Genomic DNA, 57671 nt, shown 5'->3' on the forward strand with positions numbered 1-57671 from the left:
GGATGAGGCGCAAGCCTCACCCTACTCGATATGTAGAACCACTATAGCTGCGCTAACACGCCGCGATTACGAACATTTTAAACCTAGCAGAGTAGGCAATGATCTATGCGGACTAAGATAAAGTGTGTCAATCACCAGTATTGTGTAGGGAGGTATACTTTATATTTTGGAAAGAAGTGTACTAACGGAAAATGAAAATACGGGAGCAAAGCTTGTTGGTTAGGCGCTCTGTACCAACACGTTACGTTACGATAACGTAATGCTTTTTTTGGGGGGGTAAAATTAGAGCACAACCAACCACACAGACGCTTTACTGCACCTATATTCTTTGAATGGCAAAAAAACCAAAAGCCTGACTCAGGGCCAGGCTTTATAAATTCTTTTCTTAACGCTCAGGTTCTTCTTTGAAGCCAATGTTCTCAGCATGCAGGCCCTTAGGGCCTTGCTGTACTTCGAACGTAACTTCTTGACCTGCTTTTAGCGAACGATAGCCTTCCATTTGAATCGTAGAGTAATGCGCGAAAATATCTTCACCACCGTCCTCAGGTACGATAAATCCAAAACCCTTTGCGTTGTTAAACCATTTAACTTTGCCAACCGCCATACTTCGACTTCCTCTTAATCCTTGAACTCACGAGTATATGCCCCCATTATAGATCCGGAGACACTGGGGAAAGAGTATTGACTACAGTTCCTTTAAAGTCCTGCTTTAAAGTGCTAAACGTGTAATACTCAAAACCACCATACAAAATGTAGATTTTTTAACCATATTATGTCAAGGGCAAATGTGAATAAATTTATACAAAAGTTTGTACACATATGCCGGTAAACCACTATTATTAAGTTATGAGTAAAGACAACGCTATTAGTATCGAAAAGGAAAAACAGAAAGACGCGCAGCGACAGAAGCCGCAGCCGCCTCCCATGTATAAAGTGTTGTTGAACAATGACGACTATACACCGATGGATTTTGTCATTGAGGTACTCATGCAGTTTTTCAATATGGACGCTGAGAAAGCCAACCAACTTATGCTGACCGTTCATTATCAGGGAAAAGCCGTGTGTGGCATTTTCACTGCTGAGATAGCAGAGACAAAAGTGATGCAGGTAAATCAGTACGCACGCAAACATCAGCATCCGTTGATGTGCACGATGGAGCAGGCATAAGGTTTTTTGTAGAGGGCGAGCAATATGTTAAATAAAGAATTAGAACAAACGTTGAATGATGCGTTTGTATTTGCCAGAGAGCACCGTCACGAGTTTATGACGGTTGAGCACTTGTTGTTGGCATTGCTTGATAACTCAGCTGCTCGTGATGCGCTTAAAGCGTGTGGTGCCGATATCGAGGCGATTAAGAGTGAACTGCTATCGTTCGTTAAAGATACGACGCCACTTATTCTGGATGACCAATTAAACGAACGGGAAACTCAGCCCACGCTCGGTTTTCAGCGCGTGCTTCAGCGGGCGGTTTTTCATGTGCAATCGTCGGGTAAAGACGAAGTTACGGGCGCCAATGTGCTCGTCGCTATCTTCAGTGAGCAAGAGTCGCAGGCGGTTTACATTCTTAAGAAAGCAGACGTAACGCGCTTAGACGTTGTGAACTTTATCAGTCATGGTGTTAGTAAAGCAGATGATGACGAGCCTGTTAACCCTGAAGCATCGGAAGAATCTGAAGCAGGTGAAGAGGGTGGTTCTGCGTTAAGTAAATACGCTACCGACCTTAACCGCCACGCAAAAGACGGCAAAATTGACCCGCTTATTGGGCGCGATTCTGAAGTAGAGCGTACGATCCAAATTTTATGTCGTCGTCGTAAAAATAACCCATTACTAGTGGGTGAAGCGGGCGTAGGTAAAACTGCTATAGCAGAGGGTTTAGCTTACCGAATAGTAAACGAAGACGTGCCTGATGTTATTGCTGAAAGCACAGTATATTCACTGGATTTAGGTGGCCTTCTTGCTGGTACTAAATATCGCGGTGACTTCGAGAAGCGTTTAAAAGCAATCTTGAAAGAGCTAGGCAAAGATAAAAACGCTATTTTGTTTATTGATGAAATCCATACCATTATAGGCGCGGGTGCTGCATCAGGCGGTGTGATGGATGCTTCCAACTTACTTAAGCCTAAGCTGTCAAGCGGTGAACTACGTTGCATTGGCTCAACTACATATCAAGAATACCAAGGTATTTTTGAGAAAGATCGCGCGCTGGCACGTCGTTTCCAAAAAGTTGACGTAACTGAACCTAGCGTGAGCGATACCACAAAGATATTGCTTGGCCTTAAGAGCCGCTACGAAGAGCACCATAACGTGCGCTTTACTCAAAAAGCGATTCAAGCTGCGGCAGAATTGTCAGCGAAATACATCAATGAACGTCACCTTCCAGATAAGGCCATTGATGTAATGGACGAGGCGGGAGCAAGTCAGCGTTTGTTGCCACCTTCCAAGCGTAAAAAGACTATTGGTGTGGGTGACATTGAGCAAATAATTGCGAAAATGGCGCGAATCCCAGAGAAGTCTGTCTCAGCCTCTGATAAAGAAGTACTTAAAAACCTTGGTCGCAACCTTAAGATGGTCGTATTTGGTCAGGATAAGGCTATAGAGACGCTTAATGACGCTATATTGCTGTCACGTTCTGGGCTTGGCAATGAAGCAAAACCAATTGGTAGTTTCTTATTCGCCGGTCCAACTGGTGTTGGTAAAACAGAAGTAACTCAACAGCTGGCTAAAATCATGGGTGTTGAGCTTGTACGTTTTGATATGTCTGAGTACATGGAACGTCATGCTGTGAGCCGACTTATTGGCGCGCCTCCTGGTTACGTTGGCTTCGACCAGGGTGGTCTGTTAACAGATGCGGTGATTAAAAATCCGTATTCGGTAGTCTTGTTAGATGAAATTGAGAAAGCGCATAGCGACATCTACAATATTCTTCTTCAAGTGATGGACCACGGTACGCTGACTGATAACAACGGCCGCAAAGTTGACTTCAGAAACGTGGTGTTGGTGATGACCACTAATGCTGGTGTTCAGGAAACAGTGCGCAAGTCCATTGGTTTTAAGCAACAAGATCACAGTCACGATGCGATGTCTGAAATCAATAAGGTGTTTACACCTGAATTCAGAAACCGCCTAGACGGTATAATTTGGTTCAATCACCTTGACCCTGAAATTATTCTACAAGTGGTCGATAAGTTCATCATTGAGCTTCAGGCACAGCTTGACGTGAAGGGTGTGTCGCTTGAGGTTACCAGTGCAGCTCGCGCTTATATGGCCGAGAAAGGCTATGACAAAGCAATGGGAGCACGTCCTATGGCACGCGTTATTAAAGATGATCTTAAGAAAGAGTTGGCGAACGAGTTATTGTTTGGCGAACTGTCTAAGGGCGGAAACGTTAAAGTGGATTGCGTCGACGACAAACTTACCTTTGAGTACTCAGGTGTAGGAGCGACGTCTGAAGAAGCAGAGCCAAGCTGATAAAGCAAAGCATTTAATACGAAAAAGCCCGATCTTAATCGGGCTTTTTTTATGCGTTACCGCTTAAATGGCTCATTATCTTGCGCGATAAACGATACGACCTTTGGTCAAATCGTAAGGAGTCATCTCAACGGTGACCTTATCGCCAGTAAGAATACGGATATAGTTCTTGCGCATTTTACCAGAGATGTGTGCAGTCACCACGTGACCGTTTTCTAGTTCAACGCGGAACATAGTGTTAGGTAGCGTGTCCAACACAGTACCTTCCATTTCAATACAATCTTCTTTTGCCATGTAAAGCAGTTACCTCAGTAATTCAAAATTTTTGCCGCGCAGACCTTACCCAATCTTGGGTTCAGTGTAAAGCAATTAAGTGGGTATTTTACTATTTTTGGTAAATAGATGCCATTCATTGTCACTAAACTGCTCAAATGGCAAAAATTTATGCTTGTAAGACATTTTTTGGCAGCCCTCTACGTAATAGCCTAAATATACGTATTGAAGCCCTAAATGCTTTGCTTGCTCAATTTGCATGAGTATCATCCAAGTACCTAGCGACACTGAACTATAGTCGGGGTCAAAAAATGTATACAGAGCAGAGAGTGCCCCCATATCCTCGTTGGCATCGACCACATCCGTTACGGCTACTGCGATCAACCTGTCACCGTCGTATGCCTCAAGGTAGTGGGTTGGCATCCAATCACATCGTACAAAGTTATCAAATTGTGTTTTTGATGGCGGGTACATACTGCCGTCAGCATGTCGTTCTGTGATGTAGCGCTCGTATAACGGGTAGTAGGAGTCTTTGGTTTTATCCACCAACTCAACGCGAAACCCATTATTTTTTTTAAGCAGCCTTTTTTGACTGCGAGAAGGCGTAAAAGCATCAACCGGGATCCGTACCGATTTACAAGCCTTACAATCTGAACAGTGTGGACGGTAAATTTGTTCACCGCTTCGTCGAAACCCCACTTGAATAAGTTGCGAGTATCGCCACGCCTGAAAATCATTATTTTCGGCGTATACTAATAATTGCTCTTGCTCATCGGGCAAATAGCTACATGAAAATGATTGGGTTATACCAAACTTCACGGAGTAATCACTCTTGGCTTCCAACGATTAAGGTAGTCTTCTGACAGCCTACCGTCTTCAGTTAAAGTGTGGTTGTTGTTTTCAAGTTTTTCAATAAAGTTTTCACGTGGTAACGTATTCGCACCAAGAGATGCCAAATGATCGGTAGGAAGCTGGCAATCAATAAAGGCCATATCGTGAGACTTCATGTGCTCAACCAAAGCCATCATAGCAAGTTTTGACGTATTACTTTCCCAGTGAAACATCGATTCACCGCAATATACCTTGCCAATTCCAACGCCATATAGTCCACCCACCAATGTTTCGCCGTCCCATACTTCCACTGAGTGCGCTAACCCCAAACCGTTAAGCTGCCGATAGGCTGCAATCATGTCATCAGTTATCCATGTTTCGCTGTTTAATTCCCCTGTATTGTGATTTTTGCGAGGGGTTGATGAACAAGCTTCAATGACACGGTCAAACGCATGATTTAACGTTACTGTGTACTTTCGTTTTCGAGCAAGCTTCTTAAGGCTTTTCGATGCGACAAAATTGTCGAGTTCAATAATGGCTCTGGGGTCGGGTGACCACCACAACAGCGGCTCGTCATCACTAAACCAAGGAAATATGCCCTGAGAGTAAGCTGAAAATAAACGGGCAGGGCTAAGGTCGCCGCCGAATGCTAATAGGCCGTTAGGATCGTCTAGGGCGGTGTCTACAGAAGGGAAGGGGGCGCCTTCTTCAATATAATGTAACGCTATCATAAATAGGCCGGAAAAAAGCCCTGCAAAGATGCAGGGCTTAGGAGGACAGTATTAGCCTTGTTCAGGCATAGTACCGTCTAAGTATTTTTCAGCGTCTAATGCAGCCATACAGCCTGTGCCTGCAGAAGTAATAGCTTGACGATAAATGTGATCGCTCACGTCACCGGCAGCAAATACACCTTCAACGCTAGTTTGCGTTGCGTTTCCGTTAGTGCCACTATTCACCACGATATAGCCGTCTTTCATTTCTAGCTGGCCATCAAAGATATCAGTGTTTGGCTTGTGACCGATAGCAACGAATAGACCCATAACATCAAGCTCTTCTGTCGCTTCGCTGTTCGTATCTTTAATACGGACTTTGGTTACACCCATTTCGTCACCGAGCACTTCATCTAGTGTACGGTTTAAGTGTAATACCACGTTACCGTTTTCTGCTTTATCACGAAGGCGTTGCTCAAGAATTTTTTCACTTCTAAAGCTATCTCTTCTGTGAATAACATGCACTTCTGAAGCGATGTTTGAAAGATAAAGCGCTTCTTCAACGGCTGTATTACCGCCGCCTATCACCGCTACTTTCTGGTTGCGGTAGAAGAAACCGTCACAGGTCGCACAGGCAGAAACACCTTTACCCATAAAGGCTTGCTCAGACTCAAGACCTAAGTATTTAGCAGACGCGCCTGTAGCAATGATTAGTGCGTCACACGTATAAGTGCCGCTGTCGCCATAAAGCGTGAAGGGACGCTTTGAAAAATCAGTTTTGTTGATATGGTCGAAAATGATTTCGGTATCGAACTTCTCTGCATGCTTTTGCATACGAACCATTAGATCTGGGCCAGTTAGGCCTTCAGGATCGCCCGGCCAGTTTTCTACTTCTGTTGTGGTAGTAAGCTGTCCGCCTTGTTGAATACCAGTTAACAGTACAGGTTTAAGGTTTGCACGTGCAGCGTAAACCGCTGCTGAATAACCTGCTGGGCCTGAACCCAAGATAAGTAGACGGACGTGTCTGCTTTCTGCCATTTTCCTCTCCAAATAATTCACCCGCCGTGGGTTACTTATAAAATTCTCTTAGAAGGCTAGGTAGGGGCGAAAATTCGTAAATCAAGCACAACACCTAGTTACTTTTATTATAGTTGTTTGCCAGTGCAGCATCTGAAGGTGTGTCATTAACTCGTTTAATTAAAATAACAACAAAGCCATTCTGCACATTGTTTGGGCTTAAGCGCTATATGATGCCTTTAAGAGAGAAAAATGTCACTTAAAGATAAGTTCAATTTATACCATTTAATTATTAAGCTCGTTTTAACTTTGTAGTACCTTTACGAGCAAGAATGAGTTAAGCAGTTTGTGCCCTAATAGCTGCATCGAAATGCAGAACAAAAATCTACAGATAATATTCGGCTTTTAATTAAAGCGCGCCAAGATTGCAATGAAACTTAATGATCCATTAAGCCCTCTTGTTTGATAAAATTAAGTGACAGTGGTTAGCGAGAATAGCACTGGCAATATGCGTGAAAAAAGCGCAATAAAATTGTAATGCCAAAAAAGCCGTTTACAATTTAGAAGTACGTACCTAAAAAAGAAGAGGTGAGCCATGTCTCAATCAGTAATGATAATGTTGAAAAACGGTCAGCAGTACATGAAGACATGGCCTGTCAGAAAAGAGCTCTACGCCTTTTTTCCAGAGTGCCGGGTTGTCGCTGCGACCAAATTTGCGATTAAAACAATGCCGCCTGTCGCGATGGTGTCGTGCGCACTTTTGTATCAAAACCTTGGCACAGATTATCTCCCTCAAACTATTACCATAGGCGCTTTTTTCTTAAGTCTGCCTATGCAGGGCTTGTTATGGCTAGGGCATCGCTCAGACCAATACCTTCCGCCACAACTTAAAAGCTGGTACCAAGAAATCCATTCAAAAATGCGTACGCAAGGCGTTAGTGTGAGTAAAGCAAAGTCTAAACCTAAGTACAAAGAACTCGCGCAGCTTCTTAAAACGGCGTTTAACGACTTAGACAATGCTTTTACCAAGCATTGGTTTAACTAACAAAAGGCCAAGTTTCACCAAGTCGAGCGTTAGACAGGGTAAATGAGGAGTTATTTGGTGAACTGCAAAGCGCTTACGATGCTTTAAGTAGGCTTTGACACTTCCTGCACCTGTATTGAGCTCCTTTTAAAATTTTATTGTGCCTTCGCGTGCTCAACGCATATGTATCGCAATTACATTCATATAGAAAGGTTTTGGCTACCTGCTTTACATCGAATTGATGCGTAGTTGAAGGCGAGCGCTTAAAAACACCCAGCATAATCGATCGCCATTCCTTTCCATGGGGTTGGACCCTACCAAACAAAGTCCATACCAGTAAATGACTGACCTCATGCGGGATCACGTCCTCAAGAAACGCATCGACATTATCTTTGAAAAGAAGAGGGTGAAAGTTAACGCGGTTTTGTTGCAAAAATGCAGTGCCTGCATTTTTACCTGAGCGTCTAAAAGTGATGGTTGGGCGGTCAAAACTACGTTTAAAATATTGCTCAGCCTGCTCATAGCAACAAAAAACAGCGTCGGATATAACGCGACGCTGTTCATTAGTTAGGTCATTTGAAGCGATCTTGCTGCCTCACTATACGTATGATTATGCTTTCTTGTTTTTAATGCATATTACTCAACATCACAAGGTAAACACAAAACATAAGTACCTTTAGGGTCGTTAAGCTTATTGATCAGACTAAACTCTTGGAGCACACGTTTGAATTCGTTAACTAATGCAGAGTCGGCGTTAGCAAACTGCCACTTTCCTACAAACGTCATAGCCTGGCCGAAAAACTCTTTCCAGAAAATTTCTTGTGCACTTAAGGTACGTTGAACATAGAAAGTGTCGTATTTTTCAAGCTCTGCAAATTCTGCCGCGGCAGTAACAGCGTCTTCGAGGGTGCCCAATTGATCAACAAGGCCCAATTCAATTGCGTCTTCACCTATCCAAACGCGACCTTGCGCAACGCTATCAACGTCTTCAACAGACATGTCACGTGCACTAGATACGAGCGACAAGAAATTGCCGTAAGTGTTTTCCACATTGCGCTGTAAAATTTGGCCAAATTCAGGTGCAAGAGGGCGAACAGCTGAGAACCCGGCAAGCTCTGTTGAACCCACCCCGTCGCTATGGATACCAAGGTAGTCGAGTGAGTTTTCGTATGTCATGAACATGCCGAACACGCCAATAGAACCTGTAATAGTGCTTGGGCTGGCAATAATTTTGTCGGTACTTGCTGCAATCCAGTAGCCACCAGACGCCGCGTAAGTACTCATAGAGGCAATAACCGGCTTGCCGGCTTGTTGGAGCTGCAATACTTCTTGACGAATCACTTCAGAAGCAAATGCACTGCCTCCCGGTGAATCAATTTGAAGAACAACAGCTTTTACGTTGTCATCTAAGCGTGCTTTTCTGAGTAAGCGTGCAGTGCTATCTCCACCAATGGTGCCCGCTTTTTGATTGCCATTTAAAATAGTCCCTTTTGCAACAACAATGGCTATCTTATCCATGTCTGATTCGATAACAGGCATGGGTGGGTTCACTACTTTGAGATAAGTGTTGAATGTAGTGAGGTTTACGCCGTGTTCGTTATCACCTTCACCCACTAATTCGGTTAATTCAACTCTCACTTCCTCGCGAGTTTTTAAAGCATCTACCCAGTTGTTTTCAAGGGCATACTGAGCAAAGTCACCACCAGCAGCTTCAAACTTAGCTAATAGACCTTCCAAGGTTTCATCGAAGTTAGACTCGTCAATACCGCGAGCTGACGCAACGTCAGACTTGTATTGCGCCCAGTAGCCGTCTAACCATTGCTTTTCCGCTTCTTTTGCTTCATCAGACATGTCGTTGCGCATGATAGGCTCAACGGCAGATTTATAAGTCCCTACGCGGAATATGTGCGTGGTAACTTTGAGTTTCTCAAGCATGTCTTTAAAGTACATGCCGTAACGTCCGTAACCTTCGAACATCAAGCCACCCATGGGATTTAGATAGATATTGTCAGCATGAGCGGCTAGATAATATTGATCTTGTGAGAAATAATCGCCAATTGCGTAAACGGGTTTTCCTGATTCTTTGAATGTGTCGATAGCGTTGGCCACATTACGCAATTTATCTAAACCGCCGCCTGTTAACCCGTGTAGATCCAGAACAAGGGCTTTTATACGTCGATCTTTTTTGGCATTCTCTAGCACTTTAACTACGTCGCGAACAAGCACTTCTGGGTTTTCGGGCTCGCTACCTAGTGATTCCTGCAAAAATTGCTCAAAAGGATCAATGCTTTCTTTTTCAATAACGAGTTTGCCGTTCAAAGTAAGGAAAAGCGCGCTGTCCTTATTGACCGTTAGCGGGTCGTCATCCTGACCAGCAATGGCGATAATCAATCCAACAAAAATAACAATGAATATCAAATTAAAGAAAAGTTTGCGGGTGAAGTTAAGCACCGTCCACAAGCCAATAAACAAGGATTTAGTCCAATTTCCTTTGGCTGCCATTTTAATCACTACCTTTTTTTGAATTAACTAACCAGAGCAAGATAGATCAGGCATACCTTACTCACGTACTGCATTCTATTATGTTACCTAAATCGAGTAAGATCGCGAACTTAATTGTAATTTTTTGTGAGTGTCTTTGTTTTCGACGACTTACCATGACTTTTATTCTGCGTTCTTTTTTTCGTCTTGTTCCAGCCACTTTTGAATGAGGGAGGCAATACGTTTGTGATTATCCTCGCTCATCGTCATAAGAAATTTTCCATTCTTTGCTTTATAGCCGGTTTTTCCATGACCCTTTTTCATTAGTCGTAAAAACGGTGAGGGCTTATTTTCGCGCGATGAAATTTTTTTCATAAAGTGCCGTTCTTATTTCTTAATCACACAAAGTAGGCAAAACAATGACACACATTTACCAACAAATCGTAGCCCGACTGCAAGTGGCAGATGGCATTCCTTTACTTTTATTGCGCGTGTATTTAGCACCAGTGATGATACAGGCTGGCTGGAATAAAGCATCCAGTTTCGACAGTATTGTAGATTGGTTTGGTAACGATGATTATGGGCTTGGTTTACCAATGCCTTTGGTAATGGCGTTCTTAGCTACAGCTGCAGAACTCGTGGGCGGTGTTCTATTGTTATTGGGTGCATTGACGCGCTTGGTGAGTATTCCGTTAATGGTAACCATGATAGTCGCCATGGTGAGTGTTCACGCTAAGAATGGGTGGCTTGCTATTGCTGATGCGTCTTCATGGCTAGCCGACGGTACAATCTTAACGAATGAAAACATAATGGCTGCGCCAGAAAAGCTGGCGGCGGCTAAATCATTGTTACAAGAGCATGGCCATTATGACTGGCTTACATCCAGCGGTAACTTTGTGGTACTTAACAACGGCATCGAATTCGCTGCTACCTATTTTATAATGCTTTTAGTTTTGTTTATCTATGGTGGTGGACGCTTCTTTAGTGTCGATTACTATGTGAATAAAGCCATGCGTTCTAAAAGTAATTAGGGGCGCTCTATTTGCTGTACAAAAGGCCGGAATTTTCTGGTCTTTTTCGTTTATGAACCGTAGGATCTAGCATTCAGGTTAGGTAAATCATTGTTGTTGGCACGCTTTTCTCGATTATGAAAATTGAAGCATGATAACAGCAACGCGAAAAAATAAAGTAGGGACGTAAATGGACGCATTAACATTGTTACTCAACAGAAGTTCTCAGCCTCGATTGGAAGCGCCAGCACCTAGTGGTGATGCCTTAGAAAATATTATGCAGGCTGCACTACGTGCCCCAGACCATGCTTGTCTTACTCCGTGGCGTTTTATTGTGTGCACAGGAAAAGGGCTGGATAAGCTAGGTGCACTCTATGAGCAATCCGCTATTGAAAATGAAAAGTCGCAGAAAGAAATTGAACGTGCCGTGCAGCTTCCTCACCGCGCACCTATGGTTATCGTAGCCATCGCAAAGCATGTGGAACATGAAAAGGTACCGCGTGTTGAGCAGATAGCGTCAGCAAGCTGTGGCGTAATGGCGATGCAAATGGCAGCAGTAGCACAAGGGTTTAACGGCATGTGGCGCACCGGTGGTTACGCACACTGTGAAACGGTAAGAAACGGATTAGGTTTAAGTGAAGAAGACGAGCTGGTAGGTTTCTTATATTTAGGAACACCAGCGTTTGAGCCTGCACCTAAACCGCAAAGAAATAGTAACGACTACTTTGAATTCTGGCAGTAGTTGATACGTATTCGAATAAACTGCCGCATTAGATAGCTAGCGGCGGGTAACAAGGGTCTTATTTTTATAAGTAAACTAAAATAGGACCCTAACATTTAACCTAGAAAGATAGGTCTACATTATAACCAGCGAACTTCCTGATATTAATAACGCGATCGCCATCTAGCATCCAGTATTGCCCTTTGATACCTTGCAATACACCAGTAAATGACGGTGTCTTATCTAAGTTTAAAGATTTTATCTTTACCGGATAATCTTCAACAGGGTAATGAATATCATGGATAGGCGTAGTCACTTCTGATACTGCTTGAAGCCCTTTTTCTTGCTTCAGCGCTTCTAACTCACTTTCAATTTTACCCATTAATTCGGTTTTGACCTGTTCTAAATCAACCTCGTCAGGTTTGCCCTTTAACATTGTTCGCCAATTGGTTTTATCTGCAATGTGATCCTTGCATAACGTTTCAACCAAACCACTGGTAAGCCTGTCAGGAACTCGCAGCATTACGGTAGCTTGCGTAGCCCCTTGATCCATCCATCGCGTAGACACGCCTTCAGTGACTTGACGAGTGATGCCCACTTTTACCGTACCTGTGTTAGCCAAATAAACAAAATGCTCGCTAAAACAATGTTCTTCGCCCCACTGAGGCTCTCTGCACGTCCCCTCGTGGTAATGGCACTTTTCTGGCTTAATGATGCAGCTATCGCATTGCGCCAGAGATATCAAACACGGGTAGCAGTATCCCTGGTTGAAGCTTTTTTTGGTTTTGCGGTTGCAGTGAACACAGTTGATTTCACCAGAATAGGTTACCGTTAGTTCCTTGCCGATAAGAGAATTGATATCTACCAACTCATCACCAATTGGAAGCGAGTAGTGCACGGTATTGTTTTCATCAGCGGTGGTACGCATTTTTTTTAGCATACCCGAATATGTTGTTGTCACTTGTTGAAACCTTTTTCTTAAATACTTTATTTGTAACGACTGTTAGTCGCTTAATTCGCCACGCAAGTTTTGCGTTAATAGATGGCTTATTTCCTCAAAAGGTAGCCCTTTACTTAATAAGTAGTGCAGTTTCGCGAGGGCAGCCTCGGGCGTCATATCGCTACCCGATAAAACTCCTACTTCTTGCAAACCATGGCCAGTGGCATATCCACCCATGTTTACGCGACCGCGCATACACTGGGTACAGTTCAAAACAGGAATTTCCCTGGCTTTTGCGTATTTTAACTGTGCAATAAGCTCAGGGTTCTGAGGTGCATTGCCCACACCATAGCTCAGTAAAATCAGTGCATTCACCGGCTGCTGTAGCGTGTTTTTAATGACCTCTGGCGCAATACCTGGATACAAACTAACCATGCCGATCGGTTGGGCTTTGACTTTCGATACCGTTAAGGTGTTATTTGGTCTCTTCGCTAATTCACCGGCCTTCAGACGAATGTTAATGCCAGCTTCTAACAGTGGAGGAAAGTTAGGGGAGTCAAAGGCACTGAACCCATCAGCATCTACTTTACGGCTGCGGTTGCCGCGAAGTAGTCTGTTATTGAAGAACAGTCCGACTTCGGCAATGGGGAAGTTCGCGGCAACGTATAACGCGTTTAGAAGGTTGACTTGACCATCTGAGCGAAGCTCTGCCAGTGGAATTTGAGAACCGGTAACAATGACAGGTTTTGACAAATCCTCAAGCATGAAACTCAACGCCGAGGCGGTGTATGCCATGGTGTCTGTACCGTGCAAAATAATGAAGCCATCATACTTGTCGTAGTTGTCGGCGATATCATCGGCAATACGCTGCCAGTCAGACGGATCCATGTCTGATGAATCGATAAGGTTATCGTATTCATGCAGTGTAAAAAGGGGCATTTCAGAACGATGAAACTCCGGCATCTTTTTCAGTGTGTCTGACAAGAAGCCTGCAGCGGGTACGTAGCCTTGCTTAGACGGCTTCATACCAATAGTTCCACCTGTATAGGCAATATATATATGTTTGCGCATGAAATGACCTTACCCTTAATTTGGGAATACTTTTCAAAAGGGAATAGCGTAATTTGACGGGCATTCTAACAATACCCACGGGTTTGTCACCCTGAAATACGAAGGCACAAAAAAGCGGTGAAGATCACCGCTTTTATTCTGTATCAACTTTTTAGCAACGCTATGCTGAAGTTCGGTACTACTTAACTTCTTTACCCGCTGCTTGTTGGTCTGCATGGTAGCTAGAGCGCACCATAGGGCCACATGCTGCATGCGTGAAGCCGATTTCTTTTGCGTAGTCACCAAGGGCGTCAAATTCCTTAGGGTGTACGTAGCGCTTAACCGGGTAGTGGTGACGGCTTGGCTGAAGGTATTGACCCAGCGTAAGCATGTCCACATTGTGAGCGCGCAGGTCATCAAGTACGCCTTGAATTTCTTCGTTCTCTTCGCCCATACCCATCATCAGACCAGATTTGGTCATCACGTCAGGGTGTTGCGCTTTAAACTTCTTAAGCAAATCCAACGACCATTGGTAATTCGCGCCAGGGCGACATTCACGGTATAAACGCGGGATCGTCTCTAAGTTGTGGTTGAACACATCAGGCACGCCGTTTTTGAAAATCTCAAGCGCGCGATCCATACGTCCACGGAAATCGGGTACGAGTACTTCTATTGTCGTTGTTGGGCTGTGTTCACGAATGGCGTTAATACAGTCTACGAAATGCTGAGCGCCACCGTCGCGAAGGTCATCGCGGTCAACAGAAGTAATAACCACATAGCGCAAATTCATTTCTGCAATGGTTTTAGCCAGCTTCTCAGGCTCTTCTGCACTAGGAGGAAGCGGTTTACCGTGGGCAACGTCACAGAAAGGACAACGACGGGTACAAATATCACCAAGAATCATAAAGGTGGCTGTACCGTGGTTGAAACACTCGGCAAGGTTAGGACAACTCGCTTCTTCACACACAGAGTGAAGGTTGTTTTTGCGAAGTGTCTGTTTGATGTGATCAATTTTCTCGGTAGTACGAGGAAGCTTGATTTTAATCCACTCCGGCTTGCGCAGCATTTCTTCCTTTTCAGTAGGAATAATAGTGACGGGAATGTGTTTTACTTTTTCATCATCACGGAGTTTTACCCCCGCTTGAGGTCGTGCATTACTCATCAAAACCTTCTTTGTATGTTGGCTGTGCAATGGAAAGCGCTTCTAGCAACAAATGCGTTAATTCATTACCAGCGGTTTCAAGCGTAGTCGGACCATTGAGGCGCGCGGTATCGATCATTTCCATACCGGCATACCCGCAAGGATTAATACGCTGAAACGGTGATAGGTCCATGTTAACATTTAAAGCTAAGCCATGAAACGAGCAGCCATTACGTATTCTTAAACCTAATGAACAAACTTTCTTCTCATCGACGTATACGCCAGGCGCATCGGGCTTTGGATACGCGGTTACACCGTATTTTCCAAGTAGTCCGACCACCGCTTCTTCCATAGCAGTGACTAAATGGCGAACACCTAGCTTTCTGCGCTTAATGTTTAGCATTAGATAAATAACTTGTTGGCCAGGACCGTGATAGGTTACTTGGCCGCCTCGGTCAACCTGAACAACAGGAATATCACCAGGCATAAGTATGTGTTCAGCTTTGCCTGCTTGTCCTTGCGTAAAGACAGCATCGTGTTCAACAAGCCAAATTTCATCTTGGGTGTTTTGGTCGCGCTCATCGGTAAAGCGCTTCATTGCCTCGAAGATAGGCTCATACGGCTGACGCCCTAACTGACGCACTATAACGCCGGTCGCGTCAGACGTTATCGACTGCTCATTCACTTAAAGTACAACCCTAACCAGCTCTAATTTGGCAAGTTCAGTGTAAATGGTTTCCATGTGCTCTTTACTGGTTACACGCACACTGATAGAAACCGAGTGGTAAGTACCTTTACTACTTGGTTTTACGTTAGGCGAGTAATCGCCTGGCGCATGTTGCTGAAGGCAGCTCACTACCTGTTGAGGTAGGTCTTCATGAGCAACGCCCATGACTTTAAACGTTTGGTTTGTTGGAAAATCTAGTAATTCGTCGAAACGGGTATCCATGCGATATCCTTGGTACTTAAAATATCATATAAAAAAACGGCCAGATTGTAACAAATCTGGCCGCTTCACAACTAGCTTTTTAACGTATTCAGTAAAGGTGTTTACTCGTCGTCAAATCCTAGCTGAAGCATAATGTAGTCTTTCATGCGATTAAAGAAGCTGCCTTCTTTTACTTCTTGAAGAGTAACTAGGGGATAGCTAGCCACATCTTCACCGTCTAGCTGTAGATAAAGTTTTCCAACAACCTGACCTTTTGCAAGTGGTGCTTCAAGCTTGTCATCAAGTTCGAAGTTAGCTTCTAAATTAGCCGCCTGACCGCGTGGAATAGTAATGGGGGTAGATTGATTAATTCCAAGGTCTACTGTCTCTCTATCACCCATATAGATGCGGTGAGCAACGAAACTATGACCAGCTTGGTATGGCGTAAGTGTCTCGTAAAAACGGAAGCCATATTTAAGTAGCTTTTTGTTTTCAACTTTACGTGCACGTTCGCTATCAGTACCCATAACTACAGAGATGAGACGCATGCCGCCTTGCTCTGCAGAGGTGATTAGGCTGTAGCCCGCATCTGACGTGTGGCCAGTTTTAATGCCATCAACGTTTAAGCTTTTGTCCCATAATAGGCTATTGCGGTTGTATTGCTTAATGCCGTTGTAGGTGAATTCCTTCTCGCTATATATCTTGTACATTTCTGGTGTTTCTGCGATAAGCGCGCGAGACAGAATCGCCATGTCACGAGGGGTAGTGTAGTGATCAGGGTCGTGAAGACCGTGAGCGTTTACCCAGTGTGAGCTAGTCATGCCCAGTGATGCTGAATGAGCATTCATCATGCTGGCAAAAGCAGATTCTGAACCTGCTACGTGTTCTGCCATAGCAACACAGGCGTCGTTACCTGACTGCACAACAATGCCACGCAGTAAGTCACGTACTGAAACTTGTGTACCTACTTCAATAAACATTTTTGACGAGTCAGGGAATTTCTTCGCCCATGCGTTTTCCGAGATAGTCACTTCGTCGTCTAAGCTGATGTTACCGGCCTGTAATTCTTTGCCAATAACATAAATAGTCATTATTTTCGTTAAGCTCGCAGGAGCAAGCTGCATGTCCGCATTTTTAGATGTAATCACATGACCCGTTTCAAAGTCGGTTAGAAGAAAACCTTCTGCGGCAACTGAAGGAGCAGGCGGAGTGACTACGGCAGCATTTGCTGTGTGTAGTAAAGTGCCTATCACCAAAAAGGCAAATGAAAGTAATGACGGTTTAGCGCGTTGAATTATTCTGAGCATGGTTCTAATTTCTTTGACCGTTTTATCCGTGTGAGTTAAAGCTTACCCTATTGTTGCGATGACCGCGAAACGATGACCGCAAAACATGGCTACCCAATTTTAGCTTTTGTCCAGTTCGTAACCGAATTCTGTTGTTTCACCCCGTTCTTCAACAGAGGCGGCGAGAGATCTTAACGAAAGGCTGCTTATAAGACTAGGTTTTATCAAAAAAGTTTACGTGATTGTAGGTATTAGGCGAAGAAACCGTGATATTGCCTGCTGAATGACACAATGCTGCCACAATGTCGTTGTTTTTATGAGCGTGCAACAACCCAACTAACTACATGGTCTGTGTAATCGCGTAAGCGTTGGGATAGCCATTTTGCTTTAATTGTTCTAGAACCTCCGCGACGACAGCTTCATCGTGGATAGGGCCAAGCTGTAGTTTATAAATGTTATCTGCTACTGGCAGGTGAGCGGGAATTTGATATAACGCCGATAGCACGTTAGATATAGATTTTGCCTTCTCGGCGTTTGAAAGCGCAGCAACTTGAATATAAACCGCATCACTTACCGCGTTTCTACTTTTCTCACTGCTGCTTGAGTTGGTATCCGCGGTGTTCGAAGAGGGGGCTAATGGCGGGGTGGGTGAAGTTGCTGCCAAGGCCGGTGCGGGTACTACCGCAATACCCAAGTATTCATCGTAAGTAACAGTTGGACTGTTTCCCACCGTCACATTGTTTTGTTCGTCAAAGTGGATAACTTCAAGTTTGACTCGCGCTGTGCCTTTGCTGTGGTAGCCTAGTTTTACTGCGGCTGCATACGACAAATCGATAATTCTATCATCGTGAAAAGGGCCTCGGTCGTTAACGCGGACGATCGCTTGTTTGTTATTTTCCAAGTTAGTAACACGCACGTAAGAGGGCAGTGGCAATGTTTTGTGAGCCGCGCTCATGGCAAACATATTGTAAGTTTCGCCATTTGAGGTTAAGTGACCGTGAAACTTCTGGCCATACCAACTGGCATAGCCGACCTCTTCATAGCCTTTACCACTATCCATTGGCGTGTAGTGCTTGCCCAATACCTTGTAAGGCCTGCTGTTAAACATGCGGTAGGCTTCGTATTTTGGTACAGCATCAAGTGTTTCTGGTTTCTTGGCAACGTGCTTAGGCGCCGAGTCTTGCTTTTGGGTATAGCGACCAGATTGTGTAAGTGCACTTTGGCATCCCACTAATGCCAAAACTATTAAAACAGCTGAGCTATAGCGAAAGAATTGTCCGTTTGCCAGATTCTGGCTAACAAGACCCGCACTAACTAACCCCGCTTTTACAAAATCAAGTACCGAAAAAAGGCGCTGCAACATACAAGTTATCTAGACATTAAACGTTTCTGAGTGGCAATGGCCATAAGAATGCCAAAACCTGCCATTAAAGTCACCATAGATGTTCCTCCAAAGCTCACTAGAGGAAGGGGAACACCCACCACGGGAAGTAATCCGGATACCATGCCCATGTTTACAAATACATAAACAAAAAAGGTAAGCGTAATACTGCCGCCAAGTAGTTTTGCATAGGCGTCTTGCGCTCGACTAGAAATTATAAGGCCGCGCATAATTATAAAAATGTATATTGCCATTAAACACATAACGCCGGTAAGGCCAAACTCTTCGCTAAAAACTGAAAAGATAAAGTCGGTGTGGCGTTCGGGTAAAAATTCAAGCTGTGACTGGGTACCTTGCAGCCAGCCTTTGCCGTCTACGCCACCAGAACCAATGGCTATTTTAGATTGGATTATGTGGTAGCCAGACCCTAGCGGGTCGCTTTCTGGATTTAAAAAGGTAAGAACCCGCTGTTTTTGATAATCCTTCATTAAAAAGAACCACATAACAGGTGCAAACGCGCCAACTAACCCGCCTACAACAGAAATAAGCCGCCAGCTCATACCTGCCAGGAATATGGCAAAAATACCTGAACTGGCGATGAGTAACGAGGTCCCTAGATCGGGCTGCTTTGCAATGAGAATGGTGGGCACGACCACCAAACCAAACCCAACGATAATGTGGGTGGTGCGTGGGGGCATAGTGAATTTACTGATATACCATGCAACCATCATAGGCACGGCAAGCTTCATCAGTTCAGAGGGCTGAAAACGGATAAAGCCCAGATCTAGCCAGCGCTGTGCGCCTTTGCCCATATCACCAAATAATAATACGGCAATTAGCATTAGCAGGCCTGCACCATAGGCATAGGTTGAGAAAAACCTAAACACGCCCAAAGGTGCTTGGGCTAACCCAAACATAACGATAAAGCTAAATCCCAGCCTGATAAACTGGCGCTCCATTTGCTCCATATCCTGACCTGACGCCGAGTACAGAGTAAATAGCCCAACACAACTTAACACGAGTAGCCCGACTAACAGCCAGCCATCGATATGAATGCGCTGAAGAAAACTTATTTTATTAGGGTTTATGGTAGTTCTCTTCACTAGTTCGTCCCTAATTCATTGTCAGAGCTTGCCGAGTCAGCTTCGGCAGTTTCAAAAACACGGTCTCTGAAATAGAAATCCATGATTTGACGGGCGACGGGTGCTGCGTTCTTACTACCACCGCCTACGTTTTCAAGGACCACGGTTACCGATATCTCTGGATCATTGAACGGTGCAAAGCCAACATACATGGCATTGTCTCGAAGACGCTCATCAATTTTAGTAGCGTCATATTTTTCATTCTGACCTACGGTAAATAACTGTGCTGTTCCTGTCTTACCCGCAGAGTCGTAAGGAGTATCTGCAAATGCATGACGTGCGCCGCCTTCTTCGCCACTCACAACATCGCGCATGGCGTTTAACACCACATCCAAATTGTTACGGTTCTTAATTTCTATAGGCCGCAGCGACTTAAGTGGGATAAGGTCGACAGAACTATCGGTGTTCATATAACCGCGAATGATTTGTGGAATATAGCGTTCCCCAGCATTGATCAGCGTGTTAACCGATGTATTTAACTGTACCGGCGTGGTGGTCCAATAGCTCTGTCCTATACCAACGGGGATGGTGTCACCAATATACCAAGGTTGATTAAAGCGAGCGCGTTTCCAGCCGCGGCTCGGCATATTAGCATCGGATTCTTCATACAGGTCAATGCCTGTGAAATCACCGAACCCGAATTCGTACATAGATTCACTGATTTTATCGATACCCAGTTTATACGCTAGCTCGTAATAATAAGTATCGCACGACACTTCTATTGCTTTAGCCACATCTACTTTACCGTGGCCCCATCGACGCCAATCGCGCCACACGTGCGACACATTTGGCAGTTGATAGCGTCCAGTGTCATTAACCGTATAGTCTTTAGTGATTACTCCTTCTTCTAGCCCCACAAAACCTAAGTGGGGTTTAATGGTTGAAGCGGGAGGGTATTGCCCCTGTGTTGCTCGGTTAATTAACGGGCGGTCTGGCGAATTCAGTAGCGCAGAGTAATTCTTGCTGCTGATGCCGTGCACAAATAAATTGGGGTCGTAGCTAGGGTTGGAGTAGAGGGCGAGTACGCCACCGGTTTTTACATCGGTGACCACAACAGCGCCGCGCATGCCTTCTATTATTCGCTGAGCCTCTAACTGAAGCTCTAAATCTAAGTTAAGTACGATGTCTTTGCCTGGTGTTGGTGGTTCAACACTAAGTACACGAATAATGCGGCCTTGGTTATTCACCTCTACCTGCTGGTAACCCACCTTTCCATGGAGTAGCTCTTCATGGTATTTCTCAATGCCTAGCTTGCCAATATCGTGGGTGGCAGCGTAATTATCTTCTTGGCCTGCTTCGACTAGCTTTTGTAGGTCTCGCTTGTTAATGCGTGCAACATAACCCAGGGCATGGGTTAGGGTTTCTTTATACGGATAATGACGTGCCAAACGCGCTTCAATTTGAACACCTGGAAACTTGTGTTTGCTGGCAGAAAATAGCGCGACTTCTTCTTCGCTTAACTGAGTGCGAAGCGCAACGGGTTTAAATCGTCGGGTACCTTTAAGCGCTGACTGGAAGCGCTCAAGTTCGTCATTGGTTATACCCATTAGTTCTGTTAAATCTGCCAGGGTTTGGTCGATGTCATCCACTTGCTCTGGAATAACTTCCAAACTGAAAACCGGGCGGTTTTCGGCTAAAAGCACGCCGTTGCGGTCATAGATAAGACCACGGTTTGGCGCTATCGGCAGAACTTTAATGCGATTACCGTTAGAACGGGTTTGATAATCTTCAAACTGGGTAACCTGCAAAGAATAAAGGTTATTAAGTACAATGCCCAACATGGCAACAACAATAATAAAAGCAATGGTCGCACGGCGTGCAAACAAGTTCGCTTCTGCAGAATGATCGCGAATAGCTTGTCGTTTTCTTGGCATTGATTTCCTTTGCATTAGTCTGGCGACGCCTTATTCACGGTGATATGGGTGGTTTTGCGTCACCGACCATGCGCGGTATAAGCTTTCTGTAAGAATGATCCTAACAAGTGGATGGGGTAGAGTTAAGGCTGATAAGGACCACTTTTGTTCCGACGCAGCAATACATTCTGGTGCTAGCCCTTCTGGACCACCAATAAGCAGACTTACGTCCCGTCCGTCCATTTTCCAATTGTCGAGCTGTTTTGCTAAAGTGGGTGTGTCCCAGGGTTTGCCCGTTACTTCTAACGTAACAATGCGGTTTCCTTTTGGAATAGCGGCCAGCATTTGCTCGCCTTCCTTTTCTAAGATGCGCTTAATATCGGCGTTTTTGCCTCGTTTGCCGGCAGGTATTTCAGTGAATGACACAGGCATGTCGCTAGGAAATCGACGAATAAATTCATCCACACCGGTATTTACCCAGTTTGGCATCTTTGTTCCAACCGCGACGATTTGTATACGCACTTCTTTTACCCTTACCGCAGGAATTAGTATTTCACTTATACAATAAAGGCCATACACATTTGAGTATGGCCTTTATTGACCGTGTTACTGCATGTTTATAGCAAGCGTTTACGCCACTACGACCACAGTTTCTCTAGCTGGTAGAAATCACGGGTTTCATCTTGCATTACGTGCAAAATAACATCGCCAAAATCGACAAGTACCCATTCTCCGGTCTCCTTGCCTTCCACGCTTCCCGGTGCGTGGCCCGCTTTCTTCGCTTCTACCATGACATTTTCTGCAATAGATGAAACGTGGCGCTTTGAGTTACCTGAACAAATGATCATGGTATCTGTAATACTTGATTTGCCGCGAACGTCTAGTTCAATAACATCACGGCCTTTCATATCGTCAATTTTGTCTTTAACAAACTGTTTGAGCTGTTGACTCTCCAAGAGTTTTCCTCACTTACTTAACTTTTATATAACTGATGTTCGTTTATGTAATCTAAAACGCTTTCTTCTAACCATAAATTAGATAGGTCAGCATTTGAACTGTTTGGCGTACCCGATTTCTCGGACGTGGCAGCACTTGCTAGTACGTCACGAATTTCAGTAGATGAAACACTAAAAAGCGGTGTGTTGGTTAACACTACATGGCCTGCAGGCTTTGCGTGAATAACATTTTTATCGTTAGCCACATGACAATCTAACCAAGCTTGTATTGCGGGAGGCGGCGAAAATTTTTCGTCGTCTCTGCGCATAACCACTAAGTGACAATAATCGAGCAGGTGTTCCCACTCGTACCATTTGTCCAGATTATACAGTGAATCTGCGCCAATGAAAAAACAGATTGTGTCATCGCTTTTCTCTTTAAGTGCACGCAGGGTTTTAACTGTATAAGAGGGTGACGGAAGCGTCAGTTCAATTAACTCTGGAATAAGTCTGTCATTGTTTTGGGCGCAAAGTTCAATCATTTTTACCCGGTGGCTTTCTGATACACCTACTGACTTATGCGGAGCTAATTTACAAGGCATGAGATGAACGTGCGTTACTCCAATTTCATCTGCCGCTTTTAGTGCCGCACCAATATGGCCTTTATGCGGCGGATTAAACGTACCACCAAGAATGGCTTTCACCGTTGGGTTTGCTCGAGAAGCACCGGAAATACTCACTTAAAATTGCCCATTATGCTTGTAACAGTGGAATTTCGCGAAGGTCCATACCCATAAACATCATGCACAGGTGACATATTTCAACGTAAGGGCGAGCAATCACATTTTGTTTGAATGCATGATCTGACTGTGTCAGCGCTTTTTGGATGTCTTCTAACTGGGCGACGCTCAAACGATTCAAGGCATTTTGATAAAAACCTTGTCTATTGCGCCAAATACCGAACTTTTGCCACTGAATGGGGGCACCGCTTTGCTGGGCTAGTTTTAGTTTCCATAACTGCTCCCACTCTCGAATCAGCGCCCAAATAATGATGTTAGGCTCCAGACCTTCACTCTCTAATCGGTATAGCATTTTTATGCAGCGGGTACTGTCGCCGCTAAGCATAACATCAACCAATTGGAAAACGTTGAAGCGTGACTGGTCGACCATCGCCTTTTCAATTTGTTCGTCTGAAATAGACTGGTGTGGATAGAGTAGGGCGAGCTTATCAATTTCTTGCTTAGCAGCAAGCATGTTGCCTTCGCAGAAATCAGCAATCATCTTAGCACCAGACGCTGAGACGGAAAGTTGGTGGGCATTCAACTGTTGGTTTAGCCATGCATTGAGCTGCTTGCCTTCTAGCGGGTAGCACAATACCGACGCGCCCAAATCATCAAGCACTTTGAACCATTTGCCGCGCTGCACGTCCTTGCCAATTTTGGGGCCGTGAACCAGCAACAAAATATCGGGGTTTAATGCCGCCGCGACTTCTTGCAGCATTTTACTGCCTTCGGTGCCCGGTTTTCCCGTAGGTAGCTCTAATTCAATAAACTGTTGGCTTGAGAAAAGCGACATGCTTTGCGTGGCTTCAATCAACTGATTCCAGTTAAAGCCTGTTTCAGCAACAAGTACTGTACGCTCTTCAAAGCCATTGGCTTTTGCTTTAGCGCGTATTTGCTCAATGACATCAAATTTCTGCTGGGGTTCATCTCCAAACACCAGATAGCACGGGCGAAGTGCCTTGGTGATATCTTGGCTAAATTGGTTTGGATAAATCTGCATGAAAAATTCTGATGTTTACTGACTAACGGAAGTTGATGCATTTGGTGCAGCGGCCGCCTGACTGGAAAGGCGTCTGATCATAATATCAGCCGCTTCATCACGCATTTCACTTAACATCAACTCTAGTTCACGAGACTTTGCCAGCACTTGGTCAGGGTCGTCTTGATAGTCACGTACTACTTCAAATTGCACCATTACCGCTTCCTTACCAGGAAACTGCACCCGGTAACGCACAACGTAGATAAGCTCATATTCAGCAACTTGCCCCGAAGGGTAAACAGACAGCAGTTGACGTTCTAATTTTTCTGGAAGCAAATAGATGTTTACGTTTTGGTTAGAGCGCGATGTTTTATCTACGCTAACACTGGATAAACCGTAAACGTTTAAGCGTTTATCAAGCGCACGCGCCAAGGGCGCGTGTGCTCGGGCACTTTCAATAGCAACGGTGTTTATGTCGTCAGGTAGGCTAGGGCTACTTCGCAAATGAAAACCACAGCCAGTAACCAATACGGTTACCAACACAGCGACTGCGAATTGTAAGTGCTTTTTCATCAGTATCTGACCTAGTTAGCTACAATGTTTACAAGCTTGCCAGGCACAACAATCACTTTTCGAATGGTTTTACCTTCGATGAATTGCTGAACGTTAGGCTGTTCTTTCGCAGATGCTTCAATGCTCTCTTTGCTAGCATCAGCAGCAATTGTCATCTTAGCGCGCACCTTACCGTTAACCTGAACAATGATAAGCTTTTCGTCTTCAACCAATGCGGCTTTATCAGCCTGTGGCCATGGTGCTAAATCGATATCTTCGCTGTGACCCAACACTTTCCATAGCTCGTGAGCGATGTGCGGCGTAATAGGGTTTAGAAGCAACAAGATAGATTCACAAGCTTCGCGCATAATCGCGATGTCCTGCGCGTCTTCTTGTGGCGCTTTTTGAAGGTGGTTTAACAATTCCATCACTGCTGCAACCGCAGTGTTAAAGGTTTGACGACGGCCTAAGTCATCAGACACCTTCTCAATGGTCTTATGTACTTCACGGCGAAGTGCCTGTTGGTCTTTCGACAGTGCCTTAACATCAATCGCTTCTGGCGTGCCTTTTTCAACGTGTTCGGTCACTAATTTCCAGATACGACGTAAGAAACGGTTTGCACCTTCAACACCAGAGTCTACCCACTCAAGGGTTTGCTCCGGTGGCGCAGCAAACATGGTAAATAAACGCACCGTATCGGCACCGTATTGGTCAATAACTTCCTGCGGGTCGATACCGTTATTCTTCGACTTAGACATTTTCGTCATACCGCCGTGAATAACTTCTTCACCATCAGCGGTTAGCCATGCTTTAACAATACGGCCTTTATCGTCCTTTTCAGTGCTTACTTCGGTAGGCGAGAACCAGGTTTTCTTACCCGACGCGTCTTCACGATAGTAAGAGTCGGCTAATACCATGCCTTGACACAACAAACGCTTGAACGGCTCATCAGAGTTTACCAAGCCTTCATCGCGCAGTAATTTGTGGAAGAAACGCGAGTAAAGTAAGTGCAAGATAGCGTGCTCAATACCACCAATGTACTGATCTACTGGTAACCAGTAGTTAGCTGATGTTGGATCAAGCATGGCGTCGTTGTTAGTAGCACAGGCATAGCGCGCGTAGTACCACGATGACTCCATAAAGGTGTCGAAGGTATCCGTTTCACGTAACGCGGCTTCGCCATTGTATGTGGTTTTTGCCCACTCAGGGTCAGCTTTAATTGGCGAGGTAACGCCATTCATTTCTACGTCTTCAGGCAAAACAACCGGTAGTTGGTCAGCAGGAACCGGAACAGATTCACCGTTTTCCAAATTTAGCATTGGAATAGGTGCGCCCCAGTAGCGCTGACGGCTTACGCCCCAGTCACGAAGACGGTAATTTACTTTGCGCTTTCCACAGCCTTTGCTTTCAAGTTCATCAGCAATTCCATTGAATGCGGCATCGAACTCAAGACCGTCGAACTTACCTGAATTGATCAAGCTGCCTTTTTCAGTAAATGCAGAGGCGGTAAGGTCGCACTTATCTTCATCACCTGCATTTGGCGCAATGACTTGTTGAATAGGTAGGTTGTATTTAGTCGCAAATTCCCAATCGCGCTGGTCGTGGCCAGGAACAGCCATTACCGCGCCTGAACCGTAGTCCATCAACACGAAGTTAGCGACCCAAATTGGAAGCTTTTCACCGGTTAGTGGGTGAACAACCTCAAAACCCGTGGCGAAACCTTTTTTCTCCATGGTTGCTAATTCAGCTTCAGCAACTTTGGTGTTTTTACATTCGTCGATAAAGGCCGCTAAATCTGGGTTCGATTTTGCTGCGAATTCGGCAAGAGGGTGCTGCGCAGCCACTGCAACGTAAGTAACGCCGTAGAAGGTATCTGGACGCGTGGTATATACCGTCAAATCGACAATGTCGTTAACCGCTGACGCTAAATCGAAGGTAATTTCAACACCTTCAGAGCGGCCAATCCAGTTTGCCTGCATTGCGCGTACTTGGTCTGGCCATTCTTCAAGCTGTTCTAAGTCTTGTAAAAGTTCTTCGGCGTAGTCAGTAATTTTAATAAACCACTGAGGGATCTCTTTTTGCTCAACCAGCGCACCAGAGCGCCATCCGCGACCGTCGATTACCTGCTCGTTAGCCAAAACAGTTTGGTCTACAGGGTCCCAGTTCACAGTAGAGTTTTTCTTGTAAACAAGACCTTTTTCGTAAAGGCGTGTGAAGAACCACTGTTCCCAGCGATAGTAATCTGATTTACATGTAGTTACTTCGCGATCCCAGTCGTAACCGAAACCCAACGAGCGAAGTTGGGTTTTCATGTAATCAATATTTGAGTATGTCCATTTCGCAGGTGCAGTGTTGTTGTTAATTGCTGCGTTTTCAGCCGGAAGACCAAAAGCATCCCAACCCATAGGCTGCAATACATTTTTACCCTGCATGCGCTGGAAACGGCTGATCACGTCACCAATGGTGTAGTTGCGCACGTGGCCCATGTGAAGTCGGCCACTAGGGTATGGGAACATAGACAGGCAGTAGAACTTTTCTTTTTCTACGTCGTCATTTGCTTTAAACGATTGGTTTTCTTCCCAGTATTGCTGAACGCGTTGTTCAATGTCTTTCGGATTGTACTGATTATCGGCCATGAAACTTAGGCTTCCGCATTAAAAGTTAAAACGTTTATGGGGCGGCATAAGGCGAGTTTGTAGCAACGCCAACTAACCGCGCGTGGGGTTCACCCACTTAACATACATATAGCCCAATAGAATAACCCAGCGCTAAGCCATGCCTCAATAGCTTAACACCGAACTTGGCAATATTTATTGTTGCTTGCTTGAAAAGTGAGCATTAATGACACGGTTTTCGTCGATTGAACACCAGAACACGCCCCATTTGCTCATCTTACTTTCTCTTGGCGCCATCTTATCTTGTCGATAAACAGGCCCCGGTGTCGCATCTAATTATTGTCACTAAACGCGGTTAGCGCATTTAGTTGTTGCGCCTGCACTTTGTCTACTACTCGAACTAAATTGGCGGCGTCTTCGTTAGATGCTTTTTGACCATTAAAGTGAATATTGCCTGAGGCGTGGTAGGTAAGGGTGACTTTAGTTTTCGGTATGCGACCGTCTTGTGTGTTTGCATCCGATGAAGTGCTCGATGCTATTGTGCTGAATTCCCATGTCAGTGCACCTGACATACCCATCTCTTGAAGCGGGCCTAAGCCACCTGTCATCACCACTTTTTTGTTCGGTTCAACATAGCTTACCTGCATATGGGCTGCACTCGCCGTGTCTGTCGTTTCACAGAAACAGCCACCAGCCTGCTCATCTATGCGCAAAGCACCTTTCCACCATGTGTGGTCTTTCGGCCACCACATATCCACATGTTGAATAAAATGAGAGTACACGACTTCAACTGGCGCATAGCTTTCACTCTCATTGGTGATAGAAAACCCTGAGTTATCTGCATAGTTTACGTTAGCGATACTCATTGAAGAAAATGCCGTACCCAGAAAGGTAGCAAGGAAAGAGGAAGTGAGCAGAAGGGGTGAGCGAGTTTTCAATTTTTTTGTCATTGTTATTACCCTGTTTTTGTTCATTGGTTATTGCGCGCGAAACCTAGTCTCGTCGCCAAAACGAATTTCGGTTTTTGTGTTTTCTAAGGTAATTGAAAGCAGCTTGCGTTGCTACCTACTTTAAAGTCTTACTGTTACAGGATTCTTCAGAGCTTTGTCTTGACCACATTGTCCTTACGGCTCTGACCTTGGCGCGCTTTTCTTAACGCTGTGATTTTAATGCTCTGATCCAGATTATGTGGCAGAAATAAATGCAGCGGTTAAATTGAAGTAAGTTCTTTCGTACTTAACTCCTTTTCGGCTTTAATTAGACGCTACACCTTGTGTCGCAAGGTATCAGTTCTAGTGAAGGCCACAAAAAGCTCGTAGTGCTTGCCAATTTCTCTCTAAAATCATGAAGGTGGTTGTTTGTTGTGCAATTAGCGATGCAAAGCTGCCTTATTCAGGATAAGCGTTTGACACTAATGTTAATTAGGGTTTCACTTAAGTAAAGAAACAAAGATAGAACAGACATGTCTGTAGACAGTAAATTATATGCGTTAGATGTAGACGCGCTTTCACCTACCATAAATCGCCGAGCGATAAACAGTGCCTTAAAAGATGATGAAGCGCTAAATGCGACCTTCATTGGGCAAGAGCGTGCGCGTGAAGCACTTACGTTTGGGTTAGGTATTAACACCAAAGGCTATAATCTATACGTGATGGGTGAGCCTGCCACAGGCCGCTTCACTCTAGTGAAGGATTATATTGAACGCCAAGTTGCCCAGCTACCGGCGCCTGATGATTGTTGTTATATCAACAATTTTGACGAAGAGCGCGAACCTGTTGCGCTAAAATTTCCTCCCGGAGGTGGAAAAGCATTCCACAAGGACATGGCTGCGCTTATTGACGATGTCATAGACTCACTGCCCATTGCCTTTGATAACCCGGGATATCAACGCCGTCGCGCGTCAATTTCCAGAGAGTTCGAGCAAAAGTACGATGCGGCTATCGATGCGGTAGAGCGTTACGCACAAGCGAATGATGTTGCGCTGTACGAAGAGGGGGGCTCTATTACGTTTTCACCTATCGTTAACGGCAAGCCAATAAGTGACACAGAGTTTGCGTCATTAACTGACGCACAACGGGAAGGGTTTTATACTCTTATTGACGAACTAGAAAACAGGTTAAGCGAAGGCCTGTTAAGCCTGCCTACGTGGAAACGCGAAAACTCGGAGCGTCTGCGTGAGCTTGACAAAAAGACCGCAGAGCAGGGGATAAAACCGCTGCTAAAAGTGCTTGAGCACAAATACGCGTCTGAGCTAGGGGTAATGAAATACCTCAAACAGCTTAAAACAGCAATGGTCAACGCCATCTTAGTCATTCACAGTGAAGAGCAGAAAGAAGAGAAGAGTGATGACTTTGACAAGAAGATATTTTTAGAAGAGCAATTTCTTCCTAACGTTTTGGTGTCGAATAAACTCGATGACGCAGCCCCTGTTATTTATGAGCCGAACCCTACTTATCAAAATTTGTTTGGCAAAATAGAGTACACCAACATTCACGGCAGCGTGTTTACCAACTATCGCATGATTCAGCCCGGTGCGCTCCATCGTGCAAATGGCGGTTATTTGTTGTTGGATGTCGACCAACTTATTGAACAACCTTTCGTGTGGGATACTCTTAAGCTTGCCATCAAGTCACAGCGCTTGCGCATGGACTTACCTCAGCAAGATGTGGGTATGGTGAACAACATTACGCTCAATCCACAGCCCATCGACTTAAATGTGAAAATCGTTCTGTTAGGTTCGCGTGATTTATACTACACGCTGCAAGATTACGATGACGAGTTTGATGAACTGTTTAGAGTGTTGGTGGATTTTGATTTGGAAATTCCCGTCACCAGACAGGCGCTTTTTGATTTCGTGGGCAAAGTACGTGCGCATCTTATTCAGTTAGGACTTAAAGGCATTACCGCTAACGCGATGTGCAGGCTAGTTGAGTACTCGTTAAGAATGGCTGAACACAAAGAAAAGCTATCTGCGCACTTCGCTGAAGTTATCGAGCTAGTTAATGAAGCCTATTATTTCTGTCAGAAATCTAATGCCGACACACTAGAACTTGATCATTTAAAAACAGCATTAAGTGCCAAGAAACGTCGCACCGGCCGCGTCAGTCAAACACTATTAAACGATATTAAAGAAGGGCACGTGCTTATTGCCACTGAAGGAAAAGCGGTAGGCAAAGTAAACGGGTTAACGGTATTGGATATTGGTGACACTGCATTTGGTACGCCTGCACGCATTACGTCTACTGTATTTGCTGGCGCAAGTGGTGTAGTTGATATTGAGCGTGAGGTAGAGCTTGGACAGCCTATTCACTCAAAAGGCGTTATGTTGCTTAATGGGTATTTAGGTAATAAATACGCTCAGCATTTCCCGCTAACGCTTTCTGCAAACATCGCATTGGAACAGTCTTACGGTCATATAGACGGCGATAGTGCATCCCTTGGTGAACTGGTTGCGCTTATCTCTGCGTTGACTGAAATTCCTTGCTTGCAGACCTTGGCCATTACGGGGTCCATAAACCAGTACGGTGAAGTGCAGGCCGTTGGCGGAGTTAACGAAAAAATAGAAGGCTTTTTCGACTTGTGTCAACACCGCGGCCTTACCGGTACGCAGGGCGTGATTATTCCTAAATCGAATGCGATTAATTTGGTATTAGACGCCACCGTTATCGACGCAGTGAAAAAAGGGCTGTTCCATATTTACACTGTAGAGACCGTTGATGATGCGCTATCTATTTTGATGGAACAGGAAGCGGGTAAAATAAGTAGTAAAGGTCGTTACCCTAAAAATTCAATTAATTACCATGCCGTAAACCGTCTATACAATATTGCGCTCATTGTTAATGGTGGCGATGGCGAATAGCTGAGCGAGCTTTATTTTAAACGCTCTATTGTGTTTTGACATAAAATGACCCCCAATAATTGGAATGTCCAACTAATGGGGGTCACTTCAGAAAAGCGTTTTTTTTGATTAAAGCATTAATGTACTTAATCACTACTTAGGCGGCATGCGCAGACCACCATCTAAACGGATTGTTTCACCATTTAGGTAGCTATTGTTTGCCATATGAATAACCAGTTTTGCAAACTCTTCAGGTAGGCCAAGGCGCTTAGGAAACTGAACGTTAGCAGAAAGGGCGTCTTGCACCTTTTCTGGCATAGCAAGTAGCATTGGCGTGCCCATTACACCCGGCGCAATGGTGTTAACACGAATACCCAACGGGGCTAAGTCTCGAGCCATTGGAAGAGTTAGGCCGATAATACCACCTTTACTCGCGGCATAAGCGGTTTGCCCTATTTGACCCTCATAGCCAGCAACTGAAGCAGTATTCACGATAAGACCGCGTTCGCCTTCCTCGTTAATTGGCGATTGTTTTGCCATCGTTGCTGCAACTAAGCGAGAAACATTAAAGCTTCCTACTAAGTTGATGTCGATAGTTTTCTGAAAATCGCCAAGCGGGGCAGGGTTACCTTCTTTATCAAGTAAACGTTTGGCGGGAGCGATGCCTGCACAGTTAACCACTAAAGAAATGGCCCCAAACCTCTCGGTTGTCGCGTCTATAGCCGCTTGAACAGAAGCTTCATCGCGCACATCGACTTTGGTGAAAAGTGTATTGTTGTTGCCTAACTCTGCTACGCGCTGTACGCCAAGCTCTTCATTTAAGTCGAAAAGGCTGACGTTAGCGCCTGCATCTCGAAGTGCGATGGCAGTGGCGTGACCAAGTCCAGAACAACCGCCAGTGACAATGGCAGTAAGATTATTTAGCGTCATATTTTTCCCTTAAAACCCGAGTTTTCACTATTATTAACGTGATGTTAACGAGAAGTAAGAAGAAAAACTATGGTGCCGAGGGGGATCGGCACCTTTTATTCGGTTATTTTGCAGCTATTTTGGCAACTGAATTTTACAGTCTTCGCTTTGACGGTAGATAATTAGCGTGTGGCCGATTACCTGTAGCTTAACTGAGTTTGTTTCACGAACAATGGCATCCATGATTAGCGCTTTTTCTTCGCGATCGTCTGTTGGCACCTTAACTTTAATTAATTCGTGATGGCTAAGGGCGTTGTCAATTTCGGCAACCACACCTTCTGTCAGGCCGTTCCCACCTAGCTGCACAACAGGTTTTAAAGGGTGTGCAAGGCCTTTTAGGAATTGTTTCTGTTTATTTGAAAGTTTCATGAAGTAATATTTCTTACAATTAATCTGTTAGTTTATGCTTGAAATAACGTATTCTAACGCCATCTTCTCTACAATCCTAATGACATTGTATTGGAATGACAAAAAAGAAACACTCCGCCAGCAGTAAACGCTGGCTTCAAGAACACGTTAACGACCATTATGTGCAAAAAGCAAATAAGGAAGGTTGGCGATCGCGGGCTATCTACAAACTGGAAGAAATCCAGAAGAAAGATAAGCTTATTAAACCAGGAATGACACTTGTAGACCTCGGTGCGGCACCGGGTGGCTGGTCACAGCTGGCTGCTCAACTAGTTGGCGACAATGGTCAAGTTATCGCGTGCGATATTTTGCCCATGGACCCAATTGTGGGCGTAGACTTTTTACAAGGTGATTTTCGAGAGGACGCTGTTCTCGACGCACTATTGAACAGAATCGGTGGGAACACCGTAGATATTGTGTTGTCTGATATGGCACCGAACCTTGCAGGTAACGCGTCGGTTGACCAATCTCGCTCTATGTACCTTTGCGAACTAGCGCTTGATATGTGTCACCAAGTGTTAAAGCCTGGTGGTTCGTTTGTCATAAAGGTGTTCCAAGGTGAGGGGTTTGTTGAGTTCATGAACGCACTTAAACAATCTTTCACAACCATAAAGACGCGTAAGCCTGACTCGTCCAGATCACGTTCGCGAGAGGTGTATTTGGTGGCTTGTGGGTATAAAGTGTAGTACGCTTTGAGATAAGCGGTTTTCGTTGCGAGTTGTGTCGTTTATTCAATAAACAACTTGTTGAATATACAAGCAATTCGGGTTTATAGAGGTTAGTAGCATTGAGCGATATGGCAAAAAATTTAATCTTATGGTTAGTCATCGCCGTTGTTTTAATGTCGGTTTTCCAGAGCTTTTCACCGAGTGAATCGTCTCGTTCGCAAACTGACTACACAACGTTTTTGAGAGAAGCAGAACAGGGAAATATTCGAGAAGTTCGCATCAATAATAGTGGCGAAATTCGAGGTACTAAGCGTTCAGGCGAAACTTTCCAAACATTCGTACCTTACTTCGATGACAAGTTAGTATCTGACTTGGTTAAGAACGACGTAAGAGTGTACGGTGAACCACCAGAAGAGCAGTCTCTTCTGACGTCTATTTTCATCTCATGGTTCCCCATGTTACTGCTTATTGGTGTATGGATTTTCTTCATGCGTCAAATGCAGGGTGGCGGCGGCCGTGGCGCTATGTCATTCGGTAAGAGCAAAGCTCGCCTACTTGGTGAAGACCAAATTAAGACAACATTTGCTGACGTAGCAGGCTGTGACGAAGCGAAAGAAGATGTATCTGAATTGGTAGACTTCCTGCGCGACCCGTCTAAGTTCCAAAAGCTAGGTGGTAAAATTCCGAAGGGCGTACTTATGGTAGGTCCTCCTGGTACAGGTAAAACGTTGCTTGCAAAAGCTATCGCGGGTGAAGCAAAAGTACCATTCTTTACTATTTCAGGTTCTGATTTCGTTGAAATGTTCGTGGGTGTAGGTGCATCTCGTGTTCGTGACATGTTTGAGCAAGCTAAAAAAGCGGCGCCTTGTATCATCTTTATTGATGAAATCGATGCAGTGGGCCGTCAACGTGGCGCAGGTCTAGGTGGTGGTCACGACGAACGTGAGCAAACCCTTAACCAGATGCTTGTTGAAATGGACGGCTTTGAAGGTCATGAAGGTATTATCGTTATTGCGGCAACTAACCGTCCTGACGTACTAGACCCTGCGCTTCTTCGTCCTGGTCGTTTTGACCGTCAAGTAGTGGTTGGTCTTCCTGACATCCGCGGCCGTGAACAAATTCTTAAGGTTCACATTCGCAAAGTACCAGTGGCTGATAACGTAGAACCGTCAGTTATTGCTCGTGGTACACCAGGTTTCTCAGGTGCTGACCTTGCTAACCTAGTAAACGAAGCTGCATTGTTCGCTGCTCGCGGCAACAAGCGCCTTGTTTCTATGGAAGAGTTTGAGAAAGCGAAAGACAAAATCATGATGGGCTCTGAGCGTAAGTCTATGGTGATGTCTGAGCCTGAAAAAGAAATGACTGCGTATCACGAAGCGGGTCACGCTATCGTAGGTCGCTTAGTGCCAGAGCACGATCCGGTATACAAAGTGTCAATCATTCCGCGCGGTCGCGCGCTGGGTGTGACCATGTACTTACCAGAGCAAGACCGAGTGAGCCACTCTAAACAGCACTTAGAAAGTATGATTTCTAGCTTGTTTGGTGGGCGTATTGCTGAAGCCATCATTTATGGTGACGACAAAGTAACCACGGGTGCATCTAACGACATCGAACGCGCAACTGAAATTGCACGTAAGATGGTTACTCAATGGGGCTTGTCGAGCAAAATGGGCCCAATGCTTTATGCTGAAGACGAGGGTGAAGTGTTCCTAGGCAAGTCTATGTCTAAGGCAACAAACATGTCTGATGACACAGCACGTGCCATTGATGCGGAAATTAAGTCACTGATTGACCGCAACTACGATCGCGCTCAAAAGATCCTTGAAGACAACATCGATATTTTACATTCAATGAAAGACGCACTGATGAAGTACGAAACCATTGATGCAAAGCAAATTGATGATCTGATGAACCGCACTGACGTTCGTCCTCCTGCTGACTGGGATGACAGCAAGCCATCGGGTGGCGACAAGCCAAGTGGTGGTGCACCGGTTCGCGAAGGTGAAATTAAAAATGACGGCGTAGACAAACCGTCGGTAGGTAAGCCGGGCGATATTCCAAGCTAAGCTTCTACAATCACTAAAAAACGCCAGTTAAACTGGCGTTTTTTGTTAGCGCAATCTGGTTTTCGTTGCAAATTGAGCAAAGGCTTTAAGCGGGAGTTAAGCAAAGCTAGTTACCAAATTGGAGTAGGCAATGTATTTGCGCTTCACGGTAACATGCACTGCTCACTAGGCGATTTAAAATCAGATTGCTTTATAGCTTCATTTTTTGAAGACAACTTTTTTTTGAAAGATTGTATTATTTTTTAAAAACATAGTGCAGGTAATTCATGCAGTTTGGTAAGCACTTCATTGAGCTGTCACAACCTCAGGTGATGGGTATTTTAAATGTTACGCCCGATTCATTCTCTGACGGCGGCAAACACGCAAATGTAAAACAAGCCCTTGAGCACGCGCTTCGCATGATTGATGAAGGCGCAACGTTCATAGATGTCGGTGGTGAATCAACCAGGCCTGGTGCACCCGATGTATCGTTACAGGAAGAATTGGATCGCACCATTCCGGTTATTGAAGCCGTAGCTAAAAATACCGCATGTGTTATTTCTATTGATACCAGCAAGGCTGACGTTATGCGGGAAGCGGTGAAAGCTGGCGCGGGGCTAATCAACGATGTACGCGCTTTACAAGAGCCTGGTGCATTGCAAGTAGCAGCTGAAGCACAAGTACCTGTTTGTTTAATGCATATGCAGGGGCAACCCAGAACCATGCAGCAAAGCCCTGAGTATGATGATGTAGTGAATGATGTGGGTCAGTTTCTACTCGCGCGCAGTAATGCTTGTGAAGAAGCGGGCATTGCTAAAGATAAGATTTTGTTCGACCCTGGCTACGGTTTCGGAAAGTCACTGGAACACAATTATACGCTGGTGAAACACTTGCCATCGCTTATGAAGCTGGGTTACCCGGTGTTAGTAGGCATGTCTCGCAAGTCGATGATCGGCAATTTGCTAAATAGAAAAGTGGATGAGCGCTTGGCGGGAAGCATAAGCCTCGCTACAATTGTCGCCCAAATGGGCGCACAGATAATTCGCGTTCACGACGTGAAAGAAACAGCTGATGCTGTCAATATCGTGAAAATGCTGAATTCAGTAAAATAAGGAATAATAATGACGCAGCGCAAATATTTCGGCACCGACGGTATCCGCGGAAAGGTAGGCGAGAGCAATATCAACCCAGAGTTTGTTACAAAACTCGGGTGGGCAGCAGGTAAGGTCCTTGCCGGACGAGGGACGAACAAAGTACTTATTGGTAAAGACACGCGTATTTCTGGCTACATGCTAGAGTCGTCTTTAGAGGCGGGTTTATCAGCTGCTGGCATCAATATCGGTTTACTAGGCCCCATGCCAACGCCAGCTATTGCTTATCTCACCAAAACATTTCGCTCAGAAGCAGGGATAGTGATTAGTGCGTCACATAATCCGTTTTATGATAACGGCATTAAATTTTTCTCAGCGCAAGGCTTTAAGCTTGATGATGATATCGAGTTAGCGATTGAAGATATGCTTGAACGTCCAATGACATGTGTGGCATCTGATAAGCTGGGTAAGGCTACGCGTATAAATGACGCTGCGGGTCGTTATATTGAGTTTTGTAAGGGGACATTCCCTTCAGAATTATCGCTGACAGATCTTAAAATTGTTGTGGACTGCGCACATGGCGCAACGTACCACATTGCCCCCAACGTATTGAGAGAGTTAGGTGCTACGGTTATCGAACTTGGTACAGCGCCCAACGGTTTAAACATTAACGACGGTGTGGGCGCAACCTCAATGGATGCGATTGTTGAAAAGGTTAAGGAGACCGGCGCTGATCTTGGCTTTGCCCTAGACGGCGATGGCGATCGCATTATGATGGTAGACCATCTTGGTAATGTGCTTGATGGTGACCAGATTGTTTACATCATTGCCCGCGACGCGCTAAAAAACGGCAAAATGCAGGGTGGTGTAGTTGGCACCTTGATGAGTAATTTAGGCCTTGAAAATGCGTTGTCAAAGCTTGGTGTTCCTTTCGCAAGAAGTAATGTTGGCGACCGTTATGTGATGGAGCTGTTACAACAAAAAGGCTGGTCAATTGGCGGTGAAAACTCGGGTCATGTTCTCAATCTTAATATGAGCTCAACGGGTGACGGTATTGTAGCTGGGCTTCAAGTGCTTGCCGCAATGCTTCGTTCGCACATGGACTTACACGACTTAGCAAGTGGGTTTGAGATGTACCCGCAAACGCTAGTTAACGTGAGGTACGCTAACCAAGAAGTGGATTATTTAGCACACAGCAATGTACAAAATGCTAAGAAAGAGGCTGAGTCTGCGTTAGGTAAAACGGGCAGGGTACTTCTACGTAAAAGTGGTACTGAGCCGTTAATTCGTGTGATGGTTGAGTCGAATGACGAAAGCCAATCTCACAAATGGGCAGAGCATATTGCTGAAACTGTTCGTAATCTCGCCAATTAGTTGGCGTAGCAGGAAATTTTGCTTTTTGTGCTTGTATCTTCTCAATTAAATAGTTAATATCACGCCCGCTTTGAAGACAGGGCTAAGGTCTGCGTTGTGAGTAAAAATCTTAGAAAGCCATTCGTGGCTGGCAACTGGAAAATGAACGGAAATTTGGCATTAGTTGCTGAATTTAATCAAAAACTGGCGGATGTAAAAGCTGATTCGGAAATCGTTATTTGCGCTCCTTCACTTCTTTTACACGCATTTGAAACCCATTCGTTTGCCATTGGTGCTCAAAACGTAAGTCATCTTAATAACGGCGCTCACACTGGTGAGTTGTCAGTTGAAATGCTTAAAGAAGTAGGTTGCGGTTACGCAATTGTTGGGCATTCAGAAAGACGAGAGGACCAAGGCGAGTCAAGCGAACTTGTTGCATTAAAGGCAAAGCAATGTGTTTCTTCAGGTGTCGTACCCATCATTTGTGTAGGTGAGCCACTTGAAGTGAGAGAAGCTGGTAATGTTGAATCGTTTGTTGGCGAGCAACTAGATGCACTGGTTAGCGTCATGTCGGTAGACGAACTCAGTAAGACTGTTATTGCATACGAGCCGATTTGGGCAATTGGTACTGGTAAAACAGCCAGCCCTGAACAAGCACAAGAAGTACACGAATTTATTCGCGGCTACTTTAATAAAGTAGACGCACAGTTGGCTCAAGGCCTTCGTATTTTGTACGGTGGTAGTGTTAAGCCAGATAATGCTGAAACCCTATTTGCGCAAAAAGACGTAGATGGTGGTTTGATTGGCGGAGCCAGTTTAAAAGCTGAAGATTTTATTTCAATTTGCCAAGCGGCAAACTGACGAGGTATTTATGATTTACGAAGTGCTATTAGTAGCATACCTAATTGTAGCGCTATTGCTTATTGGATTTGTATTGATCCAACAAGGAAAAGGTGCAGATATGGGCGCTTCATTTGGTTCAGGCGGCTCGAACACGGTTTTCGGCTCATCTGGTTCTGGCAACTTTATGACTCGAACAACGGCAATCCTCGCAGGTTTGTTTTTCTTCATCAGTCTTTCTTTAGGTGCTATAACAGCTAACCGTGAAAGCGCAGAGGATGAGTGGAACAACCTAGAAGTTCCTGCTTCGTTAGAAGAGCAGGTAGAGCTTCCAGCGGATCAAGACGTACCAGTGATCGAAGATGCAGCTCAGGGTGATGTTCCAGTAATTGAAAGCGATGCGACAGACGTTCCTATGTCTGACGATAGCGAAGGTTCAAACTAAAAAGTTTTCGCGGAAGTGGTGGAATTGGTAGACACGCCATCTTGAGGGGGTGGTGAGCATAGCTCGTGCGGGTTCAAGTCCCGCTTTCCGCACCAATTAAAGAAAGAGAAGGCCAGCAAAGTTGCTGGCCTTTTTTCTATTTGACCTTTTGAAAGCAAGAAGACGCAACCAACAAAACAATTGTTGACCTTGTTATAATTGTAACAAAGCGTTAAAAACCAAAAATTACAGGGTGTTATACCTGTTCGTATCTTTATTATTCAGCTATTCTTTTAGCAGTTCATCGTTTTACGCATCTTAAAATTTAGTCTATTCTTCACGGGGCACTAGAGTGCAAAAAACACTAAGTCAGAGTTTATTTCAAACCTTACTGATAGGTATTGTAATAGCATCACTTCTGATTATTGGCGCTGTCTGGCGTTCAGCCAACACCCTAGTAGTTCAAAATATTGATCACGACATTCTCTTGGCTGAAAAAGTATTTGATAAAGTCGTTGCCGACAGGCAAGCCGTTATCAGAAGCGTTTCAAAAGTCCTGTCTCGGTCTTTCGACTTTAGACGCGCTGTGGGCACTGGAAACATACCCTCTATAGAAGCCGCTTTTACAAGCTACGCAGAACGCCTAAATACAAACATCATTGCGTTAGTCAGTTTAGATCACACAGTAGTTGCAACCCATAGCGAATTATTTGAGCCTGGCCAAAACATAGAGAGTAGCTTATCACTTGTAGCCAGAGGTCAAGACAGTGGATTTTTTGTTGTTAAAAACAACTTGGTGCAGCTAAATCTAATTCGGGTAGAAATTCCAACGCTTAGATATTACATGCTTATTGGTGTTGATTTTGATAGCGATTTATTAAACGAGTTAAAACAACTTGTAGATGCTGAAATTATCATTTCAGAAGCAGGTTCAAATAAGGTTATAAAGGCAACCTTAGATGAAGGAGACGCTCAGCGCATACTTTCATCTGAACGCGACCCGTCTTGGGTAGATGTCACTTTCAAAGACGAGTTGACCTATTTTGCGCGACAGGTAAGTATTGGCTCTGAGCAGGACTTGCCTATGGCGATTACGCTAGCTGTAGATGTAACCTCTTCGTTTAATGCGTTTACTCGCATTCAATTAACCATATTAGCTTTTTGTTTGTTAGCAATACTCGTTGCTATGGGGCTTTCTCTGTTACTAGCACGAAATGTGAGTGAGCCTGTTTCTAAGTTAGTTAAAGCAGTTAATAAGGTGGCTTCAGGGTCCTATGGTGCGACACTTGAAGCGCCATCGAAACTCAAAGAAATTACCGAGCTTGCTAATGCTGTTGATAGTATGCAGGCGAGTATTAAGAGTCGTGAGAAGCATATACGCTATCAAGCAGAACACGATGTTTTAACGGGGCTTTTTAACCGCAACTATGTTGAAGGCTTTTTCGAATCCGAGCTCAAAGAAGGGCGGGCTGTTCAAGTGGTGGCTATTACCGTCATTGGGTTTCGAACTATTAATGACCTGTATGGCTATTCAAATGGCGACAATACGTTAAAAGCGCTAGCTGAGCGTTTACAGCGCTGGCCCGGTACGTCTGCGCGCCTTGCTGGGGGGGAGATTTTATATATCTCTCAGGAATCGCTTAATGATGATCAGCTAGAAACGCTTAAGTACATACTTGAGCAGCCTGTTGAGAGTAATTTAATCGCTATTCCCGTGAAAGTTGCTATGGCAATCATCGAATGCCCACAGGACGCTGCGTCCTCTGAAGAGCTCTTCAGAAAAATGAATATAGTCACCGATGAAGCCATTCACAGTGACAGTTGGTGTGTCCGCTATCGAACTGATTTGGAAGATAAATATAACCGCCGCCTTGCTATAACAACGGAATTAAAACGCGCTCTTGCCAGTCAGCAGAATGAATTGTCTATGGTCTACCAACCTAAAGTTGATTTAAGGACCATGAAAGTTTGTAGTATGGAAGCGTTAATTCGTTGGAACAACAGTGCACTAGGTTTTGTTCCTCCTGATGAGTTTATCACTATTGCTGAGCAAGCAGGATTGATTGAGCAGGTCACGACTTGGGTTATGCAGCAGACTATTGCAGATTTAGCTTATTTCAGAGCTAAAGGATATGAATTTACTGTGGCAATGAACCTCTCGACTCAAGACATACAAAACAAAGTGTTGCTGCGTAAGCTTGTTGCTTTGCTTACGCAAGAGGGGCTTTCCCCTGAGGCGCTGGAACTTGAAATTACTGAAAGCGACTTGGTTGCCGACGCATCGCTTGCCATAGAGAACCTAAATGAGCTAACAGCCCGTGGATTTCACTTTGCGATAGATGATTTCGGCACGGGCTATTCTTCATTGGCGTACTTAAAGAATCTACCAGTCACAACAATCAAGATAGATAAAAGCTTTATTCTTGCTCTAGCAAGCGACGAGAACGATCAACAAATAGTTCACACCGTGCTTAGTTTAGCAAGTGTCTTCAATTTAAAAGTGGTTGCAGAGGGTGTAGAAGATGTTGCGTCGCTAGAAATCTTGAAAGAGTGGGGGTGTGATATCGCACAAGGTTATTTCATCAGTCGTCCTCTTAATCGTTTAGACCTAGAAAATTGGCTACAAAATACGCCTTTCGGTGAATAGCTTTCTTATTACAAAAAATTTATATTTTTGAAGTCAATGGGATGCTCAATCGTTTATCAACGCTGACATGGCATCTAAAATGCAAACAATTATTATGAAGCGCGAAAATCGCTCCGCAGGCTGAACACTTTCATCAAAGTGTGAGTTTTTTGCCTACTGAGTTGTGAAATTACTTCAAAAACAAGGAATTTACTATGGACATCATTCGTATACTTTTATCAATTTTACTTCCACCGCTAGGCGTATTTTTACAGGTAGGTATTGGCGCGCATTTTTGGATCAATATTCTATTGACTATTCTTGGTTATTTTCCAGGTGTAATTCACGCGGTTTACATCATCGCTAAAAAGTAGCCACCTAAGGGCTTCTGTAAGTCGTTATACGCGCCAGAGCAAAAAATATTAAATATGCAAAAGCCAGCTTTAGTAGCTGGCTTTTTACTTTATGACGCCTTTCGGGTTGAATATTATCGCCATGGATACCATGGCTATGTTATGCCGTGAGTTTTTCGTTGTCTAATTCCTGTTTCATCTCTTTTTGATATTCATCAGCAAGTTTTGTTTTCTGGCGGTCATTAAGCACATTACCCGCAACCTGGAAGAACTCTTGTTCTTCGTCAGCAAGGTGATGTTCCACTTTTTCCTGAAGTGCTTTTAAATAACGTAACCATGCAGGTGAACTCATATCGGTGTCATCAAGCTTCGCCAGTAATTCATCAATCTCGTGATGCTCTGCAATACCATGACGGGTCAAATCTGCGGTGGCGTCTTTTTCTAAAAGATGAGAATAAAAGTGGCGCTCCTCAGCAATAGCATGACTTTCAAGCTGTGTCTTAAGCTCTTGATAATATTCACGGCGTGCAGCTGTATCTCCACTTGTTTCAGCTAAAATCTTTAGCAATAAACGTTGCTTCTCATGGTCTTGGCGTAAAGCTTCAAAAATTTTCATGGGTAGTTCCTTATAAATACCTAAAAAATGAATCACACCTGTGGTAATGCTATTTTTATTCCATGAATGAGATATTTGTTACGCGCTGATTTTTAAAAGAAATTTCAAATGAAGTGACATAGAGTCATTGAATTGGGGAAGGGGACAACGCAAATTTTACAAGTTAGTTTCCGATAAATTCACGGCAGTAAGTCCGTGAATTTATCGAAAAAGGGAGATGGGATATGCGCTACACGCCTTGTGCGACCATTGCGTCAGCGAGTCTACGAAATGCTGCTACATTGGCGCCTTTCATATAATCAACGTAGCTGCTTCCAGCATCGCCTTCAGATTTACCCTCATCAACACAGCGCTGATGAATGCTTTCCATAATAGCGTATAACTGGTCATCAAGTATCTTCGCATTGCGCTGATTGAACATGGCGTTTTGGCTCATTTCTAATCCCGACAAGGCGACACCACCCGCATTAGATGCTTTTCCAGGCACATAAACAATTTTGGCATCTAAGAAAAGGGCTTGTGCCTCATTCGTACACGGCATGTTCGCACCCTCTAAAACCATCTTACAGCCGTTATCCAGTAATAACTTGGCATCTGCTTCAAGCAGTTCATTTTGCGTTGCACAAGGTAAAGCAATATCACATTTTATATGCCACGGCTTTTTATCGGCTATCCATTCGCCTATGTTTTTATCTGCCATATCCACAAGAATATTATCTCGGTTAGCGTGGTTGTTAATTGCCCATTTTAATGCCGTATCCGATAACCCTTCTTCAACATGCAGAAGACCCCGGCTATTAGACAGCGAAATAACTTTTCCGCCTTTCTCTACCGCCTTGAGCGCCGCATGCAACGCTACGTTTCCGGCTCCAGATACTGCAATAGTATTGCCTTCAATGTGAGAATTTCGTTGTTTACAAACCGCTTCTAAAAAGTAGATTAAGCCAAAACCTGTGGCTTCAGTGCGCACATAACTTCCACCAAATTCTAACCCCTTGCCTGTCAACACACCTTCGAACCTGTTGTTTAACCTACGGTATTCACCATAGAGATAACCTATTTCTCTAGCGCCTACGTTAATATCACCAGCAGGTACATCTGTGTTCGCGCCTATGTGTCGTTGTAATTCACGCATGAAGGCTTGGCAAAACAACATAATGTCGCGATCAGTACGCCCTTTGGGGTTAAAGTCTGACCCGCCTTTACCTCCGCCCATGGGTAAGCCGGTCAGGGCATTCTTGAAACACTGTTCGAAAGCTAGAAACTTAAGCACCGATAAGTTGACGGTAGGATGAAAGCGCAAGCCACCTTTGTAAGGACCCATGGCTGAATTGTGCTGTACACGCCAACCTTGATTGACTTCAATATCGCCATCACTGTTCATCCACGACACGGTAAAATAAATAATGCGTTCAGGCATGCAAATGCGTCTTATAATATCGAACGCTTTGTAGTCTTTGTTTGCATTGTAAATAGGAACAATATCTTCTAATACTTCGTGTACCGCCTGTAGATATTCCGTTTCGTTAGCAAACTTCTCATTAAGAAAGGTATAGATTTCTTCAAAGTTACTTTTCTGAGTCATGTACTGCTTAATCCTTTTCTTCAAAATTTGTGAGAACGTTAAGGCTTCGAGGGCATGTTTTTATCTCAAGCTTTTCGCCTTCGTAGATCTCGCCGTCGACAGCATACGCCGTGGGCTTATCAAATGTTAACGTTATGCTTGATGCGCGTTCGTGCCGTATTGATTCAGATTGCTTTTTTGCTTCAGCTGGACTTAGCACTAGCTCTGCTAACGATGCGAATTGTTTATCAGAGCTGGGCTGAGGTAATAGCCAGGTCAAATCAAGCTTTCCATCGGTGATGTCGGGCGGCTCAGCGCCCTGAGCAAGTGCTGTGGTCATTGGGGCTGCGTTTGCAATAACAAAGCTCGGCGTTTCTAAGGTTTCAGCTGGCTGGTTGTCTTTTGCTACTTTAAACGTCATGTTTTCGTTATTTGAAATCGCGTTCCATAGCCCTTTTAGGTAGGCAAACTGGCCGCCTACATTCTTTTCTTCGCGATCAGCGGCCGAAATCATTTTTTCCTCGAAGCCAACTGCTGCTACCAAAAGCATAACGTGGTCGTTACAGGTCGCGGTATCTATGGCTAAGGTGTTGCCCTCTATAATGATGTCACATGCTGTACTAATAGGCATGACTTTACTAATGTAGCCATGCAACACTTGGCTCAGTGCGTTTGCTGTACCAAAAGGGATAATCCCCATGGTAACGTCGGTGTTGACCAAAGCCGATGCGACTTCAGTTAACGTTCCATCGCCTCCGCATGCGACAATAATGTGGGCGCCGTCTTGTTTTGCCTTTTCTGCTAGTGCCTTACCATCTACTTCAGGTGTGGTTTCTTTCACGGTCACTTTGAATTTTTCATTTAATCGAGAAAGAACGTCATCTCGGTATTGCTCCCATTTACCGCCACCAGCAACTGGATTAACAATAAGGGTTAAATTCTTTTGTAGTGAAAGTAGGCCACCATCTCTAATCTGCTGCAGCGATGCTAATTGACGTTTGTTGAGCCTTGCTGTTTGGCGTATCTGGTTAATTTCACGTAATGCATCATCTACACTCAACGAAGGGTTTTTGGCCAGTAAATAGGCTGCAACCACCAGAACAGAGCGACCTCTTCCAAGCGCACAATGCACAACAACATTTTTCTTTTCAGAAATTTGTTGATTTAACCAATTTATTGCTAAAACAAGCTGTTCAGGAGTGGGGCTGGTATGGTCGAGTACCGGTACGTTTAAATAGCGGTAATCTTCTTGATATGCCGTCCAATCCAGTCCATCAAATTCAGCGGTTACGTCAAGAATGGCATCAATGTTGTTTTCGTTTAAAAGGCTAACGTGTTTTCCCGACATGCGGCACGCAAGGAATAAGTGCGGCTCAATTTTTTGTAGGGGAGGGACTTTATCCGTTCTGCGTGCGTATTCATTGTAAAGCCAAGAGCCCAGTAAAAAAGGTACAAAAATCCAGCGTATGTAGAATGGTATTGACCCATCCTCACGTTTGCGAAACAGGCTTGGATAGTTGAGCAAATAGGCGCTGCTTACGGCAATAAGGGAAAATGCAATCCAACCAAATACCACTTTTAACAATATCACTGGCACGGTCAGCGTTAGTGCTAACGCCACTAATGCACCAAGTACGTAATACTTCACCATTTTCACGATTAACACATCCTTTGTAATTGGAAAGAGCAAACAGTCTATGCATCTATACTTACACTGGAGCGTTTTCGTTTACTTTTGTCGCAATAGGGTTGAACTATCACGTATCGGTAAACGTATGCTTTGGTATTGAAAATATGAGCGTTTCAAATGAAGAATAGTGCGGTACTAAAGGTTGCGAACTTTGTATGGTTCCAAGGAATTTGGTGGCTGGTCATCTTGTTCCAGAATAAAGCAGTAATTCCAGTGTTAGGGTTAATCCTTCTATGGATAGCCATTTCGCCCAAGCGAGTGGAAGATATAAAGCTAATGGGCACGGTATTTTTACTGGGCACGGTGGTTGATGCACTTTTAACCCTAAGCGGGCTGTTCATTTTTAACGAGACTGAAACGCTGGTCAGCTTCTGGCCAATTCCAATTTGGCTAAGTCTTCTATGGGCAGCCTTTGCAGGTACGGTCTATCACAGTTTAACCGCCTTTAATGGTCGAATGGCCGTTGCGGCGGTTGCTGGAGCTATCTTCGCGCCGCTCAGTTATATCGCCGGCGCCAAATTCGGCGCGGTTGAATTGGGCGCAAGCGTAGTGCTTTCTTATATTTTTATCGCTCTAGTGTGGAGTGTAATCTTCCCGCTGTGTTTTTATTTATCCAATCGTTTTGAGGCAAAACAAGCCCAAGCGTAAATGCAAGGAGTGTATTGGCAATGACGAAAAACGTATTAGTTACAGGTGGAAACAGAGGTATTGGTCTAGAAATAGTAAAAGGAATGCTGTCTAAAGGCTACAAAGTGCTAATGGGGTGTCGAGACGAAGAGGCCGGCCTTGAAGCCAAGAAAGATATTGTGGGAGGGGATTTGCATATTATTGAGATGCCTCTTGATAACGAAACAGCCATCGTCGATGCGTTTGTTCGAGCTGAGGCCGTGTATGGCCCTATTGATATCCTCATAAACAATGCAGGTATCTTAGACGACACGCCATGGAAAGATGTAAATTCTGAGACGTTGGCTAAATCGATGCAAATTAATGTGAACGCCCCGCTTACACTTATCCAGCAAACGTTACCGCAAATGATTGAGCGAGGTTTTGGACGTATTATCAATGTAAGCTCTAGTTACGGTAGCTTCGCCGAGGGACTGAAAGGGCCAATGTGCTATGCGATAACAAAGGCTGCAATTAATGCGCTTACGGTTAAGATGGCAGCGGTAGTTGATGAAGCTGCTGACAGTAAGTCTCTTAATGTAACCGTTAATAGCATGACCCCGGGTTGGGTGCATACCAGAATGGGGGGAAGTGATGCGCCTAAAACACCCGAGGAGGGAGCAGATACGGCCATTTGGTTAGCAACCATGGAAGCGGGCGGCCCCCATGGCCAATTCTTAAAAGATAGAGAGCCTATAGAGTGGTAGCCTTAATTAACTAGCCTCAGTTATATAGTATGAAGGCTACCATTTTCACGATGCTTTTTAATCAGCATCTTCTAAAGTGAGAATCGCTTTCGTAGAAAGCGGGCGATTCCATCTTCATCGTGATGCCCAATGACGGAAGTGGCGGCGTCTTTGATATAAGGTTTAGCGTTAGAAGGTGCATAAGCCTCGTCTGCTAGCTTAAACATACTTAAATCATTATCACTGTCGCCAAACACAATAACGTTGCTTGCATTCAACTGTTGGCGCAAAAGCTCTACCGCACTACCTTTATTCGCAAGATTGTGGTGTACATCCATCCAACGGTACTCATCTCCTTCGATAGCTGGCCCAGAGTACGCTATCAGTCCTTCGTGCATGTTAAGCTGTTTATACATGTCATAGACTAGTGGTGCATCTCCGATCATACTGATGTTTGTTATATGTGCATTAGCAGGTAGCAACTCAATAGACGCTAGTCGCGCTTTAGTGCGCGAAAAATACTTTTCAATTAAATCGTGTTCCACCTGATGCTTAGGCGACGAATGGTAAATCACGTGCTCGTGATCTGGGCTATCCATATTCACTGTGTTAATGAAAGGCGTAATATTATTATTTACGGCGTGCTCGATAATAAGATTCACTTCACTGGGCGCGAGCAAATTTTCTAGTGTTAGCGCGTTTCCGGCAGGATCCCAAATTGCCACCCCATTATTATAAATGTGAGGGAGTACAAAAGACTGACCTTGTAGCACAAATTGCGCTGAATGCATGGTACGACCCGTCGCTACGGTGAATGCAATGTCTCTCTCACCAAGCAAGCCCAACGTCTCTTTAGTAAACGAGGAGATTTCAGAAGACTTATTTAATAAAGTGCCATCTAAATCAAAAAATATTAAATCCATACAATTGGTGCCTAATCTCTCTTTCAGAATAACGCCGACCAAACGACGAAGGGCAATAAACGTGGAGTTCGTTATATTGCCCTTCGAAAATATTGGAACAGCTAGATTGATAACTCCGCTATGATTACTGTATCACATTCTGCTTTGAAGCAGCGTTCCATATTATGTCGCTAGTCTTGCTACCGAATAGATTCGACCACTTTGTCGGTGTGCTGCTTCAGTAATTGCGAGACTTTAGAAGCAGACTGTGACTTTTTAAGGTTAATTACCAGCGCAACTTTACCATATCTAACCGCGTGTCTTACGGTTTGTATAACCTCATTTCTGTCTGGACGTAAACCGATTAAACCCGCTATGAATAACCCAATGAATATGCCTGGGCTAATTAGTGCTATGTAGGTAAACAAAGGATTTTGTTGAGTAAGCGCTGGGCCAAACTGCGTTAACAAAAATGCCGCCACTAAACCTACAATCAGACCGATTGAACCAAGCAACAGGTGGGACGACCACATGCTTTTGCCAATGGATGCGCTGTTACGTTCAAGTTTTTCACTCATTTTAGGGTCGCCAGCTTCGATAATTTCTACTTGAGATACCTCAACAGATGTTTGGTCTTGAACTATCTCAAGTACTTCCTGCACTTTAAGTTTTGACGGAAATACAGCCGCGACTTGCAAATCACCGGTTGATACAACATGGGCTCTCAAATTCTCATGTTCATTACTGTTTTCGCTTTTTGACTCTACGTTTTTCGAACTTTGAACATTCATCTTTAAATCCTCGACTTCTTACTTGGACTCTCTAAATCAATCCACTTCACTTGCACTTCAAAGGGTATTGCTGTTCGGCTTCACCCAAGTGCATAGGTAACTCGACAACTATTGTTCATACTTATTCAAGTTGCATTCCGACGAAGAAAAGTAGCGGTTTATACTTTAGTAGAAAAAAGAGAAGGTACATTTTTATGCTATTGTTTTTAATGGTTATTTTTGGAAGGTTAAATATGATTTAGTAAGCTGGAAGGCGAAATAAAGAAGGATTTCGAAGCGATATGCTGAGTTTTAGCAATCGCTGCTACCGGACCAACCAGCCAGTACTGTGATAATTTTACACATAGCGTGAAAATTCGTTATGGCCTTTAAAATCACTGTCTTGCCGTGGAAGCGTCGGCTTGCGGCAAGGTTAATTGCGTGTAGTGATCATTTCTGTACGTTCTTCTGTAGATTCTATTTATAAATTGAGATTTGGTACCGTTGTTTGCAATCTGACTAAGAAAGCACAGCGAGCATCTGCGGCCGTAGCAGCACCTTAACAGTCGGTCTTCTTAGCTGGTAAGGAAAGGAGTATCTATAAATGAAACGGATTAAGGGCTATTGCAACGTCTACTCTGATGATAGCCATCTATCAATAAGGCGCATCGCTTGCGGTGATAAACGGTTTTACTATCGCTATGCAAGTGGAAAAAAAGTCACAGGAGAGCGCGTGCTAAAGCGTATCAAAAAGCTTGTCATTCCTCCAAATTGGCGCGACACCTTTATAAGCCGTGACAGTAAAGCCAGCGTTCAAGCCGTCGGCTATGACGAAAAAGGACGTAAACAATATATCTATCACAGCAAATGGCACGAGCAGCAGCAAGTAGAAAAATTTGAGCGTTTGGTTGCCTTTGGTAATGCACTTCCTGAGTTCCGTGAGCACTGTCTTTCATTAATTTCACAGCCAACATGGACGCAAGAAAGAGCTTGCGCGCTGGTGTGCCTGTTGCTCGATTACACAGGTGCTAGAGTTGGCAACGCTCAATATAGCAAGGAAAATAACACATATGGGTTAACTACATTGCGGCGCAAGCATGTACAAGCGCAGTGTGACGATAGTGTTGAACTTGCTTACATTGGTAAGCACGGCAAACCAAGAACATTAAAAGTAAACGACCCTGAGCTTGCTTCATTAGTTTGTGACTGTGCGCAACAACAAGGTTACTGTTTATTTCGTTATCAAGATGAGAATAAACAATGGCACGACGTAACGAGCGAAGACGTTAATGCGTTCATCCACAAAGAACTAAGTGAACAGTTCAGTTGTAAAGACTTTCGAACGTGGGCATCAAGTCGATTTGCACTAACAAACCTGCCCAGTGTGTATGAACAGATAGCAAACTCCAGAACCAAGAAATGGGAGAGTACGTTAAGCAAGTGTGTTGCAGCAGAACTTGGCAATACTCCCACCGTTTGCAGGAAATATTATATTCATCCGAAACTATTTACTGTGAAAAATGATGAAAAGGCGTGTGAGAAGCTAATTAATCGGGTTCGCTCGCTACATAGTGAAGATTGTACGCAACTTACCCATTTACTGCCTGTAGAAAAGCTTCTTTTGGATGTTATTTCGTCTGAGTGCGTGTAACAAAGTATTTTTAATGAAAATGTTTTAGCTGATAGTAAAGTTGCTGTTTTTTGCGACTTTTCAGCTAAAGTTAAATTGTTTCATAAATGACTTAGTGTTTTTAAGTTAATGAATACTAATGGTAAATTTGGATTTTATTAGCGTAATATGCTTTGAAACATGGTTGGTGCTAATTTAAACATAAGTGCCTGTTAAACGATGTTGTTTAAAAATTGCACTTGAAATTTTCTGTCAGATCCTTATATTGTTAGAGCTCTAATGATTATTGTTCGATTTAATTGTTTGCTTTTGAATTTGAATTAGCAAAGGTTAAATGGCGTTTTCATTTACGAGTTTTCGAAGAGCAATAGAGGAAATAACGAACGTTATGCCAATGGAAAGTTACCTATCACTAGCGGTGTATTTTATAGCGATGTTAGGGATAGGGTTGTTTGCTTACCGACAATCTACCAGTGATATTTCTGGTTATATTTTGGGAGGGCGACAAGTTAGCCCTCAAGTAACCGCACTGTCTGCGGGTGCGTCTGACATGTCTGGCTGGATGCTAATGGGCTTACCAGGTGCAATGTACTTAACCGGTTTCGATGCGGTTTATATTGCAATAGGGTTGGTTGCAGGTGCGTTGGCCAATTATTTACTAGTAGCACCAAAACTTCGCGTTTATACCGAAGTAGCGAACGACTCGCTGACTGTGCCTGAATTTTTTGCCAAGCGTTTTAATACGCCTAATTCAAGCTTACGTATTGTTTCAGCGGTGATTATCGTACTGTTTTTCACGCTATACACCTCTGCCGGGTTAGTTGCAGGTGGTAAGTTGTTTGAAAGCGCGTTTTCGGTCGATTATCAGTTAGGCCTATTTATTACGCTGGGTGTAGTGGTGTCTTATACGCTACTTGGTGGTTTCTTGGCAGTAAGCCTTACGGACTTTGTACAAGGGTGCATTATGTTCGTGGCGCTGGTACTGGTTCCAATTGTCGCGTTTACCGAGTTCGATAGCGTGTCGCAAATGACAAGCGCCGCTTATCAATCTGTACCCAATTTTTCTGAATCGTTAGAAACGCTAACGATTGTAGGGTTGCTATCGAGTTTAGGTTGGGGCTTAGGTTACTTTGGACAGCCCCACATTATTGTTCGCTTTATGGCAATTCGTTCTGTTAATGCCATTGGCACAGCGCGAAATATTGGTATGTCGTGGATGTTAGTAACCATCATTGGTGCACTGGCAACAGGATTTGTAGGCATTGCTTATGCCAATCAGTTTGGCCTGGCTGTCGACGACCCTGAGACGATATTTATTATTTTCTCGCAATTGCTGTTCCACCCACTTATTAGTGGATTTTTAATGGCCGCTATTTTAGCCGCTATTATGAGTACAATTTCGTCGCAACTGCTGGTTAGCGCAAGTTCGTTAACCGAAGACATTTACCGCGTAATGGTAAATAAAAAGTCTTCAACCAAGGCGCTGAGTGAAAAGCAAACGGTAACAATTGGCCGTTATGGTGTAGCAGGTGTAGCTGTGGTTGCATTGTTATTAGCCATGGATGCGTCGAACACAATTTTATCTTTAGTAAGTAATGCTTGGGCAGGTTTTGGTGCAGCATTTGGTCCGTTAGTACTGTTTTGTCTGTATAAAAAGGACCTTACAGCGAAAGCGGCAATGGCGGGCATGATCAGCGGTGCGGTAACCGTATTGTTCTGGATTTATGCGCCCGTTTTAGCTGACGGTAAAACGTTAAGCAGCGTTATTTATGAAATTATTCCAGGGTTTGCGGTAAGTACGCTAACGCTTTATGTGGTAAGTCGCTTTAGCGAAAACCCATCGTCAAACGTACAAGCAACATTCGCGCAAGCCAGTGAAGAATTAGCAAATCAACAATCTTAAGGTTAAAAAGTTTATTATGAGTCATCCAAATTGGAAACGCGTAGTCATCAAAGTGGGTAGTGCATTGATATCGCCCAACCAACAAGGTTGTAGCAGTCATTACCTTTTGAGCATTGCGCAATTTATCGTGCGATGCAGAGCCAACGGTACACAAGTTGTACTCGTGTCTTCTGGTTCTGTCGCAGCGGGTGCGCACCTGTTTCCAGAGCAAGAAAAGTCAGATATTGCAGTTAAAAAAGCAATGGCAGCAGCGGGTCAAACCGAAATGATTGCCACATGGGACAGACTGTTTGATTTTCCGTCTGCTCAGATGCTTCTAACGCATGCTGATTTACGAGACAGAGAGCGTTACGTAAGTATCCGTGAAACGATATTTAGTTTATTGGACAACAATATTCTACCTATCGTGAACGAAAACGACACCGTTACCACTGACAAATTGAAAGTGGGTGATAACGATAATTTATCGGCCATGGTGGCGTCGGCAGCTGAAGCAGATGCACTTATCATCTGTTCAGACATTGATGGGTTGTACGATAAGAACCCGCATGAACACGACGACGCACAATTGCTTAAATCAGTTAATACCATTGATCAAAGCATTTATGACATGGCTGGCGGTGCGGTAAAAGGCGGTGTAGGCACCGGTGGTATGCGCACTAAAATTGAAGCGGCCGAAAAAGCCGTTTCGCATGGTATAGATACATATATTATTAACGGCTTTACTGAACTGTCGTTTAATATGCTGCTAGCAGGTGAAAACCCAGGCACGCATTTCAAACCTCACGCCACGCCAATGCAAGAGAATGTGCATTGGATGCGCCATACGTCAAACGCGCAGGGTGAGGTGATAGTAGAAGGGGACTTTGACGCCTCTTTAGCTGGCGACGCAGAGCAACTGACAAGTAGTGAAATTATTGACGTGAAAGGTGAGTTCTCGGTAGGCGACACCATTCTAGTACGTAAAGAAGACGGTACTAAACTGGTAAAAGCCAAGTCGAATTACAGTAGCTGTTTATTGAATTTCATTGCGAATCAGGAAAACGAAGAATTCGCCCATGAGTTTGAGGAAAAGACTGGGCCAATTATTTCTGATCAGCACATAGCAAATCTGGAGAAAGAATGAGCATTATTACAGAGTTAGCACAACAGGCAAAAAAAGCTGCACGTACACTGGCTATTTTAAGCGAAAGCCAGAAAAACGCGGTGTTAACTGATATGGCCGCGGCAATTCGTGCAAATAAAAGCAAAATTATTGAAGTAAACGAAAAGGAAGTAGCGCGCGCTAAAGAAAATAACTTAGACGCAGCAATGGTTGACCGCTTAATCCTAAACGATGAACGCATTGAATCAATGGCTGAAGGCATCGAAGTTATTGTTGAATTAGACGATCCAGTAGGTAAAGAGCGCGTTATCGGTACACGTCCAAACGGTATTGAGATTAAGAAAATGCGTATACCGTTAGGCGTTGTTTGTATGATTTATGAAGCACGACCTAATGTTACTGCCGACGCTGGCGCGCTGTGCTTCAAATCGGGTAACGCTGTGATTTTACGTGGTGGTAAAGAAGCATTGGATACCAGCTTAGCGATTGCTGAGCTTATGCAAGATGTTCTGGAGAAACACAACTTGCCGAAAGCACTGGTTACGGTAGTGCCTAATCCAGACCGCGCGCTTATGCAAGAGCTAATGGAGCAGCGTGATTACATTGACGTAATTATTCCTCGTGGTGGTGAAGGTCTTATCAACTATGTTACCGATAATGCAAAGGTACCGGTAATCCAGCACTTTAAAGGTGTGTGCCACCTTTATGTAGATAAAGATGCTGATTTAGACAAAGCCATGGCCATTCTTCTAAACGGTAAAACACAGCGTACTGGCGTGTGTAATGCGTTGGAAGGTCTGGTTGTACACCAAGCCGTTGCTGGTGATTTCTTACCCAAAGTGGCCGATGCCTTTAAAGAAAAAGGCGTTAAAGTTCACGTTAATGAAAAAGGTAGCCAGTACTTTGATGGCGCAGACGTGATTGCAGAAGACGCATACGGTGAAGAGTACCTAGGTTTAGAAATCGCTATTCGTGTAGTTGACGATTTCGACGCTGCGGTTGACCACATTGCGCAGTTTGGTAGTAACCACACTGAAGTAATTTGTACGGAAGATGCTGAAAAAGGCAAGTTATTCCAACGCGCAGTAGATGCAAGTGTGGTAATGGTTAACGCCTCTTCGCGCTTCTCTGACGGCAGCCAGTTAGGTTTAGGTGCAGAAATTGGTATTGCAACGACTAAGCTACATGCATACGGCCCAATGGGACTAGAGTCGTTGACCTCTGAGAAATATCTAGTGAACGGTGAAGGCCAAATTCGCGACTAACTAATGTTGTTATAACTGGTCGGCATTGTGCCACGAGTTTACATGCTTCATAATGAAAAGCGCTGACATTCGTCGGCGCTTTTTTATTTTTATTCAAAGATTTACCCTCGCAGCACAGATGGAGCATACATGGAGATTGTGATAGACCCTAAGCAGTTATGGAACCAGCTTATTGCCTTTGCCAGTGAGTATAAACTGCTGACATCACTACTACTTTTAATTGTATTGCACTTCATCAAAAAAGGTATGTTGCTGCTCATCAGGCGTATTAGCTCGCAGCGCGGTGAAGACAGAAGAAACCAGATTAATATTTTAGAGCAATTAGGTAACGCCTTTATCATCATTGTATTAATGATGGTGTGGAGCTCTGAAATACAAACGCTCGCGATATCCATTGCCGCATTCATGGTTGCCATAGTGCTGGCTACCCGTGAATTTATTCAATGCTTTATGGGCTTTATTTACTACCTAGGCGCAAGGCCGTTCAGGGTAGGGGACTGGATCCAAATGAACAACATCATTGGTGAAGTGGTAGAAATGGACTGGGCAAAGACAGCGCTTTTAGAAGTTGACCCAGAAAGCTTTAACTACACGGGTAAACACGTTTATGTACCTAACAGCCAGCTAGTTACCCAAACCGTGCGTAACCTTAACTTTATGCGCCGCTACCGTTTACACTCTTTTGAAATTGTTAACGAGCCTACCGTAAACGCTTACAGCTTGTTACCCGCTTTTCATGCCCGTGCACAAGCGCACTGTGAATACTTTCGCGATGTAGCAGAGCGTTACAAAGGCTTAATTGAACGCCATTTAGAACAAGAATTTATTCGTATAGACCCAGAGGTTGAGATTAAGACCAATGAGCTTGCAAAAGTGGTGGTGAAGGTTAGCCTTTTCTGCCCGACTGCGGAAGCCCATGAGCTAGAGCACAAAATGTGCTCCGATTGGTTAAGCTTGTGGTTTAGAGCGCAAAAAGAAGAACAGACAATGCTAATGCAGCAGCAAAGCGAGCATAACAACGCCAACCTTCAAGCGTCGGCTACAACAGAACGGCAAACAACAACGAGCACTGGGCTGTAAATTTCTATCAACGAGCGATCTGTTTCTTAAATTACTGGTCGCTCATTGCTATTCATTACACTTCATCCGTCACACTTCATTCGTTACATTTCCATTCCCGCTGGTGGGAAAAATGCCCTTCTAAAAATGCCATCTGGTCAGCCAGTATGCGTCTGTTCATTAAATAAAAACGCTCGTAAACATTGGGCCTAAAGGGCACAGCGAGCAAAGGCATATTCGCTTCTTCGGGTGTTTTCGCTGCTTTAGCATGATTACATCGCTGACAAGCCGTGGCTACGTTCGTCCAACTATCTTTTCCGCCGCGAGAGCGGGGAATGATGTGGTCTCGCGTAAGTTGTTTAGGCGTAAACTTGTTGCCGCAATACATGCACAAATAGCTGTCGCGTCTAAATAAATAGCGGTTTGTAAGGGCAACTTTGCCAGATAAATCTGTCACCTTGCCGTCGCAAGCGATAATGCTTGATAGGGTAAGTTCGCTTTGCAGCCCTTCGTGATTCCAGCCTCCTTTGAGTGTTATGGCATCACTGCCTAGCTCGAATAGCACCTTATCTTGACTGTAAAGCTTTGCGGCTTGTTTAACATCTATCCACTCTTGTGGCATGCCTGCTTTATTAAGTCGAAGTACCAACATGGTTATCTCCTTTAGCACACTAATATTAGACGTTCTTGATGTGAAGAATTCTTATTGCCCGTTTATGGTTCAAAGTACTGTTTACGGGTTGTTTATTTGTTCGCTTTTTGTTCTAGCATACGCTGTTTTGTGTCAGTATGATGAAAATATAGTCAATAATTGAAATTTCACAGATATTTCATATAGTCATGGTGCTATAGGTGATAGCGATTTAGCGCAGATTCACAAAATAAATTCCACGCGGGGCTGTATTTGGCAATGGCATTACAGCTACTTCAAAGCTATACTATGCGCCGCGTTTAAAAGCGATAAAATAAAGATTGAAATTAAAGGACAAATAGTGACTCCTATTACTAAATCATTTCAGTATGGACAGCATACTGTAACTCTAGAGACGGGTGTAATTGCTCGTCAGGCAACAGCTGCGGTTCTTGCGAGCATGGACGACACGTCTGTACTGGTAACAGTAGTTGGTAAAAAAGAAGCCAAAGCAGATCAAGACTTCTTCCCACTTACTGTTAACTACCAAGAAAAAGCGTACGCTGCGGGTAAAATCCCAGGTGGTTTCTTCAAGCGTGAAGGTCGTCCATCTGAAGGTGAGACACTGATTGCACGTCTTATCGACCGTCCAATCCGCCCATTATTCCCAGAAGGTTTCAAAAACGAAGTACAAGTTGTTGTTACTGTAATGTCTGCTAACCCAGATATCCCTACAGACATCATCTCTATGATTGGTACTTCAGCAGCCCTTGCTATCTCTGGTATTCCTTTCAACGGCCCAATTGGTGCGGCTCGTGTTGGTTTTAGCAACGGTGAATACATTCTAAATACACGCGCAGAAGAGCAAGCTGAAAGCGAGCTTGACCTTGTTGTTGCGGGTACTGAAGGCGCAGTACTTATGGTTGAATCAGAAGCGAACGTGCTTTCTGAAGACACCATGCTAGGTGCGGTTATGTTCGGTCACGAGCAAATGCAAACTGTAGTTAACGCAGTTAACGAATTTGCTGCTGAAGTTGGCACTGAGAAGTGGGACTGGGCACCAGAAGAAGAAAACACTGCGCTTAAAGACAAAGTTAAAGCACTAGCTGAAGCAGAAATGACTGCGGCTTACCAGATTTCTGACAAGTTAGAGCGTAAAGACGCGGTAACTGCAGCAACTGAAAAAGCGCTTGCAGCCATTATTGCTGAAGACGAAACGCAAGATCAGAAAGAAGTACTAGACCTTCTTCACGAACTTGAGTCTGACGTTGTACGTTCACGCATTCTATCTGGCGCGCCGCGTATCGATGGTCGTGACCCAGCAATGATCCGTGCACTAGACGTAGCGACAGGTATTCTTCCTCGTACTCACGGTTCTGCACTATTTACTCGTGGTGAAACTCAGGCACTTGTAGCTGCTACGCTTGGTACAGAGCGTGACGCACAGATG

General features: G+C 44.3%; 54 protein-coding genes and 1 tRNA gene (1 of these 55 running past the window's edge). 23 read left to right on the top strand and 32 right to left on the bottom strand.

Annotation, left to right across the window (positions count from 1 at the left end; genetic code table 11):
• Positions 1-385: 385 nt before the first annotated feature.
• A complete protein-coding gene (cspD, locus tag ACX5KA_RS08400; protein ID WP_014949330.1) occupies positions 386-604 on the bottom strand; it encodes a cold shock domain-containing protein CspD in 219 nt (72 codons plus the stop codon).
• Positions 605-846: 242 nt separating this feature from the next.
• Between cspD and clpS the strand changes: the two genes are divergently transcribed.
• Both clpS and clpA read left to right on the top strand, forming a co-directional pair.
• Positions 847-1167 carry an ATP-dependent Clp protease adapter ClpS gene (clpS, locus tag ACX5KA_RS08405; RefSeq protein ID WP_014949331.1) on the top strand — a complete coding sequence of 107 codons (321 nt, stop codon included), beginning with the start codon at positions 847-849 and terminating at the stop codon, positions 1165-1167.
• Positions 1168-1191: 24 nt separating this feature from the next.
• Positions 1192-3468, top strand: a complete 2277-nt coding sequence (gene clpA / locus ACX5KA_RS08410) for an ATP-dependent Clp protease ATP-binding subunit ClpA (protein ID WP_458730872.1) — start codon at positions 1192-1194, stop codon at positions 3466-3468.
• 75 nt (positions 3469-3543) lie between these two features.
• Here clpA and infA read toward each other — a convergent pair whose 3' ends face one another.
• The 4 genes from infA to trxB all read right to left on the bottom strand — a co-directional run bounded on the left by infA (position 3544) and on the right by trxB (position 6320).
• Entirely contained in the window at positions 3544-3762 is a 219-nt protein-coding gene (gene infA / locus ACX5KA_RS08415; protein ID WP_014949333.1) for a translation initiation factor IF-1, read from the bottom strand.
• Between the two features lie 75 nt (positions 3763-3837).
• Complete coding sequence (locus tag ACX5KA_RS08420; RefSeq protein ID WP_458730873.1) at positions 3838-4560, bottom strand: arginyltransferase; 723 nt, start codon at positions 4558-4560, stop codon at positions 3838-3840.
• The gene (aat, locus tag ACX5KA_RS08425) at positions 4557-5303 is read right to left on the bottom strand and encodes a leucyl/phenylalanyl-tRNA--protein transferase (protein ID WP_039220638.1); all 747 of its coding nucleotides are present in this window, start codon (positions 5301-5303) and stop codon (positions 4557-4559) included. The genes ACX5KA_RS08420 and aat overlap by 4 nt, the downstream gene beginning before the upstream one ends.
• A 51-nt stretch (positions 5304-5354) precedes the next feature.
• Entirely contained in the window at positions 5355-6320 is a 966-nt protein-coding gene (trxB, locus tag ACX5KA_RS08430) for a thioredoxin-disulfide reductase (protein WP_039220635.1), read from the bottom strand.
• Positions 6321-6894: 574 nt separating this feature from the next.
• Between trxB and yfbV the strand changes: the two genes are divergently transcribed.
• Positions 6895-7344, top strand: a complete 450-nt coding sequence (yfbV, locus tag ACX5KA_RS08435) for a terminus macrodomain insulation protein YfbV (protein WP_458730874.1) — start codon at positions 6895-6897, stop codon at positions 7342-7344.
• Positions 7345-7417: 73 nt separating this feature from the next.
• Here yfbV and ACX5KA_RS08440 read toward each other — a convergent pair whose 3' ends face one another.
• From ACX5KA_RS08440 to ACX5KA_RS08450, 3 genes are all read right to left on the bottom strand, one after another.
• Complete coding sequence (locus tag ACX5KA_RS08440; RefSeq protein ID WP_458730897.1) at positions 7418-7909, bottom strand: SprT family zinc-dependent metalloprotease; 492 nt, start codon at positions 7907-7909, stop codon at positions 7418-7420.
• A 50-nt stretch (positions 7910-7959) separates the two neighbouring features.
• The gene (sppA, locus tag ACX5KA_RS08445; protein ID WP_039220628.1) at positions 7960-9825 is read right to left on the bottom strand and encodes a signal peptide peptidase SppA; all 1866 of its coding nucleotides are present in this window, start codon (positions 9823-9825) and stop codon (positions 7960-7962) included.
• A gap of 162 nt (positions 9826-9987) precedes the next feature.
• Positions 9988-10179, bottom strand: coding sequence for a hypothetical protein (locus tag ACX5KA_RS08450; protein ID WP_039220626.1), 192 nt, complete (start codon positions 10177-10179; stop codon positions 9988-9990).
• A 44-nt stretch (positions 10180-10223) separates the two neighbouring features.
• Between ACX5KA_RS08450 and ACX5KA_RS08455 the strand changes: the two genes are divergently transcribed.
• Positions 10224-10835 carry an HvfX family Cu-binding RiPP maturation protein gene (locus ACX5KA_RS08455; RefSeq protein ID WP_458730875.1) on the top strand — a complete coding sequence of 204 codons (612 nt, stop codon included), beginning with the start codon at positions 10224-10226 and terminating at the stop codon, positions 10833-10835.
• A gap of 169 nt (positions 10836-11004) precedes the next feature.
• On the top strand, positions 11005-11556 hold the full coding sequence (locus tag ACX5KA_RS08460; RefSeq protein WP_014949342.1) for an NAD(P)H nitroreductase: 552 nt from the start codon (positions 11005-11007) through the stop codon (positions 11554-11556).
• Between the two features lie 100 nt (positions 11557-11656).
• Here the strand turns inward: ACX5KA_RS08460 and ACX5KA_RS08465 are convergent, their stop codons facing one another.
• From ACX5KA_RS08465 to ACX5KA_RS08540, 16 genes are all read right to left on the bottom strand, one after another.
• Positions 11657-12496 (bottom strand): DUF2797 domain-containing protein, encoded by an 840-nt coding sequence (locus ACX5KA_RS08465; RefSeq protein WP_084081848.1) that lies wholly within the window; start codon positions 12494-12496, stop codon positions 11657-11659.
• Positions 12497-12538: 42 nt separating this feature from the next.
• Complete coding sequence (gene ansA, locus ACX5KA_RS08470) at positions 12539-13546, bottom strand: asparaginase (RefSeq protein WP_039220616.1); 1008 nt, start codon at positions 13544-13546, stop codon at positions 12539-12541.
• Between the two features lie 178 nt (positions 13547-13724).
• Positions 13725-14687 (bottom strand): lipoyl synthase, encoded by a 963-nt coding sequence (lipA, locus tag ACX5KA_RS08475; protein ID WP_014998236.1) that lies wholly within the window; start codon positions 14685-14687, stop codon positions 13725-13727.
• Entirely contained in the window at positions 14680-15351 is a 672-nt protein-coding gene (gene lipB, locus ACX5KA_RS08480; RefSeq protein WP_039220610.1) for a lipoyl(octanoyl) transferase LipB, read from the bottom strand. Before lipB ends, lipA begins: the two co-directional genes overlap by 8 nt.
• Entirely contained in the window at positions 15352-15615 is a 264-nt protein-coding gene (ybeD, locus tag ACX5KA_RS08485) for a DUF493 family protein YbeD (protein ID WP_014949347.1), read from the bottom strand.
• 101 nt (positions 15616-15716) lie between these two features.
• Positions 15717-16901 (bottom strand): serine hydrolase, encoded by a 1185-nt coding sequence (locus ACX5KA_RS08490; RefSeq protein ID WP_458730876.1) that lies wholly within the window; start codon positions 16899-16901, stop codon positions 15717-15719.
• 319 nt (positions 16902-17220) lie between these two features.
• Complete coding sequence (locus ACX5KA_RS08495; RefSeq protein WP_458730877.1) at positions 17221-18243, bottom strand: septal ring lytic transglycosylase RlpA family protein; 1023 nt, start codon at positions 18241-18243, stop codon at positions 17221-17223.
• Between the two features lie 5 nt (positions 18244-18248).
• Positions 18249-19364: a rod shape-determining protein RodA gene (rodA, locus tag ACX5KA_RS08500; RefSeq protein WP_239245809.1), complete on the bottom strand. Its 1116-nt coding sequence runs from the start codon at positions 19362-19364 to the stop codon at positions 18249-18251.
• Positions 19364-21277, bottom strand: coding sequence for a penicillin-binding protein 2 (gene mrdA / locus ACX5KA_RS08505; protein ID WP_458730878.1), 1914 nt, complete (start codon positions 21275-21277; stop codon positions 19364-19366). Before mrdA ends, rodA begins: the two co-directional genes overlap by 1 nt.
• 30 nt (positions 21278-21307) lie before the next feature.
• Positions 21308-21778: a 23S rRNA (pseudouridine(1915)-N(3))-methyltransferase RlmH gene (gene rlmH / locus ACX5KA_RS08510; protein WP_039220720.1), complete on the bottom strand. Its 471-nt coding sequence runs from the start codon at positions 21776-21778 to the stop codon at positions 21308-21310.
• A 116-nt stretch (positions 21779-21894) separates the two neighbouring features.
• The gene (gene rsfS / locus ACX5KA_RS08515; RefSeq protein ID WP_014949353.1) at positions 21895-22212 is read right to left on the bottom strand and encodes a ribosome silencing factor; all 318 of its coding nucleotides are present in this window, start codon (positions 22210-22212) and stop codon (positions 21895-21897) included.
• 17 nt (positions 22213-22229) lie between these two features.
• On the bottom strand, positions 22230-22931 hold the full coding sequence (nadD, locus tag ACX5KA_RS08520) for a nicotinate (nicotinamide) nucleotide adenylyltransferase (protein ID WP_458730879.1): 702 nt from the start codon (positions 22929-22931) through the stop codon (positions 22230-22232).
• Between the two features lie 13 nt (positions 22932-22944).
• On the bottom strand, positions 22945-23973 hold the full coding sequence (holA, locus tag ACX5KA_RS08525; RefSeq protein WP_458730880.1) for a DNA polymerase III subunit delta: 1029 nt from the start codon (positions 23971-23973) through the stop codon (positions 22945-22947).
• Positions 23974-23988: 15 nt separating this feature from the next.
• Positions 23989-24525: an LPS-assembly lipoprotein LptE gene (locus ACX5KA_RS08530; protein ID WP_239245815.1), complete on the bottom strand. Its 537-nt coding sequence runs from the start codon at positions 24523-24525 to the stop codon at positions 23989-23991.
• 11 nt (positions 24526-24536) lie between these two features.
• On the bottom strand, positions 24537-27140 hold the full coding sequence (gene leuS / locus ACX5KA_RS08535; RefSeq protein WP_458730881.1) for a leucine--tRNA ligase: 2604 nt from the start codon (positions 27138-27140) through the stop codon (positions 24537-24539).
• Positions 27141-27451: 311 nt separating this feature from the next.
• Positions 27452-28069: an SRPBCC family protein gene (locus tag ACX5KA_RS08540; protein ID WP_014976415.1), complete on the bottom strand. Its 618-nt coding sequence runs from the start codon at positions 28067-28069 to the stop codon at positions 27452-27454.
• A 512-nt stretch (positions 28070-28581) separates the two neighbouring features.
• Between ACX5KA_RS08540 and ACX5KA_RS08545 the strand changes: the two genes are divergently transcribed.
• Positions 28582-30978: a Lon protease family protein gene (locus ACX5KA_RS08545; protein ID WP_458730882.1), complete on the top strand. Its 2397-nt coding sequence runs from the start codon at positions 28582-28584 to the stop codon at positions 30976-30978.
• A gap of 132 nt (positions 30979-31110) precedes the next feature.
• Here the strand turns inward: ACX5KA_RS08545 and ACX5KA_RS08550 are convergent, their stop codons facing one another.
• Both ACX5KA_RS08550 and yhbY read right to left on the bottom strand, forming a co-directional pair.
• Positions 31111-31887, bottom strand: a complete 777-nt coding sequence (locus tag ACX5KA_RS08550) for a 3-hydroxyacyl-CoA dehydrogenase (protein WP_458730883.1) — start codon at positions 31885-31887, stop codon at positions 31111-31113.
• 114 nt (positions 31888-32001) lie between these two features.
• Positions 32002-32295 (bottom strand): ribosome assembly RNA-binding protein YhbY, encoded by a 294-nt coding sequence (gene yhbY, locus ACX5KA_RS08555; RefSeq protein WP_014949363.1) that lies wholly within the window; start codon positions 32293-32295, stop codon positions 32002-32004.
• A 95-nt stretch (positions 32296-32390) separates the two neighbouring features.
• Here yhbY and rlmE point away from each other — a divergent pair, with 95 nt between their 5' ends.
• From rlmE to ACX5KA_RS08600, 9 genes are all read left to right on the top strand, one after another.
• Entirely contained in the window at positions 32391-33020 is a 630-nt protein-coding gene (gene rlmE, locus ACX5KA_RS08560) for a 23S rRNA (uridine(2552)-2'-O)-methyltransferase RlmE (protein WP_014949364.1), read from the top strand.
• Between the two features lie 101 nt (positions 33021-33121).
• Positions 33122-35068: an ATP-dependent zinc metalloprotease FtsH gene (ftsH, locus tag ACX5KA_RS08565; protein ID WP_458730884.1), complete on the top strand. Its 1947-nt coding sequence runs from the start codon at positions 33122-33124 to the stop codon at positions 35066-35068.
• Between the two features lie 266 nt (positions 35069-35334).
• On the top strand, positions 35335-36159 hold the full coding sequence (gene folP / locus ACX5KA_RS08570; RefSeq protein WP_458730885.1) for a dihydropteroate synthase: 825 nt from the start codon (positions 35335-35337) through the stop codon (positions 36157-36159).
• A 9-nt stretch (positions 36160-36168) separates the two neighbouring features.
• On the top strand, positions 36169-37512 hold the full coding sequence (glmM, locus tag ACX5KA_RS08575) for a phosphoglucosamine mutase (RefSeq protein ID WP_014949367.1): 1344 nt from the start codon (positions 36169-36171) through the stop codon (positions 37510-37512).
• 96 nt (positions 37513-37608) lie between these two features.
• On the top strand, positions 37609-38352 hold the full coding sequence (gene tpiA, locus ACX5KA_RS08580) for a triose-phosphate isomerase (protein ID WP_458730886.1): 744 nt from the start codon (positions 37609-37611) through the stop codon (positions 38350-38352).
• Between the two features lie 10 nt (positions 38353-38362).
• Entirely contained in the window at positions 38363-38776 is a 414-nt protein-coding gene (gene secG, locus ACX5KA_RS08585) for a preprotein translocase subunit SecG (protein WP_239245840.1), read from the top strand.
• 9 nt (positions 38777-38785) lie between these two features.
• A tRNA-Leu gene (locus ACX5KA_RS08590) sits at positions 38786-38871 on the top strand.
• Between the two features lie 236 nt (positions 38872-39107).
• Positions 39108-41402 (top strand): EAL domain-containing protein, encoded by a 2295-nt coding sequence (locus ACX5KA_RS08595; protein WP_458730887.1) that lies wholly within the window; start codon positions 39108-39110, stop codon positions 41400-41402.
• A 194-nt stretch (positions 41403-41596) separates the two neighbouring features.
• Positions 41597-41755 carry a YqaE/Pmp3 family membrane protein gene (locus ACX5KA_RS08600; RefSeq protein ID WP_014949371.1) on the top strand — a complete coding sequence of 53 codons (159 nt, stop codon included), beginning with the start codon at positions 41597-41599 and terminating at the stop codon, positions 41753-41755.
• 139 nt (positions 41756-41894) lie between these two features.
• Here the strand turns inward: ACX5KA_RS08600 and ACX5KA_RS08605 are convergent, their stop codons facing one another.
• The 3 genes from ACX5KA_RS08605 to ACX5KA_RS08615 all read right to left on the bottom strand — a co-directional run bounded on the left by ACX5KA_RS08605 (position 41895) and on the right by ACX5KA_RS08615 (position 45571).
• Positions 41895-42350, bottom strand: a complete 456-nt coding sequence (locus ACX5KA_RS08605) for a hemerythrin domain-containing protein (RefSeq protein WP_239245844.1) — start codon at positions 42348-42350, stop codon at positions 41895-41897.
• A gap of 229 nt (positions 42351-42579) precedes the next feature.
• Positions 42580-43935, bottom strand: coding sequence for an NADP-specific glutamate dehydrogenase (gene gdhA, locus ACX5KA_RS08610; protein WP_458730888.1), 1356 nt, complete (start codon positions 43933-43935; stop codon positions 42580-42582).
• 7 nt (positions 43936-43942) lie between these two features.
• Positions 43943-45571 carry a diacylglycerol kinase family protein gene (locus tag ACX5KA_RS08615; RefSeq protein WP_338356728.1) on the bottom strand — a complete coding sequence of 543 codons (1629 nt, stop codon included), beginning with the start codon at positions 45569-45571 and terminating at the stop codon, positions 43943-43945.
• A gap of 150 nt (positions 45572-45721) precedes the next feature.
• Between ACX5KA_RS08615 and ACX5KA_RS08620 the strand changes: the two genes are divergently transcribed.
• Positions 45722-46252, top strand: coding sequence for a DUF2878 domain-containing protein (locus tag ACX5KA_RS08620; protein ID WP_039229417.1), 531 nt, complete (start codon positions 45722-45724; stop codon positions 46250-46252).
• A gap of 20 nt (positions 46253-46272) precedes the next feature.
• A complete protein-coding gene (locus ACX5KA_RS08625) occupies positions 46273-46977 on the top strand; it encodes an SDR family NAD(P)-dependent oxidoreductase (protein ID WP_458730889.1) in 705 nt (234 codons plus the stop codon).
• Between the two features lie 71 nt (positions 46978-47048).
• On the opposite strand, the gene ACX5KA_RS08630 is transcribed toward ACX5KA_RS08625, so the two are convergent.
• Positions 47049-47879 (bottom strand): HAD family hydrolase, encoded by an 831-nt coding sequence (locus ACX5KA_RS08630; RefSeq protein WP_458730890.1) that lies wholly within the window; start codon positions 47877-47879, stop codon positions 47049-47051.
• A 179-nt stretch (positions 47880-48058) separates the two neighbouring features.
• Positions 48059-48649, bottom strand: coding sequence for a hypothetical protein (locus ACX5KA_RS08635; RefSeq protein ID WP_039229403.1), 591 nt, complete (start codon positions 48647-48649; stop codon positions 48059-48061).
• A 583-nt stretch (positions 48650-49232) separates the two neighbouring features.
• Between ACX5KA_RS08635 and ACX5KA_RS08640 the strand changes: the two genes are divergently transcribed.
• The 5 genes from ACX5KA_RS08640 (at position 49233) to ACX5KA_RS08660 (ending at position 55611) form a co-directional block, all read left to right on the top strand.
• Positions 49233-50279, top strand: a complete 1047-nt coding sequence (locus ACX5KA_RS08640; protein WP_458730891.1) for a DNA topoisomerase IB — start codon at positions 49233-49235, stop codon at positions 50277-50279.
• Between the two features lie 367 nt (positions 50280-50646).
• Positions 50647-52161: a sodium/proline symporter PutP gene (gene putP, locus ACX5KA_RS08645; RefSeq protein ID WP_061486965.1), complete on the top strand. Its 1515-nt coding sequence runs from the start codon at positions 50647-50649 to the stop codon at positions 52159-52161.
• 16 nt (positions 52162-52177) lie between these two features.
• Positions 52178-53287 (top strand): glutamate 5-kinase, encoded by a 1110-nt coding sequence (proB, locus tag ACX5KA_RS08650; protein ID WP_049587803.1) that lies wholly within the window; start codon positions 52178-52180, stop codon positions 53285-53287.
• A complete protein-coding gene (locus ACX5KA_RS08655) occupies positions 53284-54531 on the top strand; it encodes a glutamate-5-semialdehyde dehydrogenase (RefSeq protein WP_458730892.1) in 1248 nt (415 codons plus the stop codon). Before proB ends, ACX5KA_RS08655 begins: the two co-directional genes overlap by 4 nt.
• Before the next feature lie 129 nt (positions 54532-54660).
• Positions 54661-55611, top strand: coding sequence for a mechanosensitive ion channel family protein (locus ACX5KA_RS08660; RefSeq protein WP_039220542.1), 951 nt, complete (start codon positions 54661-54663; stop codon positions 55609-55611).
• Positions 55612-55687: 76 nt separating this feature from the next.
• Here the strand turns inward: ACX5KA_RS08660 and ACX5KA_RS08665 are convergent, their stop codons facing one another.
• Positions 55688-56242 carry an HNH endonuclease gene (locus ACX5KA_RS08665; RefSeq protein ID WP_458730893.1) on the bottom strand — a complete coding sequence of 185 codons (555 nt, stop codon included), beginning with the start codon at positions 56240-56242 and terminating at the stop codon, positions 55688-55690.
• Positions 56243-56582: 340 nt separating this feature from the next.
• Here ACX5KA_RS08665 and pnp point away from each other — a divergent pair, with 340 nt between their 5' ends.
• Positions 56583-57671: the 5' portion of a polyribonucleotide nucleotidyltransferase gene (gene pnp, locus ACX5KA_RS08670; protein ID WP_458730894.1), read on the top strand. It continues 1023 nt past the right edge of the window; 1089 of the gene's 2112 nt are visible here — the first part of the coding sequence; its start codon is at positions 56583-56585; its stop codon lies off the right edge, out of view.

Source organism: Alteromonas alvinellae, from assembly GCF_902705805.1.

Excerpts from the sequence above, each read along its gene's own strand:
- cspD (WP_014949330.1), bottom strand. The coding sequence starts at position 604 with ATGGCGGTTGGCAAAGTTAAATGGTTTAACAACGCAAAGGGTTTTGGA.
- clpS (WP_014949331.1), top strand. The coding sequence starts at position 847 with ATGAGTAAAGACAACGCTATTAGTATCGAAAAGGAAAAACAGAAAGAC.
- clpA (WP_458730872.1), top strand. The coding sequence starts at position 1,192 with ATGTTAAATAAAGAATTAGAACAAACGTTGAATGATGCGTTTGTATTT.
- infA (WP_014949333.1), bottom strand. The coding sequence starts at position 3,762 with ATGGCAAAAGAAGATTGTATTGAAATGGAAGGTACTGTGTTGGACACG.
- aat (WP_039220638.1), bottom strand. The coding sequence starts at position 5,303 with ATGATAGCGTTACATTATATTGAAGAAGGCGCCCCCTTCCCTTCTGTA.
- trxB (WP_039220635.1), bottom strand. The coding sequence starts at position 6,320 with ATGGCAGAAAGCAGACACGTCCGTCTACTTATCTTGGGTTCAGGCCCA.
- yfbV (WP_458730874.1), top strand. The coding sequence starts at position 6,895 with ATGTCTCAATCAGTAATGATAATGTTGAAAAACGGTCAGCAGTACATG.
- sppA (WP_039220628.1), bottom strand. The coding sequence starts at position 9,825 with ATGGCAGCCAAAGGAAATTGGACTAAATCCTTGTTTATTGGCTTGTGG.
- ACX5KA_RS08450 (WP_039220626.1), bottom strand. The coding sequence starts at position 10,179 with ATGAAAAAAATTTCATCGCGCGAAAATAAGCCCTCACCGTTTTTACGA.
- ACX5KA_RS08455 (WP_458730875.1), top strand. The coding sequence starts at position 10,224 with ATGACACACATTTACCAACAAATCGTAGCCCGACTGCAAGTGGCAGAT.
- ACX5KA_RS08460 (WP_014949342.1), top strand. The coding sequence starts at position 11,005 with ATGGACGCATTAACATTGTTACTCAACAGAAGTTCTCAGCCTCGATTG.
- ansA (WP_039220616.1), bottom strand. The coding sequence starts at position 13,546 with ATGCGCAAACATATATATATTGCCTATACAGGTGGAACTATTGGTATG.
- lipA (WP_014998236.1), bottom strand. The coding sequence starts at position 14,687 with ATGAGTAATGCACGACCTCAAGCGGGGGTAAAACTCCGTGATGATGAA.
- ybeD (WP_014949347.1), bottom strand. The coding sequence starts at position 15,615 with ATGGATACCCGTTTCGACGAATTACTAGATTTTCCAACAAACCAAACG.
- ACX5KA_RS08490 (WP_458730876.1), bottom strand. The coding sequence starts at position 16,901 with ATGCTCAGAATAATTCAACGCGCTAAACCGTCATTACTTTCATTTGCC.
- ACX5KA_RS08495 (WP_458730877.1), bottom strand. The coding sequence starts at position 18,243 with ATGTTGCAGCGCCTTTTTTCGGTACTTGATTTTGTAAAAGCGGGGTTA.
- mrdA (WP_458730878.1), bottom strand. The coding sequence starts at position 21,277 with ATGCCAAGAAAACGACAAGCTATTCGCGATCATTCTGCAGAAGCGAAC.
- holA (WP_458730880.1), bottom strand. The coding sequence starts at position 23,973 with ATGCAGATTTATCCAAACCAATTTAGCCAAGATATCACCAAGGCACTT.
- ACX5KA_RS08530 (WP_239245815.1), bottom strand. The coding sequence starts at position 24,525 with ATGAAAAAGCACTTACAATTCGCAGTCGCTGTGTTGGTAACCGTATTG.
- leuS (WP_458730881.1), bottom strand. The coding sequence starts at position 27,140 with ATGGCCGATAATCAGTACAATCCGAAAGACATTGAACAACGCGTTCAG.
- ACX5KA_RS08540 (WP_014976415.1), bottom strand. The coding sequence starts at position 28,069 with ATGACAAAAAAATTGAAAACTCGCTCACCCCTTCTGCTCACTTCCTCT.
- ACX5KA_RS08545 (WP_458730882.1), top strand. The coding sequence starts at position 28,582 with ATGTCTGTAGACAGTAAATTATATGCGTTAGATGTAGACGCGCTTTCA.
- ACX5KA_RS08550 (WP_458730883.1), bottom strand. The coding sequence starts at position 31,887 with ATGACGCTAAATAATCTTACTGCCATTGTCACTGGCGGTTGTTCTGGA.
- yhbY (WP_014949363.1), bottom strand. The coding sequence starts at position 32,295 with ATGAAACTTTCAAATAAACAGAAACAATTCCTAAAAGGCCTTGCACAC.
- rlmE (WP_014949364.1), top strand. The coding sequence starts at position 32,391 with ATGACAAAAAAGAAACACTCCGCCAGCAGTAAACGCTGGCTTCAAGAA.
- folP (WP_458730885.1), top strand. The coding sequence starts at position 35,335 with ATGCAGTTTGGTAAGCACTTCATTGAGCTGTCACAACCTCAGGTGATG.
- glmM (WP_014949367.1), top strand. The coding sequence starts at position 36,169 with ATGACGCAGCGCAAATATTTCGGCACCGACGGTATCCGCGGAAAGGTA.
- secG (WP_239245840.1), top strand. The coding sequence starts at position 38,363 with ATGATTTACGAAGTGCTATTAGTAGCATACCTAATTGTAGCGCTATTG.
- ACX5KA_RS08600 (WP_014949371.1), top strand. The coding sequence starts at position 41,597 with ATGGACATCATTCGTATACTTTTATCAATTTTACTTCCACCGCTAGGC.
- ACX5KA_RS08605 (WP_239245844.1), bottom strand. The coding sequence starts at position 42,350 with ATGAAAATTTTTGAAGCTTTACGCCAAGACCATGAGAAGCAACGTTTA.
- gdhA (WP_458730888.1), bottom strand. The coding sequence starts at position 43,935 with ATGACTCAGAAAAGTAACTTTGAAGAAATCTATACCTTTCTTAATGAG.
- ACX5KA_RS08620 (WP_039229417.1), top strand. The coding sequence starts at position 45,722 with ATGAAGAATAGTGCGGTACTAAAGGTTGCGAACTTTGTATGGTTCCAA.
- ACX5KA_RS08625 (WP_458730889.1), top strand. The coding sequence starts at position 46,273 with ATGACGAAAAACGTATTAGTTACAGGTGGAAACAGAGGTATTGGTCTA.
- ACX5KA_RS08630 (WP_458730890.1), bottom strand. The coding sequence starts at position 47,879 with ATGGATTTAATATTTTTTGATTTAGATGGCACTTTATTAAATAAGTCT.
- ACX5KA_RS08635 (WP_039229403.1), bottom strand. The coding sequence starts at position 48,649 with ATGAATGTTCAAAGTTCGAAAAACGTAGAGTCAAAAAGCGAAAACAGT.
- ACX5KA_RS08640 (WP_458730891.1), top strand. The coding sequence starts at position 49,233 with ATGAAACGGATTAAGGGCTATTGCAACGTCTACTCTGATGATAGCCAT.
- putP (WP_061486965.1), top strand. The coding sequence starts at position 50,647 with ATGCCAATGGAAAGTTACCTATCACTAGCGGTGTATTTTATAGCGATG.
- proB (WP_049587803.1), top strand. The coding sequence starts at position 52,178 with ATGAGTCATCCAAATTGGAAACGCGTAGTCATCAAAGTGGGTAGTGCA.
- ACX5KA_RS08655 (WP_458730892.1), top strand. The coding sequence starts at position 53,284 with ATGAGCATTATTACAGAGTTAGCACAACAGGCAAAAAAAGCTGCACGT.
- ACX5KA_RS08660 (WP_039220542.1), top strand. The coding sequence starts at position 54,661 with ATGGAGATTGTGATAGACCCTAAGCAGTTATGGAACCAGCTTATTGCC.
- ACX5KA_RS08665 (WP_458730893.1), bottom strand. The coding sequence starts at position 56,242 with ATGTTGGTACTTCGACTTAATAAAGCAGGCATGCCACAAGAGTGGATA.